The following is a 56,319-nucleotide window of genomic DNA, read 5'->3' as shown; positions in this document are numbered from 1 at the left end:
CAGCAACGGGCAACGGTCGAACACCTCGGCGATCCAGTCGACGAACACGCGTACCTTCGGCGACAGATGGCGGCTGTGCGGATACACGACCGAGATCGGCATCGGCAGCGGCTTGACGCCGGGCAGCACTTCCTTGAGCCGGCCTTCGCGCAGGTGCGGCAGCACCATGAACAGCGGCGGCTGGATCAACCCGAAGCCCTCGATCCCGCACGTCACGTACGCGTCCGCGTCGTTCACCGACACGATGCCCTCCATCTTCATCTCGACTTCCTTGCCTTCGATCAGGAAGGTCCAGTCGATCGTGCGGCCGGTGCGGCTCGAGAAGTAGTTGACGGCCTTGTGCTGGCCGAGATCGTCGATCGTCTGCGGCTCGCCGTGGTGCTCGAGATAGTCGGGCGACGCGACCGTCACGCATTCGAACAGGCCGACGCGGCGTGCGACGAGCGACGAGTCCTGCAGCGCGCCGACGCGGATCACGCAGTCGACGCCTTCCTGCAGCAGGTCGACAGGCCGGTCGGACAGGCCGAGTTGCAGGTCGATGTCCGGATAACGCGTATGGAATTCGCACAGCGACGGAATCACGAGCAGCCGCCCGATCGAGCCCGGCATGTCGATACGCAACTTTCCGTGCGGCTTCCGGTTGTTGGCCTGGAAGCTCGCTTCGGTTTCCTCGACGTCCGCGAGGATTCGCACGCAGCGTTCGTAGTACGCGGCGCCGTCCGGCGTGAGCGAGAGCCGGCGCGTGGTCCGGTGCATCAGCCGCACGCCGAGGAAGGCTTCGAGATTCTGGATGATCGTCGTGACGGACGCCCGCGGTAACCCGAGCGTTTCTGCTGCCTTGGTGAAGCTGCTTGTATCGACGACGCGAGTAAATACCTGCATGGCCTGAAGCCGGTCCATCACAACCTCCGCAATTTAATTTGCCGCCGGAACAAGAAGGCTGCGCTACCTCGTGGGTAAACGCAGCCTCGGATTGTTCGGGGGCGTTGAATTGTGTTGCCGGATTATAGGCATTTATCCCAATGTCTGCCGGACCCAGAATTCGTTCCATCTCGAAATGGACGCTGCATCGTCATGGACGCTTCTGAATTCAGCAAATTCCTGAAAGCCGCGCTGCCCGCGCAAGCCATAGCGGGCGCGGGGCTGACGGTTGCCGAAGTGGAAATTCCCGGCTACGCACAGGACATCGTGCTGCGCCTCTACCGCCGCCCGGACAAGACCGGGTTGCCAGTAGTGCTTTATTTCCACGGCGGCGGCTTCGTCCGCGGTTCGCTCGAAGACGCGGATTTCGCCGCGCGCTTTTTAGCAGAACGCTTACCAGCGCTCGTAGTGTCGGTCGATTATTCGCTCGCGCCGGCCTTTCCTTTTCCGGCCGCGCCGGAGGATGCGTATCGCGCCGCCGTGTGGGCCGCGACGCGCGCCCGCGCGTTCGGCGGCAACCCGAAGAAGATCGGCGTCGCCGGGCATGACGCGGGCGGCCAGCTCGCGAACTGTCTCGCCTTCATCGCCCGCGACCGCGGCGAAGTGTCGATCGCCGCGCAGGCGCTGTTCGGGCCGATGCTCGACCCGAGCATGACGCGCATCGGCGACGCCGAGCGCCTCGCGTCCGACATCACCGCGCGCGAATGCGCGGCCTGCTACCGCGCGTATCTGCCGCAGGCGGCGCAGCGCATGCACCCGTACGCGGCGCCGATCGAATCGGTGCGCCTCGCGGGGCTGCCGCCGACGCTCGTCGTCACCGCGCAGAACGACGTGCTGCACGTCGAGGCGGAGAAATATGCGGGCTGCCTGATCTCGTCGGGCGTGCTCACGCAGGTGATCCGCTACCCGGACATCACGCACGCCGCGCTCGCCACGCACGAAGCCGCGTTCGAGGAAGCCGTGCGCTTCTTCCAGTGCCGCTTCCAGGCGCGCCAGCCGAACCGTTCCGAATAACCAGAACCAATCCACGCTTACTGGAGATCCACATGGCCATCCTACGCACCTCCCGTTCCCGAATCGCGACCGCGGCGATCGTCACGCTCGCCGTCGTCGGCCTCGGCACGTTCGGCGCGATGCGCGTGAACGCGAACGCCCCCGAGAAAGCGGCGGCGCCGCTGCCCGAAGTCGACGTCGCGACCGTCGTGCCGCAGACCGTGACCGACTGGCAAAGCTATTCGGGCCGCCTCGAGGCGGTCGAGAAAGTCGACGTGCGCCCGCAGGTGTCGGGCACGATCGTCGCGGTGAACTTCAAGGACGGCGCGCTCGTGAAGAAGGGCGACGTGCTGTTCGTGATCGACCCGCGCCCGTACCAGGCGGAAGTCGACCGCGCGGCCGCGCAGCTGGCGGCCGCGCAGGCGCGCAACGGCTATGCGCAGACCGACTGGCAGCGCGCGCAGCGGCTGATCGGCGACAACGCGATCGCGAAGCGCGACTACGACGAAAAGCAGAACGCGGCGCGCGAAGCGAGCGCGAACCTGAAGGCGGCCGAAGCCGCGCTGGAGACGGCGCGCATCAACCTCGGCTATACGCGCATCACGGCGCCGGTATCGGGCCGCGTGTCGCGCGCGGAAATCACGCTCGGCAACGTCGTGTCGGCCGGCGCATCGGCCGCGCCGCTGACGACGCTGGTGTCGGTGTCGCCGATCTACGCGTCGTTCGACGCGGACGAGCAGACCTACCTGCAATACATCAACGGCGCGCGCAGCGGCCGCAAGGTGCCGGTCGAGCTGGGCCTCGCGAACGAAACCGGCTACTCGCGCAGCGGCGAGATCGATTCGGTCGACAACCGGCTCGACACGTCGTCGGGCACGATCCGCGTGCGCGCACGCTTCGACAATGCGGACGGCATGCTCGTCCCGGGCCTCTACGCACGCGTGAAGGTGGGCGGCAGCGCGCCGCACGAGGCGCTGCTCGTCGACGACGCGGCGATCAACACCGACCAGGACAAGAAGTTCGTGTTCGTCGTCGATCAGCAGGGCCGCGTGTCGTATCGCGAAGTGCAGCCGGGGATGCAGCACGGCAACCGGCGCGTGATCGTGAGCGGCCTTGCCGCCGGCGACCGCGTGGTCGTGAACGGCACGCAGCGCGTGCGCCCCGGCGAGCAGGTGAAGCCGCACATGGTCCCGATGACGGGCGGCGACGAGCCGTCCGCGCCGCTCGCGAGCAACGCGAAGCCGGCCGCACCGGCGAAGGCGGATTCGTAAGCGGCGCGCCGCTTCGCATCCGCGTTCAACCAGACAGAGCCACACATGAACATTTCAAAATTCTTTATCGACCGGCCGATCTTTGCAGGAGTCCTATCGGTGATCATCCTGCTCGGCGGGGTGATCGCGATGTTCCTGCTGCCGATTTCGGAATATCCGGAAGTCGTGCCGCCGTCCGTGATCGTGAAGGCGCAGTATCCGGGCGCGAACCCGAAAGTGATCGCCGAGACGGTCGCGTCGCCGCTGGAAGAGCAGATCAACGGCGTCGAGGACATGCTCTACATGCAGTCGCAGGCGAACAGCGACGGCAACATGACGATCACCGTCACGTTCAAGCTCGGCACCGATCCGGACAAGGCCACGCAGCTCGTGCAGAACCGCGTGAACCAGGCGTTGCCGCGCCTGCCGGAAGACGTGCAGCGGCTCGGCATCACCACGGTGAAGAGCTCGCCGACGCTGACGATGGTGGTCCACCTGATCTCGCCGGACAACCGCTACGACATGACCTACCTGCGCAACTACGCGCTGATCAACGTGAAGGATCGCCTGTCGCGGATCCAGGGCGTCGGCCAGGTGCAGCTGTGGGGTTCGGGCGACTACGCGATGCGCGTGTGGCTCGATCCGCAGAAGGTCGCGCAGCGCGGGCTGTCGGCCGAGGACGTCGTGCAGGCGATCCGCGAGCAGAACGTGCAGGTCGCGGCCGGCGTGATCGGCGCGTCGCCGTCGCTGCCCGGCACGCCGCTGCAGTTGTCGGTGAACGCGCGCGGCCGACTGCAGACGGAGGACGAATTCGGCGACATCGTCGTGAAGACGACGCCGGACGGCGGCGTCACGCACCTGCGCGACATCGCGCGGATCCAGCTCGACGCATCCGAATACGGGCTGCGCTCGCTGCTCGACAACAAGCCGGCCGTCGCGATGGCGATCAACCAGTCGCCGGGCGCGAACTCGCTGCAGATCTCGGACGAAGTGCGCAAGACGATGGCCGAGCTGAAGCAGGACATGCCGGCGGGCGTCGACTACAAGATCGTCTATGACCCGACCCAGTTCGTGCGCTCGTCGATCAAGGCCGTCGTGCACACGCTGCTCGAAGCGATCGCGCTGGTCGTGATCGTCGTGATCGTGTTCCTGCAGACCTGGCGCGCGTCGCTGATTCCGCTGATCGCGGTGCCGGTGTCGATCATCGGCACGTTCTCGCTGCTGCTCGCGTTCGGGTATTCGATCAACGCGCTATCGCTGTTCGGGATGGTGCTCGCGATCGGGATCGTGGTCGACGACGCGATCGTCGTCGTCGAGAACGTCGAGCGCAACATCGAGGGCGGGATGAATGCGCGGCAGGCGACCTACAAGGCGATGCAGGAAGTGAGCGGGCCGATCATCGCGATCGCGCTGACGCTCGTCGCCGTGTTCGTGCCGCTCGCGTTCATGTCGGGCCTGACCGGCCAGTTCTACAAGCAGTTCGCGATGACCATCGCGATCTCGACGGTGATCTCGGCGTTCAACTCGCTGACGCTGTCGCCGGCGCTGTCCGCGATCCTGCTGAAGGGGCATGGCGACAAGGAAGACTGGCTCACGCGCGTGATGAACCGCGTGCTCGGCGGCTTCTTCCGCGGCTTCAACAAGGTGTTCCATCGCGGCGCGGAGAACTACGGCCGCGGCGTGCGCGGCGTGCTGTCGCGCAAGACGCTGATGCTCGGCGTGTACCTCGTGCTGGTGGGCGCGACGGTGCTCGTGTCGAAGGTCGTCCCGGGCGGCTTCGTGCCCGCGCAGGACAAGGAATACCTGATCGCGTTCGCGCAATTGCCGAACGGTGCATCGCTCGACCGCACCGAGAAAGTGATCCGCGACATGGGCTCGATCGCGCTGAAGCAGCCGGGCGTGGAGAGCGCGGTCGCGTTCCCGGGGTTGTCGGTGAACGGCTTCACCAACAGCTCGAGCGCGGGCATCGTGTTCGTCACGCTGAAGCCGTTCGCGGAACGGCACGGCAAGGCGCTGTCGGCGGGGGCGATCGCGGGTGCGCTGAACCAGAAATACAGCGCGATGAAGGATTCGTTCGTCGCGGTGTTCCCGCCGCCGCCGGTGCTGGGCCTCGGCACGCTCGGCGGGTTCAAGATGCAGATCGAGGATCGCGGCGCGGTCGGTTACGCGAAGCTGTCGGATGCGACGAACGACTTCATCAAGCGCGCGCAGCAGGCGCCTGAACTCGGCCCGCTGTTCACGAGCTACCAGATCAACGTGCCGCAGCTCAACGTCGATCTCGATCGCGTGAAGGCGAAGCAGCTCGGCGTGCCGGTGACCGACGTGTTCAACACGATGCAGGTGTATCTCGGTTCGCTGTACGTGAACGACTTCAACCGCTTCGGGCGCGTGTACCAGGTGCGCGTGCAGGCCGATGCGCCGTTCCGCCAGCGCGCGGACGACATCCTGCAGCTGAAGACGCGCAACGACAAGGGCGAGATGGTGCCGCTGTCGTCGCTGGTGACGGTGACGCCGACGTTCGGCCCGGAAATGGTCGTGCGCTACAACGGTTACACGGCGGCCGACATCAACGGCGGCCCGGCACCCGGCTTCTCGTCGGGTCAGGCGCAGGCCGCGGTCGAGCGTATCGCGCACGAGACGCTGCCGCGCGGCGTGCGGTTCGAATGGACCGACCTCACGTACCAGCAGATCCTCGCGGGCGATTCGGCGATGTATGTGTTCCCGATCAGCGTGCTGCTCGTGTTCCTCGTGCTCGCCGCGCTGTATGAAAGCCTGACGCTGCCGCTCGCGGTGATCCTGATCGTGCCGATGAGCATTCTGTCGGCGCTGACGGGCGTGTGGCTCACGCAGGGCGACAACAACATCTTCACGCAGATCGGCCTGATGGTGCTGGTGGGGCTGTCGGCGAAGAACGCGATCCTGATCGTCGAGTTCGCGCGTGAACTGGAGCACGACGGCAGGACGCCGCTCGAGGCCGCGATCGAGGCGAGCCGGCTGCGGCTGCGCCCGATCCTGATGACGTCGATCGCTTTCATCATGGGGGTGGTGCCGCTCGTCACGTCGACCGGCGCCGGGTCGGAAATGCGCCATGCGATGGGTGTCGCGGTGTTCTTCGGGATGCTTGGCGTGACGCTGTTCGGGCTGATGCTGACCCCGGTGTTCTACGTCGTGCTGCGTACGCTCGCGGGCGGCAAGATCCACGTCGCCGGCAAGGATTCGGCGGGGTACGGCGTGCCGGCGCCCGATGCTTGAGGACAACAAAATGAATAACTTGCACAACTCGAATGACCTGATGCGCTTCGCGAAGGTGGCGGCCGCGAGCACCCTGCTCGCGACGCTGCTCGCCGCGTGCGCGGTGGGCCCCGACTACAAGCGGCCGGACGCGGCGGCGCCCGCCGCGTTCAAGGAAGCGCCGGCCCTCGCCGCCGGCGAGCAGGCCGGCACGTTGAAGACGGCCGAGCCGTCGGACAGCGAACATCGCGGCGAATGGTGGAAGGTATTCGGCGACCCGGTGCTCGATTCGCTCGAGACGCAGGCGCTCGCCGCGAACCAGAACCTGAAGGCCGCGGCCGCGCGAGTGGAGGAAGCACGTGCGGCGACCCGTTCGGCGCGCTCGCAATGGTTCCCGCAGATCGGCGCCGGGTTCGGGCCGACGCGCGAAGGGCTGTCGTCGGCGTCGCAGTTCCAGCCGCAGGGCACGGGCCCGACCAACGCGACGCTGTGGCGTGCGCAGGGCACGGTGTCGTACGAAGCCGACCTGTTCGGCCGCGTCGGCCGCAACGTCGAGGCGTCGCGTGCCGACCAGGCGCAGAGCGAAGCGCTGTTCCGCTCGGTGCAGCTCGCGCTGCAGGCCGACGTCGCGCAGAACTACTTCGAACTGCGCCAGCTCGATTCGGATCAGGACCTGTACCGCCGCACGGTGGAGTTGCGCGAGGAGGCGCTGAAGCTCGTGCAGCGCCGCTTCAACGAAGGCGACATCAGCGAACTCGACGTGTCGCGCGCGAAGAACGAACTGGCGAGCGCGCAGGCCGATGCGGTCGGCGTCGCGCGCCGGCGCGCGGCGTCGGAGCATGCGCTGGCCATTCTGCTCGGCAAGGCGCCGGCCGATTTCGCGTTCAAGGAAACGCCGATCGTGCCGGTCGCGGTGAAGATTCCGCCGGGCCTGCCGTCCGCGCTGCTCGAACGGCGCCCGGACGTGGCGGCGGCCGAGCGCGCGATGGCGGCCGCGAACGCGCGGATCGGGCTGGCGAAGTCGGCGTATTTCCCGAAGCTCGATATCACGGGTGCGTTCGGCTATGAAGCGTCGACGCTCGGCAACCTGTTTCTGTGGTCGAGCCGCACGTTCCTGCTCGGGCCATTCGCCGGCACCGCGCTGACGCTGCCGCTGTTCGACGGCGGGCGGCGTGCGGCAGGCGTGCAGCAGGCGCGCGCGCAGTACGACGAGCAGGTCGCGAACTACCGGCAGCAGGTGCTCGTCGCGTTCCGCGAGGTCGAGGACAATCTCGCCGATCTACGCCTGCTCGACGACCAGATCCGCGCGCAGGATGCGGCCGTCAACGCGTCGCGTCGGGCCGCTACGCTGTCGCGCACGCAGTATCAGGAAGGCGAGGTCGCGTATCTGGATGTGATCGACAGCGAGCGCTCGGTGTTGCAGTCGCAATTGCAGGCGAACCAGTTGACGGGTGCGCAGGCGGTGTCGACCGTCAATCTGATTCGTGCGTTGGGCGGCGGATGGGGCCCGGCGCCGACGGCGGTCGGTGATGCGGGGGCCGTCAAGGCGGAAGTGGCTGCGCGATGAGCGCGAACGGCGGGCGATTCGTCGCTCGCCGGCCGTGAAGCGAAGAACCCCGGCATGCAGGCTCAGGTCTGTGTGCCGGGGTTTTTTTATGGCGTCAGGCGTTTGGGTTCATCGCCAGGATGATCTTGCCTACGTTCACGGCCGACTCCATCCGTCGATGAGCCGCCGCGGCATCTGCGAGAGGAAACACGCTGTCGACAACCGGCTCGAGGCCCGCGCCTCCCGCGAAGCGGTCCAGCCAATGTTCGCGAAATCGCCGAACCATCGCGTGTTTCTCGCGCGGCTCGCGCGACTTCATCACCGTGCCGATGATTTGCAGATGACGGTACAGGACCTGATCGAGCGCAACGCTCACGTCACCGCCGCCGCCGAGGATGCCGACTTGCACCAGCCGGCCGCCGTTTGCCAATGACGCGACATTCCGCGAAAAATACGGCGCGCCCACGAAGTCGATGACCACATCGACACCGCGTTTGCCTGTGCTGCTTGCGACGACTTCCGAAAAATCCTGCGCGTTGTAGTCGATCGCATGGTCCACGCCGAGTTGAACGATCCGTTCCAGTTTCGACGCTTCGGCGGTCGCGAATATCGTCGCGCCGGTTGCGTAGGCGAGCTGGACCGCTGCCGAACCCACCCCGCCCGCCGCTGCGTGAATCAACACCGAATCGCCACGCTGCAAGCGGCCCAGATGCACCAACGCTTCATGCGCGGTGACGAAAACTTCCGGTATGGCGGCCGCGTGCACGTAGTCGATCGTTGCCGGAATGGGCATCGCCATTCTCCAGTCAATGCGCGCCAGTTCCGCATAGGCCCCGCCGCCCACGACGCCCATTACGCGATCACCCACCTTGTAACCCTGCACGGTGCTTCCGGTCTCGATTACCTCCCCGGCGATTTCGAGCCCCATGATCGTCGAGTCGCCGAAGTTCGGCCGGCCGTACCCGCCTCGCCGATGTGTCAGATCCGCGCGATTCACGCCCGCGGCATGAACGCGTACCAGCAGATCGTCGGGCCGAACCTCGGGTGCCTGGACTTCGGCCAGTTCGAGAACCTCGGCCTCGCCGAATTCCTTGAATGTGATGGCTTTCATTTCATGCCTTCCTGCGTCGTAGCTGAATGACCGGCGAGATCGTCGGATCGCGGTTGTGCGCCCAGCGTTGCCTGCGCCACGGCGGAAGCGGAAATGGCCGCGGGAAACCCGGCGTAGAACGCGACGTGAGTGATTGCCGCGGAGAGCTCTTCGCGCGTGACGCCGTTCGTCAGCGCGCGCCGCAGGTGCGCCGGCAACTCGTCGAGATGGCCTCCCGCGATCAGGGCGGCGACGGTCACGAGGCTGCGGTCGCGCGGCGCGAGCGCCGGATCGCTCCAGATGCGCGGATAGAGCGTGTCGTCGACGAATGCCGAGAGCGTCGGCGTGAAGGCCCGCGCGGCCTCGCGCGGACTGTCGAAATGCGTATGAGACATGGCGATACTCCTTCAAGCCTGGCTGATGAACTTGTGCGTGAGGTAGTACTCGATGCCCTCGGTGCCGCCTTCCGAGCCGTGGCCGCTTTCCTTCATGCCGCCAAACGGCAGTTCGGTCGACACGATGCGGTACTGGTTGATGCCGATCATGCCGGCTTCGAGACCGTCCGCGACATCGATGGCCGTGCGCGCGTTGCACGTGAATGCATAGGCGGAGAGCCCGTACGGCAACCGGTTCGCTTCGGCGAGGCCGTCGGCGAGGGCATCGAAGCGCATCAGCACCGCGATCGGGCCGAACGGTTCTTCGTGCATCACGCGCGCGTCCTTCGGTACGTCGGCGAGGACCGTGGGTTCGAAGAAATATCCTTCGCCCTCGATGCGCTTTCCGCCGGCGAGGACCCTTGCGCCACGTTCCACTGCATCGGCGATGAGTTCTTCCATCTTGGCAAGCTGGCGCGGGTTGGCCAGCGGCCCGACCTGCGTGCCGGCATCCATGCCATTTCCTACCTTGAGGGCCTGGGTGGCGCGCACGAAGTGCCCGACGAACGCGTCGTAGACTTCGCGCTGGATCAGGAAGCGCGTCGACGAGATGCAGACCTGGCCCGTACCGCGAAAGCGGTTCGCCGCACCGTCGACCGCGGCCTTCTCGACATCCGCGTCGTTGAATACGAGGACGGGCCCGTGGCCGCCCAGCTCCAGCGTGATGGGTTTGACGCCTTCGGCGGCACGCGCCGACAGCAGGCGGCCGATCGGTACCGAGCCCGTGAACGTCACCTTCCGGATGACCGGGGAAGCGATCAGATGCTTCGACACCTGGTCGGGCACGCCGAATACGACTTGAAGCACGCCCTTCGGCAAACCGGCGTCGTCCAGTGCGCGTGCCAGCGCGAGCGCCGTTGCGGGGCTTTCCTCGCCGGGTTTGATGATGACGCTGCATCCGGCGGCGAGTGCGGCGGAGAGCTTGCGCGCCGGGGTGATCGCGGGGAAATTCCACGGCGTGAATGCGGCGACCGGCCCGATCGCCTGTTTCTTCACGAGCTGTTGCACGCCCGGGCGATTGGATGGCACCACGCGGCCGTCGATACGGCGAGCCTCTTCGGCGAACCATTCGAAATAGTCGGCGGCACGCAGGACTTCGTCGCGGCTTTCCGCCAGGGGTTTGCCTTCCTCGAGCGTCATGACGGTAGCGATGTGCTCGGCGCGCTCGCGCATCAGTTCCGCCGCACGCTTCAGAATGCGCGCGCGTTCGGCTGGCACGGTGTTGCGCCAGACGTCAAAGGCCGGGGCGGTGGCCTGCAGCGCGCGATCCAGATCGGCTGCCGTCGCCAGCGGGACGCGCCCGATCTCGATTTGCGTGGCCGGGTTGATCACCGACGCCGTTTCGCGTTCGCTCGCACCGATCCATTCGCCGTCGATGAAAAGATGAAGTGCGTCGTAACTGATGTCCATGGTAGTACCTTTGTGGTTAGGATTGCGATTCAATGTGCGTTCGCCACGAGCCGGGCAGGGGAACCTGCGCCACGCCGCGTCTGGATGATTCGCCGTGGCGGGCCGGGCTCGGGTTTGATGCTTCCGTGTTCTGATTGCCTGACTTCGGGACCCAGTCTAGGCGTGAAGCGGGCGGCAACTTAGAGGCGCCGGAAAGAATGAATCTTGTCTCGGGAGGGAAAATCCCCTGCCAATATGAAAGCGTGTCGAAAGGATGTGCAAAAACGACAGGGGATTGCGCGCTGACTGCGGGAAACAGGCGCGCGCCCTATGATCGACAGGCTCGCGCGGGCCGAAACGCAGCGATTCGGCGATCCATTCAAAACAGGGTGCGTTATGGACAAGGTTCACACCATGTCGGTGTTTGCGAAGGTGGTCGAGATGGGCAGCTTCACGGCTGTCGCAAACCACCTCGATACGACAGTCGGCAACATTTCTCGAGCGGTCTCGGTACTCGAGGACAATCTCAACACGCGGTTGCTGCAGCGCTCGACGCGACGGCTCGTCGTTACCGATGCGGGGCGACGTTTTTACGAGCGCAGCGTTGCGATCCTCTCGGACATCGAACGGGCAGAAGCGGAAGCGCGCGATGCGCTGCTGGAGCCGCGTGGTGTATTGCGCGTGCATGCGGTGCCGGGATTAGGGCGTCAACTCGTTTCGCAAGCCGTGCTTGCCTATCGGAACGCATACCCGGAAGTATCGGTCGATCTCATGCTGTCGCAGCGGATGCCGAACCTGCTCGAAGAGCAGCTCGACGTGGCGATCGTGATTGCGCGCACGCTGCCGGACTCGGCGTATGTGAGCCAGAAGATCGGCGTCAGCCATTGCATTCTGGCGGCGTCGCCCGATTATCTGTCACGTCGTCCGGCGCCCGCGTGCGTGGATGACCTCGTCGATCACACCTGTGTGCTCCTCAGCACGGTCGACTACGCGCCCGACGAATGGCGTCTGCAAGGCACGGCCGGCGAGGCGGTGTATCGTCCGGCGGGATCGCACTTCAGCGTCAACGACATGGATGCGATGTCCACGGTACTGCGCGAGGGCGCGGGGATCGGGCTGATCGCCGCCTTTTCGGCAATCGACGATTTGCGTAAAGGCGCGCTCGTTCGCGTTCTGCCCGAATTCCACACCGCTCAGCGCAACGTCTATGCGGTGTATTCGTCCCGTCAGTTCGTCGACGCGAAGATCAAGCGGTTCATCGATGTCCTGAAGTTGCGGGTAGGCGACCAGTTGGACGCGTATGCGGAGGAGCTCGCCATCACGGTCGTATGACCCGCGTCACGGTCGGGAAGTCGAGGGAGGGGCCGGGCGCGTTCCTGGCGTCGAACGTGATCGCACGCTGAACGTGCTGCCGCGTGAGCGGACCTTCGTGCAGGGCCGTGCGGAGGCGGCGGGGGTGAGGTGATCGCAACTAACGGTCAAATCCTCTTGCGCTGGCGGACGGTGCGGCGATTTCGTCGCCGCACCGCTCAACGCTTGCTGTTTTCAGCCCGCAGCTCCCGCACGAGTTCCCCCGCCGCCTTGCCGAGCCCCGTATGTTGCGGCCGCCGCACATACACCGGCAACGGCAGCCCGTTTCGAATGTTCGCGAACACGAGCGGCGCGAGTGCGCCGGCGGCCACATACCGGCCGACGACCGATTCCGGCAAATTCGCCCAGCCATGACCGGCCTTCACGAGCGCGATCGAGGTCGCCATGTCGGTCACCTTCTACGTGCGGTTGCCGATCAGCGGACGCACGTCGGTGAGCGGACGCTCCGGATCGGCGATCACGATCTGCCGAAATCCCGACAGTCGCTCGATCGCCTCCGGATGCGCGGCGCAACGAGCGGGCTGCTCGGCGTGATGGTCTCGACGACGGGCGTCGCCGTCAATTTTCTGTACAACCTCGGGTTCGAGGCGTGGGAGCGGCGGCGCACCGAAACGATGCACACCCTCGGGCGACGTGTCGAGCATGCGAGCGGGTTTCAGGTCGCGCTCGTGACGTTCCTGATTCCGCTGATCGCGTGGTGGCTCGACGTGTCGTTATGGCAGGCGTTCCTGTACGACGCGGTGCTGATCGTGTTCCTCCCGATCTTCACGTTTACATACAACTGGGCGTTCGACAGCGTGTTCGGGTTGCCGGATGCGGTGACGCGCAAGGCGGCGCCGGTGGCGTGATGCAGATGGATGCAGCGGGGCGCGAAACGATGCGGACTGCCCGCGCCGTTTCGCTTCTGCAAGAGAAAGGAAGACGGGCGGCGCGCATGCCGCCCGCCCGCGTTACGCGGCGACGAACTCGTGCACGTAACGGTTGAACACCGCGGGGCTCGCCGCATTCATCCCGTGCGACGCACCGGCGACGGTTTGCCGTTGCGCGTTGCCGATCCACTGCGACAGCGTGTCGACGTTGTGGCGGAACATCTTCGGGCTGCGCTGGCCGTCGATCAGCAGCGTGCGGCATGCGATATCGCCGGCCGTGTGCAGCGAATACGCGGGCAGCGGGTCGCGCAGTTGCTTCGGCAGCGTGCTCGCATTGTCGATCGCCATCGTGCGAAAGCGCGACGTGCTCTTCTTCCACGCGCCGGGCAGGCTCACGGAATCGACGAACATTTCGAGGCCGGCTTCGACGTCACCTTGATCGATCAGGTTCACGGCCTTCGTGCGCAGCGCGATCGCGGTGGCCGGCATGGCGGCTTCGCGCACGCCCGGCTGCTGGAGCGGGCCGCCCGGATCGGCGAGCGTCAGCGATTCGACGAGGTGCGGATGCTGGCGCGCGACGTTGAATGCGACGCTGCCGCCGCGCGAATGGCCGACCAGATGCACGGGGCCGAGATCGAGCGCGTCGATGAATTCGGCGAGCTCGTCGACGTGGTTCTGCCAGCTGAACTCGTCCTGGATGCCCGCTTCGACGGCCGGCCAGTAGTGGCTCAGGCTCGGCGCGATGCAGCGGTAGTGCGCCGACAGCGCCGCGAGTTGCGGATCCCAGTAGCGGTAGTCGCACAGCGAGCCGTGCACGAACACCATCGGCGCACCGCTGCCCCGTTCGACATACGGCAGGCTGATGCCTGACGAAAGCGTCGCAAATTGCAGGTCGGGGTTCGCGAGCACGGACGGCTCGATTCGCATGTTCATGACTGAAAGACTCAAAGGTGCGTCAACACGACGCAACTATGCATCACGGCGACCTGCAAGGAAAACGCATAATTTTCATCGTGGCGATCAATTTTATTGATGGCTCCGCTGGAAACCCTTGTCACAGCGTGGTCATGCGTCCAAGCCTTCAATCATCTGACGATTGATTGCGGTGCCGAAAGGGTGTGCGGGGGCCTGCGCGCACGCGTCTTTGCGTCGGGAAAGGGAAGGTTTGCCGGTCAGCGCACCGTCAACGCCGGCGCGGTCCGAAGCTCGACCGCCGGATCGTTGTCGGCTGCGAACTGCATCGCGAACTCGAACGCATCCGCGCACACGGCGCGCAATTCGTCGGACACGAACAGGCATTTGACGCCGCCGTCGACGACCGGCATCGCGAGCCGCGACAGCGCGCACGGATAGCCGGGCCGCCGTTCGCCGACGAACAGCGTGATGACGCCCGCGAGCCGCTCGGGCCAGTCGCTCGGGCGGAAGGTTTTCTGCGTGCGCGTGACGCCGCGAATCAGGTGGCCGGCGAGTCGGCCGCGTTCGGTGATGTCGATGCGATCCATGCTGGTGTGCGTGCCCTCGTGCGCGTCATTCGCCGCCGTCGGCCGCCGCGTCGCCGCGCGCGGGAATCCGCAGGTTGCGCAGCTTGTGATAGAGCGTTTTCTTCGGCATGCCGAGCGCCTCGCTCGCGTCCGCGACGTTGCCGTTGTGACGCCGCAGCATGTCCTCGATCAGCATCCGCTCGAAATACGCGAGCTGTTCCGCGAGCGTGCTGCCCACGGCCGGCGCTTCGCCAGACGACAGCAGGCTGTCGCCGGTCAGCCCGAGCACGAAGCGGTCGGCCACGTTCTGCAGCTCGCGCACATTGCCGGGCCACGCGTGCGTCATCAGTTCGGACACCTGCGCGGCGGTGACGACCGGCGCCGGCTGACCGAAGCGCCGCGCGGCCGCGAGCACGAAATGCTCGAACAGCAGCGGCACGTCCTCGCGCCGCTCGCGCAGCGGCGGCAGTTCGATCTGCGCGACGTTCAGGCGATACAGCAAGTCCGCACGAAAGCGCCCGTCGGCCGCGAGTTCGGCGAGATCGGCCTTCGACGCGGCCACCACGCGGCAGTCGACCGGAATCAGGTCGTTCGCGCCGAGCCGTTCGACCACGCGCTCCTGGAGCACGCGCAGCATCTTGATCTGCAGCGCGATCGGCATCGTCTCGATCTCGTCGAGGAACAGCGTGCCGCCGTCCGCCCATTCGATCTTGCCGATGCGCTTCTTGATCGCGCCGGTGAACGCGCCGGCTTCATGGCCGAACAACTCGCTCTCGAACACCTGCTCGGGCAGGCCGCCGCAGTTCAGCGCGACGAAATGCGCGTCGCGACGGCCGCCGAAGTCGTGCAGGCTGCGCGCGATGAGCTCCTTGCCGGTGCCCGTCTCGCCGGTGATCAGCACCGACACCGACGTATCGGCGAGGCGCAGGATCTTCTTGCGCACGTCGGCCATCGCGGGCGACTTGCCGAGCACGAACGCCTCGATGCCCTGCCAGTTGTTCAGCGCGGCGCGCAAGCCCTGCACCTCGAGCGTCAGCCGGCGCTTCTCGATTGCACGCGCGACACGGCCGGCGATCACGTCCGACGAAAACGGCTTCTCGATGAAGTCGTACGCGCCGACCTGCATCGCGCCGACGGCCGTCGAGATGTCCGCATGGCCGCTGATCAGCACGACCGGAATCTGCGCGTCGATGGCCATCACGCGGTCGAGCAGCTGCAGCCCGTCGATGCCCGGCATCCGCACGTCCGACACGATCACCACCGGCGCGCCGGGCGCGACGTGCGCGAGCGCGTCGGCGGCCGACGCGAACGCGTCGACCGGGAACCCGGCGAGCGCGACGGCCTGCTCGACGCCGATCCGGACGTTTTCATCGTCCTCGACGACCAGCACGCGAATCTCATCTTCCATGCTCTGTCCTTTGTTGCGGCGTCGCCGCCGCGAATTCGATGGTGAACTGCGCGCCGCCTTCGTCGCGGTTCGTCGCGGTAATCCTCGCGCCGAACGCCTCGACGATGCGCGACGTGATCGCGAGGCCGAGCCCGAGGCCCTGGCCGCGCGGCTTGGTCGTGACGAACGGCTCGAACAGGTGCGGCAGCACGTCGGGCGCGATGCCGGCGCCGCTGTCGGCCACCGTGAAGCGCACGCGGCCGTCGTCGTCCGGCCCGGCCGCGTCGATGACGATGCGGCGCACCGGCGCGTCGTGCACCGCGTCGAGCGCGTTGCCGAGCAGGTTCACGATCACCTGCTGCAACTGGCTCGATTCCGCCGATACCGTCGTGCCGGGCGCGATGTTCACGTCGAGCCGCACGCCTTCGTCGCGAATCCGCGCTTCGTAGATGAGCCGCGCGTGCGCGACGGCCTCGTTCAGCGACACCGCGACGCGCTCGACGTCGGGCTTGCGCGCGAAGGCCTTCAACTCGCCGGTGAGCACGGCCATGCCGTCGACCAGCTTGCCGACCCGTTCGAGGTTCGCGAGCGCCGGCGCCGGCTGCCCGCGCTCGAAGAACGTGCGTGCGTTGTCGCACAGCGTGCGGATCGCGACGAGCGGCTGGTTCAGCTCGTGCGTGAGGCCGGCGGCCATCTGTCCGAGCACCGCGAGCTTGCCCGTGTGCACGACTTCCTGCTGCGAATCGCGCAGCCGCTGCTCGGTGCGCTCGCGTTCGTCGATCTCGCGCTGCATCCGCTCGTTCGCGGCCGTCAGCGCGGCGGTGCGTTGCGCGACGGTCAGTTCGAGCCGGTCGTTCGCGCGGCGCAGCGCGTCCTGCGCGCTCAGCCGCGCGAGGATCGCCCGGCGGCGCTGGATCGCATAGCCGACCAGCAGCGCGACGATCAGGAACGCGCCGGTGACGAACACGAACGCCGTCTGCTGCTGGCGCCGCGCGCCCGCGATGTCGAGCAGCACCATCAGCGAATCGCCGGCCTGCGGCGCGGGGCGCGACATCACGAGATAGCGCGTGGTGCGGCCCGCGTGGCGCGGATCGGGGAAGGTGCCGAACCACGCGGCCGAGCTGCGGTCGCCGATGCGGCGATAGGGCAGCGCGTCGACGGTGCGGCCCGCGTACTGGCGCGACGCCTGGATGTCGCGCTGCTGCTGCGCGGTGATCGGGCGCAGCGCGGTGAATTTCCATGCGGGCTCGGTCGAGATCACGATCACGCCGTTACCGTCGACGACCATCGCGGCGACGCCCGGCGCGCGCCATGCCGATTCGAGCGGATCGACGCTGATCTTCACGGCGGCCACGCCGATCGGCACGCCGTCGCTGCGCACCGCGCTCGCGAAGTAGACGCCCGGCACGCCGGTGTTGGTGCCGATGCCGAAGAAGCGGCCGCTGCCGCGCGCGAGCGCGTCCTTGAAGTACGGCCGGTACGACACGTTGGTGCCGACGAAGCTGATCGTCTCGTTCCAGTTGCTCGCGGCGATCACGTCGCCTTGCAGATCGATCACGTCGACCGCGCCGCTGCCGGCGTCGCGGTTCACGGCTTCGAGGTAGGTGTTCACCGCATGCACGAGCTCGGGCGCCTCGTTCGGCGCGGCTTTCAGCATCGCGCGTACGCCGTCCTGCCGCGCGACCAGGCCGGGCAGGATCTCGAAGCGGCCGAGCTCGCTTTTGAGGCTCGACGCATACAGGTCGAGCCGGTGCGCGCCGGCTTCCTCGAGCGCGTCGATCGCGCGTTCCCACGCGAAATCGACGGCCGCGCCGGCCACGCCGACATACAGCACCGCGGCCGATGCCCACCCCCACCACGGGATTCCCTTGAAGCTCTTCTGCACGTTCGCCCTCATCGAAGCCCGCGATCGGTTGTCCGCAACCGCCCGTCCGCAACCGCCCGCCCGGAACGACGCGCGCCGCACGCCGGCCAAGGCCGGCGGCGGCGCGTGCGAGGCAGCCGGCGCGACGGTGCGCGCGGCCGCGCGTTACCCGAAGTGCGCGACCAGGATCAGCGTCACCGTGACGACGATCGCGCCGCCGATGCGGGTGGCGATCTGCGCGAACGGCATCAGCTGCATCCGGTTCGCGGCGGTCAGGATCGCGACGTCGCCGGTGCCGCCTTGCCCGCTGTGGCAGGCGTTCACGATCGCGGTGTCGATAGGGTACATCTTCAGCAGGCGGCCGACCACGAAACCGGTGCCCATCAGCGTCGCGACGGTCGCCACGATCGTGATCACGTTGACGATCGTGAACGCGGCGGTCAGCTTGTCCCACGGCGTCATCGCGACGCCGATCGCGAACAGCAGCGGATACGTGACGGCGGTCGAGAAGAACTTGTAGACGACGAACGCGCCTTCCTGCAGCGGCGGCGACACCGCGCGCGCGAGCTTCACCAGCACCGCGAGGAACAGCATCGCGACCGGCGCGGGCAGGCCGAACAGCTTGTGCGCCATCAGGCCGACGAGGTACAGCGTGATCGCGGTGATGCCGGCGCCCGCGATGTGCGTGACGTCGACGTGGCCGCGGATTTCCTCGCTTTCCGGCGTCATGTCGCCGCTTTCGCCGACTTGCAGGCGGCCGTTGCCGGTCAGGTGCGGCAGGCGCTTGCCGAGCATGTCGAGCGCGCCCGACAGGATGATCGCGGTCAGGCTGCCGAGCATCACCGACGGCAGCACCATCGCGAACATCTCGCCCTGCGGCAGATGCATCAGTTCCGAATAGCCGATCGACAGCGGAATCGCGCCTTCGCCGACGCCGCCCGCCATGATCGGCACGACGATGTACAGCAGCGTGTGGCGCGCGCCGAGGCCGAGCGCGGTGCCGACCGCCGTGCCGACGATCGCTGCGGCGACCGAGCCGGCCGCGAGGGGAATGAAGATCTTCACGAAGCCCTGGATCAGCACGCGGCGATCCATGCTCAGGATGCTGCCGACGATGATCGATGCGATGAACAGGTACAGGAAGTTGGTCGACTTCGTGAATTCGACCGTCAGGTTCAGCACCGGCTTCGGCAGCACGTGGTAGTACGTGAGCGCCGACGGCACGAAGGTCGCGAAGATCGCGGCCGCGCCGATGTTGCGCAGGAGCGGCAGGCGCTTGCCGAGTTCCGCGCAGGTGAAGCCGAAGAACGCGAGCACGGCGATCGCCATCGAGATCTCGCCGGGCACCTTGCCCGTCACCGCGAAGCCGACGATCAGCCCGAACAGGATCACGTAGACGGGCAGCGGGATGATGCCGATGCGGATTTCCATCAGCTTCCACCAGCCTTCCGGCCAGAAGCGTTCGCGCGTGGCGGGGCCGGCTTCGGCAATCGGCTCGGGATGGGACGGGGTATGGATAGAGGTCTGCAAGACGTGTCTCCTGATGTTCGGAATGCCTGCATCGCTTCGCGGCATCGTGTGCCGTCTATTACGCAACCCCCATGCCAGAATTCCGGCCTGTCGGAATATTTTTAATCCATTGATTCGTAAGGGATTTGTTTCGTCTGCGGAAAGGATTTTCCACGCGGGGTGGCCGAGATTTCGGAATTCCCGCAGCAGCGAGGCCGAGATTTCGGCCTGACCGCGGCCCGGGCGCCCGGCCATGCCAGCCGCCCGCCATATCGCCGCGCGCGATTTTCTTCGCACAATCGCTTCGTAGACCGCCTTCCCGCCGCTCTCTATCATCGGCTGATCTTTTTCCGACGTGACGACGACTGTCCGGAGAACGCCCGCGCGTTCGCCGCGGCGTCGCTCATCCGTCGATACCGTCTTTGGACAGGAGAGTGGTTCCCATGCTGCATCCCGTGTTTTCCGCCCGCTTTTCCGCCGGCCGTGTGGCCGGCCTGGCCCGCGTGCTGACGGCCGCGCTGCTCGGCGTCGCGCTGCTGAACGGTGCGCGCGCCGACACCGCGCCGCTGAAGGTCGGCATCTCGACCAGCCCGCAGATCGAGGCGCTGAAGATCGCCGCGAAGGAGGCGAAGGAGCAGGGCCTCGACGTGAAGATCGTCGAATTCACCGACTGGAATACGCCGAACGCGGCGCTCGCGAACAAGGACATCGACGTCAACTACTTCCAGCACCTCCCGTTTCTCGAGAACGCGAAGAAGCAGGGCGGCTACAACTTCATCTCGATCGCGCCCGGCACGATCATGAAGATCGGCCTCTATTCGAAGAAGGTGAAAAGCTTCGCCGAGCTGAAGGACGGCGCGCGCGTCGCGATCGCGAACGATCCTGTGAACGGCGGGCGCGGGCTGTTGCTGCTGCAGCGCGCGGGGCTCATCACGCTGAAGCCGGGCGCCGACTACCGCGCGACGACGCGCGACATCGTCGCCAACCCGAAGCACCTGAAGATCATCCCGCTCGAAGCGTCGCAGCTCGCGCGCTCGCTCGACGACGTCGATCTCGCGCAGGGTTATCCGAGCTTCATCAAGCTCGCCGGCACGACCGACCCGAACAGCGCGCTGCTGTTCGACGGCACCGAGAACAAGAACTTCGCGATCCAGTGGGTCGTGCGGCCCGAGCGCGCGAACGATCCGCGCATCCGCAAGTTCATCTCGATCTACCAGCACTCGCCGGCGGTGCGCCGTGCGCTCGACAACGCGTTCGGCTCGCTGTACGCGATCGCGTGGTGACGGAGGCGGCATGACGACGGCGAACCGCAAGAAAATCCTGCTCAACGCGTTCAACATGAACTGCGTCGGGCACATCAACCACGGACTGTGGACGCATCCGCGCGACCGCTCCGCGCACTACACCGATCTCGACTACTGGGCCGATCTCGCGAAGACGCTCGAACGCGGCAAGTTCGACGGGATCTTTCTCGCGGACATCGTCGGCGTGTACGACGTGTTCGGCGGCGGCCCCGACGCCGCGCTGCGCGAATCGGTGCAAGTGCCCGTCAACGATCCGCTGCTGCTCGTGCCGGCGATGGCGCAGGTCACGCGGCATCTCGGCTTCGGCGTGACCGCGAACCTGACCTACGAGCCGCCTTATCTGTTCGCGCGCCGCATGTCGACGCTCGATCATCTGACGAAAGGGCGCGTGGGCTGGAACATCGTGACCGGCTACCTCGACAGCGCCGCGCGCGGGATGGGCCTCGCGCGGCAGATCGGCCACGACGACCGCTACGAGCGCGCGGACGACTACATGGACGTCGTCTACAAGCTGTGGGAACAGAGCTGGGACGACGACGCGGTGATCCGCGACGCAAAGGCGCGCGTGTTCGCGCAGCCGGGCAAGGTGCGGCGCGTGAAGCACGACGGGCCGTTCTATTCGATCGATGCGATTCATCTGAGCGAACCGTCGCTGCAACGCACGCCGGTGCTGTACCAGGCCGGCTCGTCCGCGCGCGGCGTCGAGTTCGCGGGCCGTCACGCGGAATGCGTATTCGTGAACGGGCAGAGCAAGGCCGCGGCGCGCGCGGCGGCGCTCGATATCCGCGCGGCCGCCGCGCGGCACGGGCGCGACCCGGCGTCGATCAAGATCTTTGCAGGCGTGAGCGTCGTGACGGCCGAGACCGAATTGCTCGCCCGCGAGAAGTTCGACGAGTACCGGCGCTACGCAAGCCCCGAAGCCGGCCTCGCGCATTTCGCGAGCTCGACCGGCATCGACTTCGCGAAATACGGCCTCGACGAGCCGATCTCGTATGTGAAGACCGATTCGATCCAGTCGGCCGTCGACGCGATCTCGAAGAAGAGCACGACCGGCACGTGGACCGTGCGCCGCATGCTCGAACAGATGTCGCTTGGCGGCCGCTATGCGCCGATCGTCGGTTCGCCGTCGCAGGTCGCGGACGAACTGCAGGCGTGGATCGACGAGACCGGCATCGACGGTTTCAACCTGACGCGCACCGTGATGCCCGAATCGTTCGAGGATTTCGTCGACTGGGTCGTGCCCGAACTGCAGAACCGCGGCGTCTACAAGGAAGACTACGATCCCGCGCCGACGCTGCGCGACAAGCTGTTCGGCGCGGGCCCGCGCCTGCCCGTCTGGCACACCGGCGCGCAGCACCGGCCGGCGGCCGCAGCCGAACCCGCGCATCCCGCGCATGCGTGAACCTGACGGAGCGAAGCGATGACGCAATTGTTCGATACGCTGGGTTTCATCGAGGCATCGGCCGTGCGCGCCGGCGCCGGCGTCGGTGCAACGGCGCATGAGGAACGGGCCGTGCCGGCCGGCGGCGCGGCCGTGTCGCTGGAGCAGGTCGGCAAGGTGTTCGCGACGCCGCGCGGCCAGGCCGCCGCGCTGCGCGACGTGACGCTCGACGTGCGGCGCGGCGAGGTGTTCGGGATCATCGGCCGCAGCGGCGCCGGCAAGTCGACGCTGCTGCGCCTCCTGAACGGCCTCGAACGGCCGAGTTCGGGCCGCGTGCGCGTGCAGGGCATCGACGTCGGCGCGCTCGACGAGGATGGCCTCGTCGCGTTGCGGCGCCGCACCGGCATGGTGTTCCAGCATTTCAACCTGCTGTCCGCGAAGACGGTGTTCGAGAACGTCGCGCTGCCGCTGAAGATCGCCGGCGTGCCGAAGGCCGAGCGCGTGCGCAAGGTCGACGCGCTGCTCGAGCTCGTCGGGCTCGCCGCGAAGCGCGACGCGTATCCGGCGAGCCTGTCCGGCGGGCAGAAGCAGCGTGTCGGCATCGCGCGGGCGCTCGTGCACGATCCCGAGGTGCTGCTGTGCGACGAAGCGACGTCGGCGCTCGATCCGGAAACCACGCAATCGATCCTCGCGCTGCTCGCGGACATCAACCGCCGTCTCGGGCTCACGATCGTGCTGATCACGCACGAGATGGAGGTGATCCGCGCGGTGTGCGACACGGTCGCGGTGATCGAACAGGGCGAAGTCGTCGAAACCGGCCCCGTGTGGCGCGTGTTCGGCGATCCGCGCCACGGCGCGACGCGCGCGCTGCTGAGCACGCTGCAGCACGACCTGCCGCCCGAGCTGGCCGCGCGCGTGCGGCCGCTGCCGGAGCAGGCCGCGCTGCCCGACGGCGCGCAGATCGTGCTCGACGTGCGCTATACGGGCGAGAGCGGCGGCGCACCCGATGTTGGCGCGCTCGCGGCGGCGCTCGGCGGCGCCGTGCGGTTCCTGCACGGCGGCATCGAAAGCATCCAGGGGCATGCGCAGGGGCGGCTCGTGATCGCCGCGACGCCGCGTGCGGATGACGCCGGCCCGTCGGCGGCGCGCGGCGATGCGGTCGCCGCGCTGCTCGAACGTGCGCGCCGCCATGCGAACCATGCGGAGGTGCTCGGCTATGTTTGAGCTCTGGTGGCCCGAACTGCTCGACGCAATCCGCGACACGTTGTCGATGGTCGCCGCGTCGGCCGCGATCGCCGCGCTGATCGGCATCCCGCTCGCGGTGATCCTCGTGACCACCGCGCCCGGCGGCATTTACGCGCGGCGCGGCGTGAACACGGTGCTCGGTGCGCTCGTCAACGTGTTCCGCTCGACGCCGTTCATCATCCTGCTGGTCGCACTGCTGCCGTTTACGCGCATCCTGATCGGCACGACGATCGGCGTGTGGGCGGCCGTCGTGCCGCTGTCGATCGCCGCGATCCCGTTCTTCGCACGGATCGCCGAAGTGAGCCTGCGCGAAGTCGATCGCGGGCTGATCGAGGCCGCGCTCGCGATGGGCGCGAAGCGCCGCCACATCGTATGGCACGTGCTGCTGCCCGAAGCGCTGCCCGGCATGCTCGGCGGCTTCACGATCACCGTCGTCGCGCTGATCGGCTCGACCGCGATGGCGGGCGCCGTCGGCGCGGGCGGCCTCGGCGATCTCGCGATCCGCTACGGCTATCAACGTTTCGACACGACCGTCATGGCGACCGTGATCGTGATCCTGATCGCGCTCGTCTCGGCCGTGCAAATCACGGGCGACCGCCTGGTCCGACGCGTGACCCGGCGAACCTGAGCGACGCCACAAGCGTCCGCTCGCTTCATTCCTGATCCTGAGAGAAAACCATGACCTTGCCTATCGGCGCGCCGCGCGAATGGAACGGACAATTCGAGGAAACGCTGTTTCTGGAGGTGGCGCGACGCCATCGTCCGGGCTTCCTCGACAAGGTGGCCACGCCGCCGCGCGAGCCGCGCAACGGCGACGAACTGGCCGCCGTCGCCGACTACTACACGAAGATGGCGTCGCACGACCTGTTCATCGTGCAGGTCGTCGCGAAGGCGATCGACACGCTGTTTCGCGACGATCCGCATTTCCAGCTGATTCTGTCGCGCCAGCTCGGCGACGACGGCGCGCACGCGGTGATCGGCCGTGAGCGCGTGACCGAACTCACGGGGCGCGATCCGCTGCCGGAAGTCGACCGGCTCGTCGCCGCGCACTGGGCGCGCATCGGCGACATCGCGGTGCGCGACGTCGCGGGCTTTCTCGCGTTCGAATGGCATTATGAGCTGCACATCCTCGCGAAGCTGTGGATCCAGCGCAAGACCGGCCGCATCGGGGACAGCGCGATGCGCGAGCACGGCGAGAACCGGATTCGCCCGGACGAGGAATGGCATCGCGTGCAGATCGTCCAGTGGTGGTTCGACACGCTCCAGGCGCTGCCGGCGGCCGAGCGCGACGCGCTGATCGATCGCGTGATCGCGGCCGACGAGGAAACCCAGGCGCGGCTCGACGGCTATCTGCACGACGAATACGCGCATACCGCACTGGTATTCGGCGCGGATATCGCCGAATATCGTGCGATCTACGACGACTGGCGGCGCGAGATCCTGTCGCGGCTGACCGGCCGTCAGCTGGGTGCGCTCGCTCCACTGTCGGGCGAAACCGTTGAACAGGAAGCTGTCGCATGAACGATCCAAGCGGCCCGGCGACGCTCGCGCCGGCTACCGATACACCGGCCGTCGACCGCGCCGCGCTGGCGCGCGCGATCGATGCGCTGCATGTGAGCGCCGCCGAGCGCGACCGCGCCGGCGGTCATGCGGCACAGGAGAAGCAGTGGCTTGCCGATGCGGGCCTGCTGACGCTCGCGGTGCCGCGTGCGTTCGGCGGGCAGGAAGCGGCGTGGCCCGCGATCTACGACGTCATCCGGCAGGTCGCGCGAGTCGACAGCGCGCTCGCGCATCTGGTCGGCTTCCAGTGCCTGCAGGTGGTGAGCGTCGACGTGTGGGGCAGCGCCGCGCAGCGCGAGCGCTATTTGCGCGGCACGGTCGACGGGCGCTGGTGGTGGGGCAACGCGGTCAATCCGCTCGACACGCGGCTCGTCGCCACGGCGACGTCCGACGGCGGCTACCGGCTCGACGGCGTGAAGGGCTTCTGTTCCGGCACGCGCGGCTCGCAGCGGATGACGGTGTCCGCGCACGATCCGGCGATCGGCCGCACCGTGTTCGGCGTGGTGCCGACCGATCGGGCCGGCATCACGGTCAACGACGACTGGGATCCGGTCGGCCAGCGTCAGACCGACAGCGGCAGCGTGCGCTTCGACGGCGTGACGCTCGCGCCGGACGAGGTGCTGCACCGCTCCGAGGCCGCGCCGACGCCGCGCGCGACGCTGCGCACGCTCGTGTCGCAGCTCGTGCTGACGAACCTGTTCGTCGGCCTGGCGGAAGGCGCACTGGCCGAGGCGCGCGACTACGTGCGGCAGCATGGCCGCCCGTGGATCCACGCGGGCGTCGAGCGGGCCGAGGACGATCCGTACACGCTGCAGCGCTTCGGCGACATGCGCGTGCGCGCGATCGCCGCGGCGGCGCTGGCCGATCGCGCGGCCGGCGCGTTGCAGCACGCGTGGGCGCGGCAGGATGCGCTGACGGCCGACGAACGCGCCGAAGCCGCACTCGCGGTATCGGAAGCGAAGATCGTCGCGCAGCGCGCGGCGCTGGATAACGGCGAGGCGCTGTTCGACGCGTGCGGCGCGCGCGCGACGGCCGCGTCGCTGGGCCTCGACCGCTTCTGGCGGAACGCGCGCACGCATACGCTGCACGATCCGCTCGACTACCGGCTGCGCGACGTGGGCCGGTTCGCGCTGACGGGCGAGCTGCCGCCGGCGTCGCTCTATACGTAAGCAACAGCGGGACGGTGCCGGCACGCCTGCCGGCGTTACGCCGCCGGCAACGCCTCCGCCAGCGCTCGCATCGCCTCCACCGTTTCCGGGTTCGCCGGGAAAAACGCCTCGATCGCGAGTTCCGCCAGCGTCACGTCGACCGGCGTGCCGAACACCGTCGTCGTACTGAAGAACGTCAGCTCGCCGCGCGTCGTGCGCAGCCGCAGCGGCACGGCGATATCCGCGAAATCGGTGCGCGCGTGCGAATCGTCGGGCTGCCCGGCCGGCGCCGGATACGCGGCGAGCTCGTCGCGCAGCGCATGCAGCGTGCGGTCGCCGCTCGCATCGATCTGCCGTTGCAGCCGATGCAGGATATGCGCGCGCCATTCGTGCCAGTTGACGATCTGGGACGCGAGACCGTCCGGATGCAGGCTCAGCCGCAGCACGTTGACGGGCGGTTGCAGCAGCGCGGGGTCCGCCTGTGCGACCAGCGCGCCGAGCATCCGGTTCGCCGCGAGCAGCGTCCAGTGGCGGTCCACCGCGAGCGCCGGATAAGGCTCGTGCCCGCGCAGCACGGCTTCGACCGCATGACGTGCGGCATCCAGTTGCGGGTCCGAAAACGGCCGTTCGCGAAACAGCGGCGCGAAGCCGGCCGCGACGAGCAGCGCATTGCGTTCGCGCAGCGGCACGTCGAGGCTTTCGGCGAGATGCAGCACCATCTCGCGGCTCGGCTGCGCGCGGCCCGATTCGACGAAGCTCAGGTGGCGGGCGGACACGTCCGCCTCGAGCGCGAGCGCCATCTGGCTCAGGCGCCGGCGTTGTCGCCACGTGCGCAGCAGCGGGCCGATGCCGGATGCGCGGCCGGCGGACGGGGAAGGCGAATGGAAGGCGGCGGTCGAGTTCATGGAAGGAGATGATAGGCAATCCCGCGCCGCTTCGGCATTACCTGCGAGGTAAGCATCGCGCCGCGCCGGTCGCGTGCAGCCGCTGCGTTACCATAGCCCCCGTGCCACCTGAGAGGCGGCGCCGGACCCGCGACCACAACGCCTGGCCGGCCACCGCGTACATCGACAACAAGGCTTCCAGGTGAATCCAACAATGAAAAAACTTGCCGTCCGGCTCGCCTGCGTGGCGACGCTCGCACTCGCCGCGACCCGCGGCCACGCGCAGACCGAAGCTGCACAGGTCGAAATGAGGGCCGCCGCCGCGGCCGCCAACGAAGCGGTCGTGAAGGGGCCGACCGACATCGACGTCAAACACGAAGCCGTGCTGAAGTTGAAGGCCGGCGAATCGTTCGTGCCGGCCGCCGAAGCCGGCCGCTACCTGCGCTCGATGGGCAATTCGGTCGACGAATCGAAGCTGGTCGGCCTCGTGCTGCCCGACGATCCGGACGCCGACTGGCTCTCGGTCGTGTCGTTCGAGCCGAGCGGCTACATTCGCGACGACGACGCGAAGGACTGGAAGCCTGACGAACTGCTGAAAAGCCTGCAGGCCGGCACCGAGGAAAGCAATCCGGCGCGCAAGGAGCGCGGCCTGCCCGAAACCGAGGTGGTCGGCTGGGCGAAGGCGCCCGCCTACGACGCTGCCACGCACCGGCTCGTGTGGTCGGCGATCATCCGCGACAAGGGCGCGGCGCCGAATGCCGCGAACGACGGCGTGAACTACCGGACGCTCGTGCTCGGCCGCGACGGCTACCTGTCGCTGACGATGGCGTCGACGCTCGCCGATCTGCCGAAGTACAAGGCCTCGGCCGACGAACTGCTGTCGAACATCCGCTTCAACGACGGCAAGCGCTATGCCGACTTCAACCAGTCGACCGACCACGTCGCCGAGTACGGGCTCGCGGCGCTGATCGTCGGCGTCGGCGCGAAAAAGCTCGGGCTGCTCGCGCTGATCGGCGCGTTCGCGGTGAAGTTCTTCAAGGTCGGCGCGCTCGCGCTGCTGGCCGGCGGCGCGGCGCTCAAGCGCTTCTTCGGGCGCAAGCCGAAGGCGGCCGCGGTGCCGGCCGTCGCCGACGCATCCGACGGGGTCGCCACGGAGCGCAAGGAATGACGAAGCTGCTGCTGCTGATCTTCGGCGGCCTCAAGCTCGGCAAGGTGCTTGTATCGGCCGGCACGATGCTCGCGTCGATCGCGGTCTATGCGCTGTTTTACGGCTGGCGCTTCGCGGCCGGCTTCGTTGCGTTGCTGCTGGTGCACGAAGCCGGCCACTACGTCGCCGCGCAGCGGCGCGGGCTCGACGTCGGGCTGCCGACCTTCATCCCGTTCGTCGGCGCGTGGATCCAGTTGAAGGAGATGCCGCACGACGCGGAAACGGAAGCGTACGTCGGGCTCGCGGGGCCGTTCGTCGGCACGCTCGGCGCGCTGGCCTGCTACGCGGCCGCGCGGCACACCGACAGCAACTTGCTGCTCGCGCTGTCGTACACGGGCTTTTTCCTTAACCTGTTCAACATGATTCCGCTGTCGCCGTTCGACGGCGGACGGATCACCGCGGTGCTGTCGCCGCGCATCTGGTTCGCGGGCGTGCCGGTGCTGATCGCGCTGTTCGTGTATCGGCCGAGCCCGCTGCTGATCGTGATGGCGATCCTCGCGCTGCCGCAACTGAAGCGCGCGTGGCGCTACGATCCCGACGCGCCGGAGAACCGCGTGTACTACGCGACGTCGATCGAGACGAAGACGACCTACGCGCTCTGTTACGTCGGCCTGCTCGCGTTCCTTGCGCTGATGACGTCCGGCGTGCACGACATGCTGCGCGTCGTGCACGCGTCGGTCTGACGTCGATCCGATGCAAAAAAACGGCGGCCGCGTAAAAAGCGGCCGCCGTTTTTCAAAGGTCGAACCTCACGCGGCGCGATGTCGCAGTTCGACGCGCTTGATGTCCTTCACGATCACGAGATAGCTGAACACGGTGACGAGCGCGTTCAGCCCGACGAACACCAGTGCGCCGTTGAACGAGCCGCTTGCGCCGACGAGGTAGCCGATCGCGATCGGCGCGACGATGCCCGCCGTGTTGCCGAACATGTTGAACAGGCTGCCCGACAGGCCGATCGCTTCCTTCGGCGCGGTATCCGCGACGACGGCCCAGCCGAGCGAGCCGATCCCCTTGCCGAAGAACGACACGGCCATCAGCATGATGACCAGCGCTTCGCTGTCGACGTAGTTGCAGCCGATGATCGTCATCGACAGCAGCATCCCGCCGACGATCGGAATCTTGCGCGCGAGCGTCAGCGATACGCCGCGTCGGATCAGCGCGTCCGACAGCATCCCGCCGAGCACGCCGCCGAGGAAACCGCAGATCGCCGGCAGCGACGTCATGAAGCCGGCCTTCAGCAGCGACATCCCGCGCGCCTGGACGAGGTAGATCGGGAACCACGTGAGGAAGAAGTACGTGAGCACGTTCACGCAGTACTGGCCGAGATACACGCCGATCAGCATCCGGTTCGACAGCAGCTGGCGCACGTAGTACCAGCCAGCCACGCGGCTGCTTTCGGAGGCGCCGCCGCTGCCGCGCGCCCCGGTGGGCCGGCCGCTCGACCGCACGAGCCCGCCGCCCTGCTCGATATGGTCGAGTTCCGCGCGATTGACGGCCGGATGGTCGGCCGGGTCCTTCACGACGCGCAGCCACAGGAACGCGAGCGCGATGCCGGCCAGGCCGAGCCACAGGTACACCTGGTGCCAGCCGTACGCATGCGTGAGCCAGGCCATCAGCGGCGAGAACACCACGGCCGCGAAGTACTGCGCGGCGTTGAAGATCGCCGACGCGGTGCCGCGCTCGGCGGTCGGGAACCAGCTCGCGACGACCTTCGCGTTCGCCGGGAACGCCGGCGCCTCCGCGATGCCGACCGCGAAGCGCATCGCGAACAGCGCGGCGACCGCGAACGCGGCGCTGCCGCCGAGGCCGATCGTGCTCTGCAGCAGCGTGAACGCCGACCACAGGAAGATGCTTGCCGCATACACGCGCCGCGCGCCGAAGCGGTCGAGCAGCCAGCCGCTCGGCAGTTGCGCGAGCACGTAGGCCCAGCTGAACGCCGAGAAGACATAGCCCATCGTCACCGGGTCGATGCCGAACGCCTTGCGGATCGGCGTGCCGGTGATCGACAGCGTCGCGCGGTCCGCATAGTTGAGCGTCGTGACGACGAACAGCATCGCGAGGATCCAGTAGCGCACGGCGGTTCGGCGCGCGGTGCGCGCGAGGTCGAGCGGAAGATCGCGAGGGGAGGGCTGATTGTGCATTTTAAACATACGTCGTCGTATGATATGGCCGAAAGTTTATGGACAATGCCGGAATTCAGAAACCTCGGGTTTTCCCTTTGAAGATCCTCGCCACAATATGGGAATGTCGTCATTTGCTGGCCTGACAACGCGCTGCGGTGTATCGTCCGCGCCCTCACAGGCGGCGAGCATGACGCAATGCCGTCGGCAGACATCGTATCTGTTGCGTTACAATGAACTATTCATTCCCGAACCACGGAGCACACCCATGCAACTGACAGGAGAGATGCTGATCGGCGCCGAAGCGGTGGCCGGCTCGGCAGGCACCTTGCACGCGTTCGACCCGACGAAGGGCGCGCCGATCGAGGCCCCGGCGTTCGGCGTCGCGACGCAGGCCGACGTCGACCGCGCGTGCGAACTCGCACGCGATGCGTTCGATGCATACCGCACGCAGCCGCTCGCGGCCCGTGCGGCGTTTCTCGAAGCGATCGCCGATGAAATCGTCGCGCTCGGCGATGCGCTGATCGAGCGCGCGCATGCCGAAACGGGCTTGCCCGTCGCGCGGCTGCAGGGCGAGCGCGGCCGCACCGTCGGCCAGTTGCGGTTGTTCGCGCGCGTCGTGCGCGACGGGCGCTTCCTCGCCGCGTCGATCGATCCCGCGCAGCCGGCACGCACGCCGCTGCCGCGCTCCGACCTGCGGCTGCAGAAAATCGCGCTCGGGCCCGTCGCCGTGTTCGGCGCGAGCAATTTCCCGCTCGCGTTCTCGGTGGCCGGCGGCGATACCGCGTCGGCGCTCGCGGCCGGCTGCCCGGTGATCGTGAAGGCGCACGAGGCGCACCTCGGCACGTCCGAGCTGGTCGGCCGCGCGATTCGCGCCGCGGTCGAGAAAACCGGCATGCCGGCCGGCGTGTTCTCGCTGCTGGTCGGCCCCGGCCGCGTGATCGGCGCGGCGCTGGTCGGCCATCCGGCGATCCAGGCCGTCGGTTTCACCGGGTCGCGGCAGGGCGGGATGGCGCTCGTGCAGATCGCGAACGCGCGCCCGCAGCCGATTCCCGTCTATGCGGAAATGAGCAGCATCAATCCGGTCGTGCTGTTCCCGGCCGCACTCGCCGCGCGCGGCGACGCGATCGCGACGGGCTTCGTCGATTCGCTGACGCTCGGCGTCGGCCAGTTCTGTACCAATCCGGGCCTCGTGCTCGCGATCGACGGCCCCGATCTCGACCGTTTCGAGACGGTCGCCGCGCAGGCGCTCGCGAAGAAGGCGGCCGGCGTGATGCTCACGCGCGGCATCGCCGACGCATACCGCAATGGCCGCGGCAAGCTGGCCGAACTGCCGGGCGTGCGCGAAATCGGCGTGGGCGAGGCCGCGCAGACCGACTGCCAGGCAGGCGGCGCGCTGTATGAAGTCGGTGCGCAGGCATTCCTGGGCGAGCCGGCGTTCAGCCACGAGGTGTTCGGGCCGGCGTCGCTGATCGTGCGCTGCCGCGATCTCGACGAAGTCGCGTGCGTGCTCGACGCGCTCGAAGGCCAGTTGACGGCCACGCTGCAAATCGACGCCGACGACAAGCCGCTCGCGCGCCGGCTGCTGCCGATCCTCGAGCGCAAGGCCGGGCGCCTGCTGGTCAACGGCTATCCGACCGGCGTCGAGGTGTGCGATGCGATGGTGCACGGCGGCCCGTTCCCCGCGACGTCGAACCCGGCCGTCACGTCGGTCGGCGCGACCGCGATCGAGCGCTTCCTGCGGCCGGTGTGCTACCAGGACTTCCCGGACGATCTGCTGCCCGAAGGGCTGCGGGAAGGCAATCCGCTCGCGATTCCGCGGTTGCGGGACGGGAAGGCGGAGTGACGTGGCGGTGGCCCGGCGGCGAACGCCGGGCTGCTTGCCGGATGGATGAAAGCGGAGGCGGCCGATGGCCGTCTCCGCTTTTTTTCAGGGTGTCTTTCCTGTTGCCCGCGTTTCTCCTACAGTAGCGAAGCCTCGGGCCGTCCGGCCCGCAGGCGAGCCTGAGAGATCACAAGACCAACAAGGAACCATCCGATGAATATCAGCAAGCGTGGCGACCACCTGTTCGCGGCCGGGTTGTGGAAAACGATCGGCGACGTCGCGAAATCGGTCCGTACCCAGATCGGCGAAACCAGCGAAGGGCGCGTGCTGGCCGACGCGCTGTTCGCGCTGCAGCGTGAGCTGGGCGGCAGCGAATTCGACGTGACGATCAACCAGGGGCGGCCCGTCGCGGGCTCCGATCCGCATTCGTTGATCTTCGGCAGGGCCGTCGAGCGTTTCAAGTACGACATGGAGGCGGTGGTGTTCGCGCTCAAGCATCGCCGCAGCATCGACGAGCCGAACGGCGCAGAGCGCGCCGACGCGCTCACGCAGGCCAACACGCATCTCGCGACCGCGAAGCAGTACGCGATGTTCACGGTCGGGCGCTTCTTCGATGCGGTGGTCGACCGCGACGTGCTGGAACAGATCGTGGGCGCCGAGTCGCCCGCGCGCGGCCGGCCGCTCGCGGCGCGCAAGGGGATCGACGAGACGCAGCGCACGCTCGCGACCGTGCGCCAGCGGATCATCGGCGCGATCGCGCAGATGTAATGCAATGGCCGCGCCGGCTCGTCGAGCCGCGCGGCCATCGCGTGATACGGCTACGGAGGACTGCGGGCGCCGGCGCGCCGTGCCGATGAAGGCGCCGCGCCGCCTGCGCCCCCGGCTTACTGCGGGCCCATCTTCTTGATCAGCACGTCGAGTTCGGCGGCTTCTTCGTCGGTCAGGTCGACGAGCGGCGCGCGCACCGGGCCCGCGTCGTGGCCGACGAGCTTCGCGCCCGCCTTCACGATGCTGACCGCGTAGCCGGCGCGGCGATTGCGGATCTTCAGGTACGGCAGGAAGAACTCGTCGATCAGGCGGCCGACCGTCGCGTGGTCGTCCTTCGCGATCGCTTCGTAGAACGCCATCGCCGTCTTCGGGATGAAGTTGAACACGGCCGACGAGTACACCGGCACGCCGAGCGCCTTGTACGCGGCCGCATAGACTTCGGCCGTCGGCAGGCCGCCGAGGTACGCGAAACGATCGCCGAGGCGGCGGCGGATCGTGACCATGCTTTCGATTTCGCCGACACCGTCCTTGAAGCCGATCAGGTTCGGGCAACGGTCGGCGAGGCGTTCCAGCATGTCCGCATTCAGCTTCGAATTCGCGCGGTTGTACACCACGACGCCGATCTTCAGCGCGCGGCACACCTGCTCGACGTGATCGGCGATCCCTTCCTGGCTCGCTTCGGTCAGGTAGTGCGGCATCAGCAGCACGCCGCTCGCGCCGAGGCGTTCGGCTTCCTGCGCGTATTCGATCGCGACGCGCGTCGCGCCGCCCGCGCCGGCGAGGATCGGCACCTTGCCCTTGCAGGTTTCCGTCGCGACGCGGATCACGTCCGAATACTCGCGCTGCGTGAGCGAGAAGAATTCGCCGGTGCCGCCGGCCGCGAACAATGCGCTCGCGCCATACGGTGCCAGCCATTCGAGGCGCTCGGCATAGGTGGTCGGACGGAAGCTGCCGTCGGCGTCGAAATCCGTCAGCGGAAACGACAGCAGGCCGTGGGAGATGATCTGTTTGAGTTCTTGCGGTGAAGTCATGGTGAGTGTCGTCCGTCTAGCGCGAGTGCTGGTTCGTCGGGAACGGCATACGAGCCGAATTGGCGATGTCGTTGTATGTCATCGTACAACGCAAGAAAGAGCGGCGCAAGCGGTTTGCTGGCGGGTCAAGGGTAGGGTCTTTCCGGATAAGGGTTTACGCAGCATCATCAATTGAGGTTGAATGTCGTATGATGACTAACGATATTGCAGATAGGCTCCAGGAATTCCGATGACTGCTTCCCCTCTCTACATCCGCGTGCATCCGGACGACAACGTCGCGATCGTCGTCAACGACGGCGGTTTGCCCGCAGGCGCGACGTTCGCCGACGGGCTGACGCTGGGCGAAGGCGTGCCGCAAGGGCACAAGGTCGCGCTCGTCGACCTCGCGGCCGGCGACCCAGTCATTCGCTACAACGTGGTGATCGGCTATGCGCTGACCGACCTGCGGCGCGGCAGCTGGGTCAACGAGCGCACGATGCGCATGCCCGAGCCGCCTGGGCTCGACGACCTGCCGCTCGCCACGCGCGCCGCGCCGCCGCTCGAGCCGCTCGAAGGCTATACGTTCGAGGGCTTCCGCAATGCGGACGGCTCGGTCGGCACGCGCAACATCCTCGCGATCACGACGACCGTGCAGTGCGTGTCGGGCGTCGTCGAGCACGCGGTGAAGCGGATCAAGGACGAACTGCTGCCGCGCTATCCGAACGTCGACGACGTGGTCGGGCTCGAACATACGTACGGCTGTGGCGTCGCGATCGATGCGCCCGACGCCGACATCCCGATCCGCACGCTGCGCAACATCAGCCTGAATCCGAATTTCGGCGGCGAGGTGATGACCGTGAGCCTCGGCTGCGAGAAGCTGCAGCCCGAGCGCCTGTTGCCGCCGGGCGCGATTCCGGTGGCGGCCGACGGCGCGACCGGCAACGGCGGCGTCGTGTGCCTGCAGGACGCCGCGCACGTCGGCTTCAACTCGATGATCGACTCGATCATGAAGATGGCCGAATCGCATCTCGAGCGGCTGAACCGCCGCCGCCGCGAGACGTGCCCCGCGTCGGATCTCGTCGTCGGCGTGCAGTGCGGCGGCAGCGACGCGTTCTCGGGGCTCACCGCGAACCCGGCCGTCGGTTTCGCGGCCGACCTGCTCGTGCGCGCGGGCGCGACGATCATGTTCTCCGAGGTGACGGAAGTGCGCGACGGCGTCGCGCAGCTCACGTCGCGTGCGGCGAACGAAGACGTGGCGCGCGAGATCATCCGCGAGATGGACTGGTACGACCGCTATCTGGAGCGCGGCCGCGTCGACCGCAGCGCGAACACGACGCCCGGCAACAAGAAGGGCGGCCTGTCGAACATCGTCGAGAAGGCGATGGGCTCGATCGTGAAGTCGGGCAGCGCGCCGATCGCCGGCGTCGTGCGCCCCGGCGATCGGGCGAAGCAGAAGGGGCTGCTGTACGCGGCGACGCCCGCGAGCGACTTCATCTGCGGCACGCTGCAGCTCGCGGCCGGGATGAACCTGCACATCTTCACGACCGGTCGCGGCACGCCGTACGGGCTCGCGCAGGTGCCGGTGATCAAGGTCGCGACGCGCAGCGATCTCGCGCGCCGCTGGCACGACCTGATGGATCTCGACGCGGGGCAGATCGCGACCGGCGCGGCGACGATCGAGGACACGGGCTGGGCACTGTTCCGGCTGATGCTCGACGTCGCGAGCGGCAAGCGCCGCACGTGGGCCGAGCAATGGAAGCTCGCGAATGCGCTGACGCTGTTCAATCCGGCGCCGGTGACCTGACGCCTGACGCACGATGCGGGCGCCTCCGGGCGCCCGTTTTCATTGCGGCGACGCATTCCCGATTCGGCGGCGCAGGCGTGCCGCGCGTGGTCGGTGCGATTTCCTTACCTCGTACGTAATCGACCACCGTCACGCGCCCTGCGACGATAGCGGCACGCGGACCCGAAACGTCCGCGACATCGTCCTTCATCGATACAAGGAGCCTCGCCATGAACACCGCTCAATCCGCTTCGTCCGTCCACGCCGACCTGATCGACCGCTACTTCGACGCGTGGAACGAACCCGACGCCGCGCGCCGCCGCGAACTGATCGACGCGACCTACGCGAGCGACGCGGCCTATCGCGATCCGCTGATGGCCGGCGACGGCCACGCGGGCATCGACACGATGATCGCCGCCGTGCAGCAACGCTTCCCTGCCTGCCGCTTTCGCCGCACGACCGACGTCGACGCGTTCGGCCAGCATCTGCGGTTCTCGTGGGCGCTCGTGTCGCCCGACGGTGCGGCGATCGTGAAAGGCTCGGACTTCGGCATCGTCGACGCGTCGGGCCGCCTCGCGTCGGTCACGGGTTTCATCGACGAAATGCCGGCCGCCGCGTCGTAACGCGAACGATGCCTGCACCACGGCCGCCGGGATCGGGTAACGTTATGCGATTCGTTACCCACCCCGGAGACCAACCCACATGCTGAAGAATCTCGACCCGCTGCTGCACGCCGACATCCTGCACACGCTGCGCGCGATGGGCCACGGTGACGAAATCGCGATCTGCGACGCGAATTTCCCGGCGGAATCCGTTGCCGAGCACACGGTGGTCGGCCGCGCGCTGCGCGTCGACGGCGCCGATTCGGCGCGCGTCGTGCGCGCGGTGCTGTCGGTGCTGCCGCTCGACACGTATGTCGACACGCCCGCGTGGCGGATGGAAGTCGTCGGCGACGCAGCCGCGGTGCCGCCCGTGCAGCGCGAAGTGCAGGCCGAGATCGACCGCGCGGAAGGGCGCGCGGTGCCGCTCACCGGCGTCGAACGTTTCGCGTTCTACGAGCGCGCGCAGCAGGCGTATGCGGTGATCGTCACCGGCGAAACGCGCGGCTACGGCTGCTTCATCTTCAAGAAAGGCGTGCTGTTGAGCGACGCGGGCTAAACGCGTTTTTCAGCGCGCCGGGCCGCCGGCGCGGCCGCCGCAGTGTAAAGATTTGCTACAACCTCTTGGACACGGCGGAAAGACCCTCTATGCTGGCCCATTTGCCGCGCGCCCTCCCGGGCCGCGCGGCGCCGAACCGCCCGGGCACGCCCGGCGCGGGCGGTCGAATTGCATACGAGGAGAGAGGCATGACGCGTACCGTCGATTCCGGCGTCATTTTTTTCGCACGCCTGGCGCTGGCGGCGTTGTTCTTGTGGGGCGGCATCATGAAGCTGCTCGGCTACAGCGATTTCGTCGCGTATCTGCACGGGATGAACGTGCCCTATCAACAGGTCGTCGCGCCGATCGTCGTCGCGATCGAGGGGCTGGGCGGCCTGCTGCTGATCGTCGGCTACAAGGTCCGGCCGCTCGCGTTGCTGATGGCGGTCTACACGATCGCGACCGCGATGGTCGGACACAATTTCTGGGACGCGACGAATGCCGCCGTCCAGCACGACATGGTGATTCACTTCTGGAAGAACGTCGCGATCGCCGGCGGGTTCCTGCTGCTGTTCGTCACGGGCGCCGGCGGCGCGAGCATCGACGCGCTGCGCCGGCCGAGTTCGTCGTACGGCGTGCTGCGTTGAACTGATCCGCGTCGCGGCGCCAAGCCGACGCAAGACAAAAGGGCCGAATCCCGCACGCCGCGGGATTCGGCCCTTCGTTCATCCGGCCGGCGCGTGCGCGCCGACGGTTCAGCGTGCGTCCTTCACGTCCTTCACGTCCTTCGCATCCTTCGAGAACTGCACGGCGATCGCGCCGAGCACGCAGATCGTCGCGACGTACACGACCGGTGCGAGCGGATTCGACTTCATCATCAGCGACACGATCACCGGCGTGAGCCCGCCGAAGATCGCATACGCGACGTTGTACGAGAACGAGATGCCCGAGAAGCGCACGACGGCCGGGAAGCTCTTGACCATCACGAACGGCACCGCGCCGATCGTGCCGACCATGAAGCCCGCGATCCCGTAGTAGAGCGGCAGTGTCGACGCGTCGGCCGCGACCTGCGCGAACAGCAGGTAGTAGCACGCGGCCAGCCCGATGCCGCCGATGGCGAGCACGCGCTTCGCGCCGATCCAGCCGGCGAGCGAACCCGCGGTGATGCAGCCGGCCGTCAGGCACAGCGTCGCGACGCTGTTCGCGAACAGCGTGGTGGCGGGCGTCAGGTGGAACTGTTTCTGCAGCAGCGCGGGCGTCATCAGGATCACGACGACGATCGCGGCCGACAGCATCCACGTGAGCAGCATCGACACGATCACCGCGCGGCCGTGGTCGCGCAGCACGGCCTTCAGCGGAATCTCGGCGGCGAGCGCCTTCTTCGCCTTCATCTCGGCGAACACCGGCGTTTCATGCAGCCAGCGGCGCAGGTACACGGAGAACAGCCCGAACACGCCGCCGAGCAGGAACGGGATGCGCCACGCGAACGCGCCGACTTCGGCCGCGGAGTAGCGGCTGTTGATGCCGGCCGCGACGAGCGAGCCGAGCAGGATGCCGGCCGTGAGGCCCGTGGTCAGCGTGCCGCAGGCGTAGCCGATGTGGCGCGACGGCACGTGCTCGGACACGAACACCCACGCGCCCGGCACTTCGCCGCCGACCGCCGCGCCTTGCAGCACGCGGAACAGCAGCAGCAGCACCGGCGCGAGGATGCCGATCGTGTCGTAGGTCGGCAGCAGGCCCATCAGCAGCGTCGGCACCGACATCATCAGCACGCTCAGCGTGAACATCCGCTTGCGGCCGAACAGGTCGCCGAAGTGCGCCATGATCACGCCGCCGAGCGGGCGCGCGAGATAGCCGGCCGCGAAGATGCCGAACGTCTGCAACTGGCGCAGCCAGTCGGGAATGTCGTGCGGGAAGAAGAGTTGCCCTATCGCCGGCGCGAAGAACACGAAGATGATGAAGTCGTAGAACTCGAGGGCGCCGCCGAGTGCGGCGAGGCCAAGGGTCTTGTAGTCGCTGCGCGTGAGCGCGCGTTCGGCGGCGCGAGGCACGCCGCTCAATTCGGAAGCTTGCATGGTCAGGACGATCGGTTTTCGAATGTAGTTGTCGGTGCTGCGTCTCCAGGGCCCGCTTTTCGGCATGGACTGACAAGGCGCGGCTTGCGTCGTCGAAGCGCGCCGCGTGCCGGGTGAGGCACGCAACACGCGCCGCCGCACCGGGATGGGGCACGGCGGAGACGAAGCGTCAAAGCGGGTGGGGGGATTCTACAGGAGCGCGAAATGCCTGCGCGCGAGCGCGTGTCGGGAGCGGCTTCGGACCATGCAGCCGAAGCGCGCGCGGCGCGGGCGGCCGGTGAGCCGTGCACGCGCCGCGCGGGGCGGGGGGCAATCGGTTGTCAGTTGCCGGCGATCGTGTCGACCGGCTTGAACGCGCCGCGCTCGACCTTGTAGATCGTCACCGGTGCGTCCTTCAGGTCGCCCTTCGCGTCGTACGCGATGCTGGGCGCGGACACGCCCTTGATCGACACCTTGCCGAGATACGGCGTATATACCTTCGGATCGGTCGAGTTCGCGTCCTTCATCGCGGTGAGCAGCGCGATCGTGCCGTCGTACGAATACGGCGAGTACGTGATCACGTCTTCGTTGAAGCGCGCCTTGTAGCGTGCCGCGTAGCCGGAGAAGCCCGGCATCTTTTCCTTCGGCAGCCCGCCCATGTAGACGATCGCGCCTTCGGCCGCGTCGCCGCCGACCTTCAGGAACGTCGGCGAGCGCGACATCTCGCCCGTCACGAACGCCGACTTCATCCCGAGTTGCCGCATCTTGCGGATCATCGGCGACGATTGCGCGTCGCCGCCGCCGTAGAAGACCGCGTCCGGATTCACGCCCTTCAGGTTGGTCAGGATCGCCGAGAAATCGAGCGCCTTGTCGTTGGTGAAGTCGCGCTTGACGATCGTGCCGCCGGCCGCTTCGACGGCCTTCGCGAATTCGTCGGCGATGCCCTGGCCGTAGGCCGTGCGGTCGTCGATGATCGCGATGCGCTTGAAGCGCAGCGTCTTCACCGCGTACGTGCCGACGATGCGGCCCGCCTGCGCGTCGCTCGTCAGCAACCGGTAGGTCGTCTTGTAGCCGCGCGCCGTGTATTGCGGCGACGTCGCCATCGAGATCTGCGGCAGCCCCGCGCGATCGTACAGGTCGGACGCGGGAATGCTCGTGCCCGAGTTGAAGTGGCCGATGATCCCGCGGACGTTGTCGTCGATCAGCCGCTGCGCGACGGTCGTGCCGGTGCGCGGGTCGGCCTGGTCGTCCTGCGCGTCGAGCTGGAACGTGACGGGCTTGCCGCCGATCGTCGGATGCGTCGCGTTGAAGTCGGCGATCGCGAGTTGCACGCCCTTCTGCATGTCCGTGCCGTAATTCGACTGCGGGCCGGTCAGCGGTGCGGCGAAACCGATCTTGACGACGTCGGCGGCGATGGCGTGCGCGCCCGACAGTGCGCAGGCGGCGGCCAGCGCGACGTGCGATACCTTCAGCTTCACTTTCACTTCCCCTTGATGGCGTGGTTGGGCTGCCGCCCGCATGCGGGCGACGCCGGTAAACCGGGCGAGACGGTTCGGTCGGCAGGCCGATGCGCGGGCCATGCAGGCGCGCCGCACGCCGCACGCGCTGTGCCGGAATCGGCGTGCGCGACAGCGGAGGCGGTGGCCCGTGCATGCCGATTGCGGCAGCGGCGGGAGGTCGTCTCGTGACCGTGAAGCGAAGTCTAGACAGCGAAAATGCGTGCGTCTTGCGCGTTCGATGCGTGGCCGGCGACGATATCGGCATATCGTCGATTACCCTGATATATGCCGAAATCGTCATGACGAATGCGCAAACCCGCCAAGACGCGGGTGGTCGGCATTTTTAGGATGATGGTTTCGGGCGCGGGGTGCCGGCGTGTCGATGCGCTGCGCCGGCTGCGAAGAAGGCGGAACGTTCGCCGGCCCGCGCGCCATGTACGTTGGTTGCGTGCACAACGAGCGTCGCCCACCGGCGACCGTCTTGCCCGCCCTGCATTCGAAGCGACGCGATCGAAGGGGCGCTCCTATAATCGACGCCATCTGCCACTCGCTTCGCGGTTGCCGGGATGACGACCTTGCTTGCCGTACCGCCCATGAGCCTGTCCGACACGTTGCGCTACCAGCCCGACAACGCCGATTTCGGCGCGATGCTCGCGCATTTTCGCCTGCTCGAACCGGTGTTCGATGCGCTGCCGGACGTCGCGTTCTTCGTGAAGGATGCAAGTGGCCGCTACGCGATCGTCAATCGGACGCTGGCGATGCGCTGCGGCTACAAGGACAAGCGCGACCTGCTCGGCAAGACGGCCGACGAGGTGTTTCCGCGCCGCTTCGGCCGCAGCTATTTCGAGCAGGACATGGCGACGATCAACGCCGGCCAGCAGTTGATGGACCAGCTCGAGCTGCACCTGTATCCGGGCCGCCAGCCGGGCTGGTGCCTGACCTGCAAGGAGCCGCTGCGCGACGCCGCGGGCGGGGTGGTCGGCCTCGCGGGCATCTCGCGCGACCTGAAGGCGCACGAAGGCTCGCACCCGGCGTACAGCCGGCTCGCCGACGTGGTCCAGCACATCCAGGATCACTACGTGCAGCCGCTGAACCTGAAGCACCTCGCGCAGATGGCCGGGATGTCGGTCGCGCAGCTCGAGCGCTACTTCCACAAGGTGTTCCACCTGACGCCGCGCCAGGTGCTGCTGAAGACGCGGCTCGACGCGGCCACCGCGCTGCTCGTCACGCACGACAAGGTGACCGACGTCGCCGCGCTATGCGGCTACACGGATCACAGCGCGTTCACGCGCCAGTTCAAGGCGACGGTCGGCGTGACGCCGACGGAATACCGGTTGATGCTGCAGGAGCGGGCAGGGTGACGCGACGCGCCGGCGTGGCCGGCGCGTCGCAGGGGGCGGGGTAAGGCGGGGAAACGGGAAAGGGTGAAGCGTCGGGAAACGATGGCTCAGCGGTAGCCGAGTCCTTTCAGGATGGCCGTGCCGTCTTCGGTCAGCCGGAAGCTCGGGGCCGTATCGGGGTCGAGCTTGACCATTTCGACGAGGCCGGCTTCCTGCAACGCGGGCAATTCGGGTTTGGCGTTCGCGCCGATCGGTGCATGCAGCAGCACGAGCAACGTCGCGATTTCATGATGACTGAGCAGGCGGCGCAGCATCGTCTTCTTTGCAGGGGGCGCGGCCGGGCGGCCCGCGGGTGCTTCTACGGCGCTCATCGCTGTCCTCCTTTTCGAGATAACCATCGGGTACTGGTTGCGGATGGTGCCGTCGAAGACTTAAGCGGTTCTTAAAATCATAGTGCGCGGCCCAATGCTGCACCGCGGTACGGGTTACGGGATGTAACGCCGGACGGCGTGCGGGTTGCTGGCGCGAGCTCGATCGGCCGCGCGGCCGGTATCTGGCGGTGCGATTTACCGCGATGGCGTACGCGAGATGGGCCCCGTTGCGTGATAGCCGAATCGCGCGATGCGATCCGGCCCCAACAGGTTGATTCGCCCGTTTTCCTTATTTCCGCCGCTGCGCCTGCGCGGCGAGCCGCACGGCCGCATTCGCCGCGCCATAGCCGTCGTACCCGCCGCGCCGCTCGACGATCTCGAGCGAGAAGCGGTTGTCGACCAGTTCCGTATACGCATGCAGGAATTCGCCGCCTTGTTCGTCGCGGTCGTAGAGCAGGTGGTGCGCGCTCAGCGTGTCGATCAGTTCGTCCGGCAGCGCGTAGCGCGCGGCGAGATCGTCGTAGTAGTTGGCCGGAATGCGCAGGAACGGGACGCCATCGGCCGCGAACGCGGCGACCGTCTTCACGATGTCGTCGGTGCGGAACGCGACGTGGTTCAGCCCGGTGCCGTGGTAGCGGTCGAGCGATTCGGCGACGGCCGTGTGACGGTCGACCGACGCGTTCAGCGCGATCCGCACCGAGCCGTCGGCGCTGCGCACCGCGCGGCTGCGCATCAGCCCGTACGGGTCGGGCACGAGCCAGCTGCGCTCGGCCTCGAACCCGAACGCCGTCTTGAAGAACAGGATCCACGTGTCGAGCGCGTCGGCCGGCAGCGCGAGGCACACATGGTCGATGCCCGTCAGCGGGCCGACTTCGGTCGGGCCGTCGATGTCGGTCAGCACGAAGTCCGATTCGTACAGCGTCGGCGCATTCGGCGCTTCGTCGACGAAATATTCGAGGCTGCCGTCCGGCGCCTTCACGCTCGGCAGCACGCGCTCGTTCGGCCCGACGCGGCCGGAGAACGGCGCGTAGCCGAAGCCGGCCGCGCGCTCGAACGCCACTTTGGCGTCGTCGACGCGGAACGCCGACGCGCACAGCGACAGCCCGTGCTGCTGGAAGAACGCATCGGCGAACGAGTCGCGCTCGGCGTTCAGCACGATCGATGCGGCGCCGTGCTGGAACAGCGTCACGTCCTTCGAGCGATGCCGGCCGGCGAGCCGGAAGCGCATCCGGCCGAGCCATTCGCCGACGGTCGCCGCCGCCTGCGCGTCGACCGCGAATTCGATGAACTGGAACCCGACGTGCGCGGGCGGCGCGGGCGGCGCGAACAGCGGCTGGCTGGCGGCCGGCGCGCGGCCCTCCTGGGCGAGCCGCGCGCGCGTCAGGTCTTCCAGATAGAGCAGCGAGCGGTGGCCGTCGGCGGCCGTGAGCGCGGTCGGCGCCGCGCGGAAGCCGTCGTTGAAGATCTCGAGCGACAGCGGCCCCGTGTAACCCGACTCGATCACGCGTGCGGTGAAGCGCGCCAGGTCGAAGTCGCCCTGGCCCGGGAACGAGCGGTAGTGGCGGCTCCATTCGAGCACGTCCATCACGAGCTTCGGCGCGTCGGCGATCTGCACGAAGGCGATCCGGTCGCCGGGGATGTCGGCGATCCCGTCCGGCGAATCGTCGAGCGACAGCGTGTGGAAGCTGTCGAGCGCGAGGCCGAGATGCGGGCTGTTCACCGCATTGACGAGCTTCCACGCGTGGCCGTACCGCTTCACGACGCGGCCCCACGCGAGCGCTTCGTACGCGGCCACCACGCCGGCCTGCCGCGCGGCTTCGGCGAGCACGCCGAGCTGGTCGACGAGCAAGCCGTCGTCGGCGATCGTGTCGGCCGCCACGCTGCTGCACACGAGGATGCGGTCGGTGCCGAGCGCATGCATCACGTCGAACTTGCGCTTGATCCGGTCGAGATTGCGCGCGAGCTGGGCCGCGCTCACGCCCTCGAAGTCGCGAAACGGCTGGAACAGCACGATGTCGAGGTCGAGATCGGCGGCCATGCGCCGGACGTCGGCCGGCGATCCGTCGAAGTAGACGAGGTCGTTTTCGAAGATTTCGACGCCGTCGAAGCCCGCGGCCTGGACGGCGGCGAGCTTCTCGGCGAGCGTGCCGGACAGGGACACGGTGGCGATCGAGCGCTGCATGGGGCGATTCCTGCGGATGAGCGGGGCATGACGCCGGTCTGACCGACCGTGTCTAACCGACCGTGTCGAACCGACCCTGAATGAACCAGTCGTTGAGTTCGATGCACGCGCCATATCCCGAATTTACTAGGCTAGTCATCCGTATTGTACAAACTAACTAGATGGTACAAATTAGCGAAAACCCGGAAAGACAGCCCGCTTGCGCGGGCGCACACTAGCGCCAAATTCCGATGTCTTCGGGGCGGCGCCGATCGTGGTCCGCCCCTGTTTCAGGAGCAGAAACACGATGAGCAAGCACAAGGTACTGGTGCTGAACGGCCCGAACCTGAATCTGTTGGGCACGCGCGAGCCCCATATCTACGGCGCGGAAACGCTCGCCGACCTCGAGCAGCGCTGCCGCACGGCGGGGGAAGGGCTCGGGCTGGAAATCGACTTTCGCCAGTCGAATGCCGAGCACCAGCTGATCGACTGGCTGCACGCCGCGCGTCACGACACGCACGGCATCGTGATCAACCCGGCCGCCTATACGCATACGTCGGTGGCGCTGGCCGACGCGCTGTCCGCGATCGCGAAGCCGGTGATCGAAGTGCATATCTCGAACGTCCATCGCCGCGAGGCGTTCCGTCACCATTCGTATGTGTCGGCGCTCGCCGAAGCCGTGATCTGCGGCTGCGGCACCGAAGGCTACGTGTTCGCGCTGCAGCGCCTGGCGACGGTGTTCGCGAAGGGAGCCGCACGATGAGCCGTCCGTCGTTCCTGATCGGCCTGATCGGCCAGGGCATCGGCGGTTCGCTGTCGCCCGCGATGCACGAGGAAGAGGGGTTCCGCCAGGGCTTCGGCTACGTGTACCGGCGCATCGATCTCGATGTGCTCGGCGTGACCGCCGACGCACTGCCGCAACTGCTCGACGCCGCGCAGCGGATGGGCTACAACGGGCTGAACATCACGCACCCGTGCAAGCAGCGCGTGATCGAGCACCTGGACGCGCTGTCGGACGACGCGCGTGCGCTCGGCGCGGTGAACACCGTGCTGTTCAAGGACGGCAAGCGGATCGGTCACAACACCGACTGGTCGGGCTTCGCGAAATCGTTCAGCCGCGGGCTGCCCGGCGCGTCGCTCGCACGCGTCGTCCAGCTCGGCGCGGGCGGCGCGGGCGCGGCCGTCGCGCACGCGGCGCTGCAGATGGGCGCGGCCGAACTGACGATTTTCGACGTCGACGGCACGCGCGCGACCGCGCTGGCGGGCGAATTGCAGCAGCGCTTCCCCGCCGCCCGGGTCACGCCGGGCAGCGATCTCGCGGCCGCGATGCGCGTGGCGACCGGCCTGATCCACTGCACGCCGACCGGCATGGCCAAGCATCCGGGCCTGCCGCTGCCGGCCGAGTTGCTGCATGCGGGCATGTGGGTGGCCGACATCGTGTATTTCCCGCTTGAAACCGAACTGATCCACGCCGCCCGCGCGGCCGGCTGCGCGACGCTGCCGGGCGGCGGGATGGCCGTGTACCAGGCCGTCGACGCGTTCGAGCTCTTCACCGGGCGCACGCCCGACGCCGAGCGGATGTTCGATCACTTTCAGTCGCTCGTCGCGCGCTGACCCCTTACAGACACAGAAAGAGACCAGGAGACGACCATGCAGCACACCACCCACACGAGCGCCGCGCCGGCGCAGGCGGCCGGCACGGTCCGGCGCACGTCGGCGCGCTACAAGATCCTCGCGCTGCTCGCGATCGGCACGATGATCAACTATCTCGACCGCACCGTGCTGGGCGTGGCTGCGCCGCAGCTCACCAAGGAGCTCGGCATCAACGCGGCCGTGATGGGCATCATGTTCTCCGCGTTTTCGTGGACGTACGTGGCGATGCAGGTGCCCGGCGGCCTGTTCCTCGACCGCTTCGGCAGCAAGGTCACCTATTACTGGTCGATGACGCTGTGGTCGCTGTGCACGCTCCTGCAAGGCTTCGTGCCGGGCATCGCGACGCTGCTCGCGTGCCGGCTCGGTCTCGGCGTGACGGAAGCGCCGTGCTTCCCGACCAACAGCCGCGTCGTCGCGACGTGGTTTCCGCAGAACGAGCGCGCGATGGCGACCGGCACCTATACCGTCGGCGAATACATCGGCCTCGCGTTCTTCAGCCCGGTGCTGTTCGCGCTGATGGGCGCGTTCGGCTGGCGCTCGCTGTTCTGGGTCGTGGGCGGGGTCGGCATCGCGTTCGGCCTCGTCTGGTGGAAGTTCTACCACGAGCCGCGCAACCATCCGGGCGCGAACTCGGAGGAACTCGCGTACATCGAAGCGGGCGGCGGCCTCGTTCATGGTGCGCGCAAGAGCGGCGACAAGCCGGCGCAGGCCAAGTTCAGCTGGTCGATGGTCGGCAAGCTGGTGAAGAAGCGCCAGCTCGCGGGCATCTGCCTCGGCCAGTTCGCCGGTAACTCGACGCTCGTGTTCTTCCTGACCTGGTTCCCGACCTATCTGGCGACCGAACGCCACATGGGCTGGCTGAAGATCGGCTTCTTCGCGGTGATGCCGTTCATCGCCGCGTCGGTCGGCGTGATGTTCGGCGGGATCTTCTCCGACTGGCTGCTGCGCCGCGGCAAGTCCGCGAACCTCGCGCGCAAGCTGCCGATCATCGCCGGCCTGCTGCTCGCGTCGACGATCATTCTCGCGAACTACGTGCAGAGCAACGAGGCGGTGATCGCCATCATGTCGGTCGCGTTCTTCGCGCAGGGGATGGCCGCGCTCGGCTGGACGCTCGTGTCGGACATCGCGCCGGACGGCCTGCTCGGCGTGACGGGCGGCATCTTCAACTTCGCGGCGAACCTCGCCGGCATCATCACGCCGCTCGTCGTCGGCTTCATCGTCGCGTCCACCGGCTCGTTCGTCGGCGCGCTCGTGTTCATCGGCGTGATCGCGCTGATCGGTGCGCTGTCGTACATCTTCGTCGTCGGCGATATCAAGCGGATCGAGCTGTAAGCGCTGGTTCCCCGCACACAGGGTGCGTTCGCCCGGCGGCCGATCGGCCGCCGGGCTTTTTTGTTTGCGGGCGCCGGCAGACGGGCCCGCATGTCCGCCACCTCATGCGTGCTGCATCGCGATGCCGAGCGATTCGACTGCGGCCGCGATGGCGGCGACCGCACGCCGGATATCGCCGGCATCGATCGCGCCGATGCAGCCGACGCGGAACGTCTCGCGCCGCGTGAGCTTGCCCGGATACAGGATGAAGCCCGCGTCGCGCACCGCGTCGTAGAAGCGGCGGAAATCGTAGGCCGGATGGTCGGGCGCGTGAAACGTGACGATCACCGGCGCCTGCACGTTCGCGTCGAGGAACGGCACGAAGCCGAGCGCGCGCATCGATTCGACGAGCGTCCGGCAGTTCTCCGCATAGCGTGCCCCGCGCGCCGGCTGGCCGCCTTCGGCGAGGTACTGGTCGAGCGCGGCGCGCAGCGCGGCAAGCACGTGCGTCGGTGGCGTGAAGCGCCATTGCCCCGTCTTGCGCAGATACGCGTACTGATCGTGGAGATCGAGCGCGAGCGACCGCGAGTGGCCTTCGCTCGCATCGAGCGCGTCGCGCCGCACGATCGCGAACCCCATTCCCGGCACGCCTTCCAGGCATTTGCCGCTGGCCGAGATCAGCGCGTCGATGCCGCTGTCCGCCAGCGCGATCGGCAGCGCGCCGAACGAACTCATCGCATCGACGATCAGCCGCTTGCCGTGCCGCCGGCATGCGGCCGCGATCGCATCGAGCGGATTCAGGATCCCCGCGCTCGTTTCCAGGTGCACGAGCGCGACGTGCGTGATGCGCGGTTCCCGCGCGAACGCGGCCTCGACGGCCGCCGCGTCGACGGCCGCGTCCTCGCCGAATGGCAACGCGATCGCGTCGATGCCGAGCCGGCCGAGGATCTTCAGGATGCGCGCGCAATACGCGCCGTTGTCGGGCACCAGCACGACGCCGTCGCGCGGCACCAGCGTGCCGAGCGCCGCTTCGACCGAGAACGTGCCGCTGCCCTGCATCGGCACGCATACGTATGCGTCGTCGCCCTGCGCGATGGCGACGAGATCCGCGCAAACGCTGGCCGTCAGTTGATTGAAAGCGGCGTCCCACGACCCCCAGTCATGTTGCATTGCGTGGCGTGTTGTGGCGGACGTGGTGAGCGGGCCGGGCGTGAGCAGGATCGGGGCGGGCATGACTTTTGTCTCCAGCAAAGGGCGAACGAAACGCCGGGCGGCATTTCCGGATGACGTGCATGATAGTGGCAAAATGTGTCATTTTTTGGAAATTGTGGCATTCGTCACGGCTTTGTCATCGAACGCTGTGATCCTTCGGTTGCCGCGCGATGCCCAGCCCGAGCGCGGCGGCGCGGCGGCCGTTCAGCGGCCTGCCCGGAGATAACAGGAGAGCCGGATCGTGCCCCGGCCGTTTGGTGTTCCGCCTACGGAGAAGTGAGATGACACTGCAGAAACCCTCGCGCGCCGCCGCCGGCGCATTCCGCAAGCTCGCGCTGGCCGCCTGCGCCGCCGGCCTGCTGCAAGGCGTCGCGATGCCGGCGCATGCGGCAAATGCGGTCGTGCTGTACACGGCGGACGGCCTCGAGAACCTCTATCGCGATGTGCTGCCGGCTTTCGAGAAGAAGGAGGGCGTGAAGGTCAACATCGTGACGGCGGGCAGCGGCGAGGTGGTGAATCGCGCGAACATCGAGAAGAATTCCCCGAAGGCCGACGTGATCGTCACGCTGCCGCCGTTCATCCAGCAAGCCGGCCAGATGGGCCTGCTGCAGCCGTACCAGAGCGTGAACTACAAGAACGTGCCGGCCATCGCGAAGGCCGAGGACGGCACGTGGGCGACCTTCGTCAACAACTACTTCTCGTTCGCGATCAACCCGGACGTCGTGAAGAACCAGCCGAAGACGTTCGCCGACCTGCTCGCGCCGGCCTACGCCGGCAAGGTCGCGTACTCGAACCCGGCCACGGCCGGCGACGGGATGGCCGTGCTGATCCTGACGACGTCGCTGATGGGCGAGGACAAGGCGTTCGACTACCTCGCGAAGCTGTCGCAGAGCGTGAAGTTCCACACGAAGGGCACGGGCTACCTGAACGTGCTGCTGTCGCGTAACGAGATCAGCGTCGCGAACGGCGACCTGCAGATGGATCTCGACGACGCCGAACACGGCGCGTTGTCGGTCAAGCCGATCTTCCTGGCCGCGAAGGACGGCGACCGGCCGACCACGTTCCAGCTGCCGTACGGCATCGGCCTGATCAAGAGCGGCCCGAACCAGGATGCCGGCCGGAAGCTGATCGACTACCTGATGTCGACGGAAGTGCAGTCGAAGGTGCCGGACATGTACGGCATCCCGGGCCGCACGGACGTGCCGCTGGCCGGCAAGAACGGCGAAGCGGTCAAGAAGGCGATCGCGGGCGTGAACCTGATCCCGGTCGACTGGACTCACGTGATGGCGAAGAAGCCGGAATGGATCGAGCGCTGGAAGAAGGATGTGATCGGCAGCTCGGGCAAGCAGCTCGACGTCGTCAAGCCGAAGTGAGCGGCGTACGCCGCCTGTATCAGCGAGCAAGAGGATGAACCCGGTGGATACCACCCTGACCCATCCCGGCGCATTCGGCGCCGCCGAACCGCACGCGACGCTGCGGTCCGGCGCGCCGGGCGGCGTGCAGATCGAACACCTGAGCGTGCGCTACGGCGCCCGCACGGTGCTCGACGATCTGTCGCTGTCGATCGGCGCCGGCGAATTTCTGACCGTGCTCGGCAAGAGCGGCTGCGGCAAGACCACGCTGCTGCGCTTCATCGCCGGGTTCGTGAAGGCCGATGGCCTGACCGGCACGCTGACCGTGGCCGGACGCGACCTGACCCATGCGCCGCCGCACAAGCGCAACCTCGGTCTACTGTTCCAGAATTACGCGCTGTTCCCGCACCTGTCGGTGTTCGAGAACGTCGCATTCGGGCTGCGTGCACGCGGGATGGCGTCGTCGGAAGTGACGCGCCGCGTCGCCGATGCGCTGAAGCTCGTGCAACTCGGCGATGCGGGCCACCATCTGCCCGCGCAACTGTCGGGCGGGATGCAGCAGCGCGTCGCGCTGGCGCGCGCGCTCGTGATCGAACCCGACGTGCTGCTGCTCGACGAGCCGCTGTCGGCGCTCGACGCCAACCTGCGCGCGTCGGTGCGCAGCGAACTGAAGGCGCTGCACGAGCGCCTGCCGAACCTGACCGTCGTCTGCGTGACGCACGACCGCGACGACGCGCTCGTGCTGTCCGACCGCGCGCTGCTGATGCGCGACGGCCGCATCGCGCAGCTCGGCACGCCGCAGCAACTGTACGACGCACCGCGCGACGGTTACGTCGCGCGCTATCTCGGCCCGGCGAACCTGTTGCCGCCGCACGTGATCTTCCCGCTCGGCGATCCGCGCCACGAGGTGCGCGACAAGGTCGCGTGCGTGCGCCCCGAGCGTCTCACCGTGAGGCCGCCCGCGGCCGGCGGCCTGCATGGCACCGTGTCGGCCGTCGAATGGCAGGGCGCGGACCTGTCGATCGCGGTCGTGATCGACGCGGCGCCCGACGAGCCCGTGCGCGTGACGATGCAGCGCGGCCGCGGCGCGGCGCCCGAGCGCGGTGCGCGCGTGTCCCCGCATTGCGAGGCAGACGATGTCGTCCTTATCGAGCCCTGAAGCCGGCCTGCCGCCGCACGTGCTCGCGTCGGCCGCCGCGCATGCCGCCGCCGCGCGACGCCGCAGGCGCATGGGCGACCTGCATCTGGCCGCGCTCGCGATCGTCGTGCTCGGCCCGCTCGTCGTCTATCCGCTGGTGCGGCTCGTGCTGCTGAGCGTGACCGGCGATCACGGGCTGAGTTTCACCGCGTACCGGACCTTCTTCGGCAATCCCGACACGCGCAACGTGCTGCTGACGACGCTCGGCGTGCTGTTCGCGAGCGCCGGCACCGCGTCGGTGCTCGGCGTGCTGCTGGCCGCGCTGCTGTTCTTCAGGCCGTTCCCGGGCGCGTCGCTCGTCACGCGCTTCCTGGAGCTGTACGTCGCGTTTCCGTCGTTCCTCGTCGCGTTCACGCTGATCTTCCTGTACGGCTCGCAAGGCTCGATCGGCATTGCACTGCAGCACCTGTTCCATCTCGAGAATCCGCCGCTCGACTTCCTGTTCGGCATCGGCGGCGTGATTCTCGCGCAGACCGTGTTCTACACGCCGTTCGTCGTCCGGCCGACGCTTGCGTCGTTCGCGACGCTCGACTTGCGGCTGATCGAAGCCGCGCGCAGCCTCGGCGCGCCCGGCTGGATGCTCGCGCGCCGCGTCGTGCTGCCGATCGCATGGCCGGGCATCGCCGCGGGCACCGTGCTGTGCTTTCTGCTGACGCTGAACGAGTTCGGCATCCTGCTCGTGCTCGGCAGCGCGCGGCTCGTCACGCTGCCGGTCGCGATCTATAGCAGCGCGACCGTCGATCTCGACCTGCCGACCGCGTCGGCCGGCGCGGTCGTGATGTTGTCGCTGTCGCTGGCGTTGTATGCGGTTTATCGCCGGGTGAACCGGCGTGCGACGGGAGGAAACGATGTCCGCTGAATTCCGTATCGGGCAGGCCGTGCCGCGCCACCAGATCGGCTGGACCGACGCGCTGCTCAAGCATGCGTCGCGCGCCGCGCTCGCGCTGGCCGCGTTCGCGTGCTTCTGGCTGTTCGTGCTGCCGGTGATCGTCGTCGCGTTGTCGAGCGTGTCGACGCAATGGTCGGGCACGATCTTGCCGGCCGGGTACAGCCTGCGCTGGTTCGCGCGGCTGGGCTCACCGGAATACGACGCGCTGCTGACGAGCCTCGAAATCGGCTTCGGCGTATCGGCGCTCGGCACGATTCTCGGGCTGTGGCTGGCGCTCGCGCTCGAAGGGCGTGATCGGCGCGGCCTCGGCGCGGTCGTCGACGCGCTCGTGATGGTGCCGAACGGCGTGCCGAGCGTCGTGCTCGGGCTCGCGGTGCTGATCGCGTATCACCAGAAGCCGCTCGACCTGTCGAGCTCGGCCGCGATCGTCGTGCTGGTGCAGCTCGCGCTGATTCTGCCGTTCTGCTATCGCTGCGCGGCCGCCGCGCTGCGCCCGGAGCTGACCGTGCTGCGAGAAGCCGCCGCGAGCCTCGGTGCGCCGCCCGCGATGGTGCTGCGCCGCGTGCTGTTGCCGCAACTCGTGCCGGCGCTGCGCGCGAGCCTCGCGCTCGGCTTCGCGCTGTCGCTCGGCGAGCTCGGCGCGACGCTGACGGTGTATCCGCCCGGCTTCGCGACCGTGCCGATCGTCGTGATCGGCCAGGTCGAGCGCGGTTATTACCTGCCGGCATCGGCGCTGTCGCTGCTGATGCTCGGCGCGTCGCTCGCGGCGCTGCTGCTGATCGCCGCGCGCGTGCCGCGCGGCAAGCGGGTGGCATCATGAACGCCGCGTTCGCATTGCGGCGCCCCGGCGAGCAACCGGCCGCCGGCAACGGGTCGACGAAGCTCGCGGGACGCTCGATCGACGTCAACGGCCGACGCTACCGGCTGCCGGTCGAGCCGACCGTCGTCGTCTGTGTCGACGGCTGCGAGTACGACTATCTCGAACGCGCGGTGGAAGCGGGCGTCGCGCCGTTCATCGGCCGGATGATTGCGGAAGGCACTGCGTGGCGCGCCGATTGCGTCGTGCCGACCTTCACCAACCCGAACAACCTGTCGATCGTCTGCGGCGTGCCGCCGGCGGTCCACGGCATCTGCGGCAATTATTTCTGGGATCCGGCCGCCGACGGCGGGCGCGGCGCCGAAGTCATGATGAACGATCCGGCCTACCTGCGCGCCGGCACACTGCTCGCGGCGGTGGCCGACGCCGGCGCGCGGGTGGCCGTCGTCACCGCGAAGGACAAGCTGCGCCGGCTGCTCGGCTGGCAGTTGAAGGGCATCTGCTTTTCGGCCGAGAAGGCTGCCCAGGCCAATCTCGCGGAAAACGGGATCGTCGACGTGCTCGACTGGGTCGGCCTGCCGTCGCCGGACGTGTACAGCGCGGCGTTGTCGGAATTCGTGTTCGCGGCCGGCGTACGGCTCGCGCAGACGCGGCAGGTCGACCTGATGTACCTGTCGACCACCGACTACGTGCAGCACAAGTGCGCGCCGGGCAGTGCCGGCGCGAACGCGTTCTACGCGATGATGGACGGCTACCTCGCGCAGCTCGATGCGCTCGGCTGGGCGATCGGCCTCACGGCCGACCACGGGATGAACGCGAAGCACGATCCGGCGACGGGCCGGCCGAACGTGATCTATCTGCAGGATGCGTTCGACGGCTGGTACGGCGCGCGGGCTGCGCGCGTGATCCTGCCGATTACCGATCCGTACGTCGTGCATCATGGTGCGCTCGGGTCGTTCGCGACGATCTACCTGGCGCCGGGCGTCGACCGGGCCGAGGCGATGTGGCGCGTCGGCGGCCTCGACGGCATCGAACTCGTGCTCGACAACGCGGAAGCCGCCGCCCGTTTCGAACTGCCGGCCGACCGGATCGGCGATCTCGTCGTGATCGGCCGCCGCGACATGACGCTCGGCACCCGCGAGCGCGAACACGACCTGTCGGGCCTCACGGTGCCGTTGCGTTCGCATGGCGGCGTGTCCGAGCAGGAAGTGCCGTTGCTGTTCAATCGCCGTATCGAACGCGACGATCCTGCCCGCCGCCCGCGCAACTTCGACGTGTTCGATTTCGTGTTGAACCGGATCGCGACATGATGGCTCATCCGCGGCAGGATCATCCGTCGTTTCGTGCCGAAGCATTGCGCTGGTGCGGCACGCGCGCGATGCGCGAGCGCACGCTCGACGTCACGGATCCGTACACCGGCACGCGCGTCGGCACCGTGCCGCTCGCCAGCGTCGACGACGTGCGCGCGGCGTTCGATTACGCGATGGCCTGCCGGCCGACGCTCACGCGCTACGCGCGTTCGCAGATTCTCGAACGGGCGGCTGCGCTGCTGCGCGAGCGCACCGAGGAAGCGTCCGACCTGATCACGCTCGAGTCGGGGCTGTCGAAACAGGATTCGCGCCACGAGATCGGCCGCGTGGCCGACGTGCTGAAGTTCGCGGCGGTCGAGGCGCTGCGCGACGACGCGCAGAGTTTCTCGTGCGACCTGACGCCCCTCGGCAAGACGCGGCGCGTGTTCTCGCAGCGTCAGCCGCTCGACGGCGTGATCGTCGCGATCACGCCGTTCAATCATCCGATGAACCAGGTCGCGCACAAGATCGCGCCGGCGATCGCGACCAACAACCGCGTGATCGTGAAGCCGTCGGAGAAGGTGCCGCTGTCGGCGTTCTATCTGGCCGACCTGCTGTATGAAGCCGGGCTGCCGGAGCCGATGCTGCAGGTGCTGACGGGCAGCCCGGCCGAGATCGCGGACGAACTCGTCACGCATCCGCATGCGTCGCTGATTACCTTCACGGGCGGCGTCGCGATCGGCAAGGCGATCGCCGCGCGGGCCGGCTACCGGCGCATCGTGCTGGAATTGGGCGGCAACGATCCGCTGATCGTCCTCGCCGATGCCGATCTCGACCGCGCCGCATCGTTGGCGGTGCTCGGCTCGTACCGGAATTCGGGCCAGCGCTGCACGGCCGTCAAGCGGATGCTGGTGCAGCGCTCGATCGCACCGGCGTTCACCGAATTGCTCGTCGAGAAGACGCGCGCATGGAAATACGGCGATCCGTTCGATCCTGCCAACGAAATGGGCACGGTGATCGACGAGGCGGCGGCGCGGCTGTTCGAGGCGCGCGTGAACGAGGCGGTCGCGCAGGGCGCGCGTCTGCTGACGGGCAACGTGCGGCGCGGCGCGCTGTATGCGCCGACCGTGCTCGACAATGTCGATCCGTCGATGACGATCGTGCGCGAGGAGACCTTCGGCCCCGTGTCGCCCGTCATCGCGTTCGACACGATCGACGACGCGATCCGGATCAGCAACGGCACCGCATTCGGGTTGTCGTCGGGCGTCTGTACGGATAGCACGGCGGCGGTCGTGCGATTCGTGAACGAGCTGAACGTCGGCACGGTGAACGTGTGGGAAGTGCCGGGATACCGGATCGAGCTGTCGCCGTTCGGCGGAATCAAGGATTCGGGGCTCGGCTACAAGGAAGGCGTTCAGGAGGCGATGAGGAGCTTCACGAACCTGAAGACGTTTTCGCTGCCTTGGGAGTAAGCGCATGGCGTTGACGGTGGAAGAGATCCACGAGCTGTATCGCACGCATGGCCATGTGGCTTATAGCGGCGAACCGGTCACGCAGCTCGAACATGCATTGCAGAGCGGGTTGCTGGCGGAGGAATCCGGGGCGGACGAAGCGCTGGTCGCGGCCGCGTTCCTGCACGACTTCGGCCATTTGCTGAATCGCCAGGGCGACACGCCGAGCGCGCGCGGGATCGATGATCTGCATCAGTATTACGTGCTGCCGTTCCTGCGGCCGCTGTTTGCCGATGCGGTGCTGGAGCCGATCCGGCTGCACGTCGACGCGAAGCGCTGCCTGTGCCGTACGGTTCCCGGCTACTTCGAGAGTCTGTCGCCGGACTCCGTGCGCAGTCTGGCGTTGCAGGGCGGCATCTTCAGTGACGAGGAGGCGGTGGCGTTCCTGCGGCGGCCCTTCGCCGAGGACGCGTTGCGCCTGCGCCGCTGGGACGACACGGCGAAGGAGGAAGGCAAGATGACGCCGGATCTCGCTCGTTATATGGAGATCGTCGCGCGCCAGGTGCGCGCGGCTTCCTGACGATTCCGGTTGCTTCTATATAAGGTGCCGCACGCGATAGCGTGCGGCACCTTATTTTTTCGCGAAACCCCTTGCGCTCACGACGTGAGCTGCTTAGAATCACGCCTCTTTCGCGCTAACGCAAACGCGGCGCGGGAGGAAGGGAAGCAGTGCTGTTGGGTTCGGGAAGTAGCGAACCTGGGCGGCGCAGGAAGTTGAGCCCCGCAGTCGCAACGAAGTCGTGTAGAAAGTTGTTGACGGGCTGCGAAACACGGTTCATAATCTCGCTTCTCTGCTGCTGAAAACGCAGCGCTGCCGGGAAACACGGAGTTCCTCGCAGAAATGCTCTTTAAAAATTAACAGCCGATAAGTGTGGGCGCTTGATGGCAGCGAGCTGATCCTCGGATCAGATAGCAAAAGTATCAAGAGTCTCACACTAAAGTAAGTCAGGTTTAT

Annotated in this window: 48 protein-coding genes and 2 pseudogenes (1 of these 50 only partly in view); 32 read left to right on the top strand and 18 right to left on the bottom strand. The window is 67.6% G+C overall.

The window, feature by feature from the left end:
• A protein-coding gene (gene ceoR / locus CFB89_RS27450; RefSeq protein WP_089470687.1) for a putative multidrug efflux transcriptional regulator CeoR crosses the window boundary here: on the bottom strand, positions 1 to 900 show its 5' portion. It extends 105 nt beyond the left edge of the window; 900 of the gene's 1,005 nt are visible here — the first part of the coding sequence; its start codon is at positions 898 to 900; the stop codon falls past the left edge of the window.
• Between the two features lie 174 nt (positions 901 to 1,074).
• On the opposite strand from ceoR, the gene CFB89_RS27445 reads away from it, so the two are divergent.
• The 4 genes from CFB89_RS27445 to opcM are packed head-to-tail and all read left to right on the top strand — an operon-like array spanning position 1,075 to position 7,962.
• Complete coding sequence (locus CFB89_RS27445; RefSeq protein WP_089470686.1) at positions 1,075 to 1,935, top strand: alpha/beta hydrolase; 861 nt, start codon at positions 1,075 to 1,077, stop codon at positions 1,933 to 1,935.
• A 32-nt stretch (positions 1,936 to 1,967) separates the two neighbouring features.
• Positions 1,968 to 3,185 carry a multidrug efflux RND transporter periplasmic adaptor subunit CeoA gene (gene ceoA, locus CFB89_RS27440; RefSeq protein WP_089470685.1) on the top strand — a complete coding sequence of 406 codons (1,218 nt, stop codon included), beginning with the start codon at positions 1,968 to 1,970 and terminating at the stop codon, positions 3,183 to 3,185.
• 45 nt (positions 3,186 to 3,230) lie between these two features.
• Entirely contained in the window at positions 3,231 to 6,416 is a 3,186-nt protein-coding gene (ceoB, locus tag CFB89_RS27435) for a multidrug efflux RND transporter permease subunit CeoB (protein ID WP_089470684.1), read from the top strand.
• A 10-nt stretch (positions 6,417 to 6,426) separates the two neighbouring features.
• Positions 6,427 to 7,962 (top strand): multidrug efflux transporter outer membrane subunit OpcM, encoded by a 1,536-nt coding sequence (opcM, locus tag CFB89_RS27430; protein ID WP_089470922.1) that lies wholly within the window; start codon positions 6,427 to 6,429, stop codon positions 7,960 to 7,962.
• A gap of 94 nt (positions 7,963 to 8,056) precedes the next feature.
• Here opcM and CFB89_RS27425 read toward each other — a convergent pair whose 3' ends face one another.
• The 3 genes from CFB89_RS27425 to CFB89_RS27415 are packed head-to-tail and all read right to left on the bottom strand — an operon-like array spanning position 8,057 to position 10,875.
• On the bottom strand, positions 8,057 to 9,052 hold the full coding sequence (locus CFB89_RS27425; protein WP_089470683.1) for an NAD(P)H-quinone oxidoreductase: 996 nt from the start codon (positions 9,050 to 9,052) through the stop codon (positions 8,057 to 8,059).
• Positions 9,049 to 9,426, bottom strand: coding sequence for a carboxymuconolactone decarboxylase family protein (locus CFB89_RS27420; protein WP_089470682.1), 378 nt, complete (start codon positions 9,424 to 9,426; stop codon positions 9,049 to 9,051). The genes CFB89_RS27425 and CFB89_RS27420 overlap by 4 nt, the downstream gene beginning before the upstream one ends.
• A gap of 12 nt (positions 9,427 to 9,438) precedes the next feature.
• Positions 9,439 to 10,875 (bottom strand): NAD-dependent succinate-semialdehyde dehydrogenase, encoded by a 1,437-nt coding sequence (locus tag CFB89_RS27415; protein WP_089470681.1) that lies wholly within the window; start codon positions 10,873 to 10,875, stop codon positions 9,439 to 9,441.
• Positions 10,876 to 11,250: 375 nt separating this feature from the next.
• Between CFB89_RS27415 and CFB89_RS27410 the strand changes: the two genes are divergently transcribed.
• Positions 11,251 to 12,186, top strand: a complete 936-nt coding sequence (locus CFB89_RS27410) for a LysR family transcriptional regulator (RefSeq protein WP_089470680.1) — start codon at positions 11,251 to 11,253, stop codon at positions 12,184 to 12,186.
• Between the two features lie 197 nt (positions 12,187 to 12,383).
• Here the strand turns inward: CFB89_RS27410 and CFB89_RS27405 are convergent.
• Positions 12,384 to 12,734: pseudogene (locus tag CFB89_RS27405) on the bottom strand (LysR substrate-binding domain-containing protein); the annotation flags it as partial.
• Positions 12,735 to 12,737: 3 nt separating this feature from the next.
• On the opposite strand from CFB89_RS27405, the pseudogene CFB89_RS27400 reads away from it, so the two are divergent.
• Positions 12,738 to 13,073: pseudogene (locus CFB89_RS27400) on the top strand (PACE efflux transporter); the annotation flags it as partial.
• Between the two features lie 102 nt (positions 13,074 to 13,175).
• On the opposite strand, the gene CFB89_RS27395 reads toward CFB89_RS27400, so the two are convergent.
• From CFB89_RS27395 to CFB89_RS27375, 5 genes are all read right to left on the bottom strand, one after another.
• On the bottom strand, positions 13,176 to 14,027 hold the full coding sequence (locus CFB89_RS27395) for an alpha/beta fold hydrolase (protein ID WP_089470679.1): 852 nt from the start codon (positions 14,025 to 14,027) through the stop codon (positions 13,176 to 13,178).
• 239 nt (positions 14,028 to 14,266) lie between these two features.
• Positions 14,267 to 14,596: a DUF3579 domain-containing protein gene (locus tag CFB89_RS27390; RefSeq protein WP_089470678.1), complete on the bottom strand. Its 330-nt coding sequence runs from the start codon at positions 14,594 to 14,596 to the stop codon at positions 14,267 to 14,269.
• A gap of 25 nt (positions 14,597 to 14,621) precedes the next feature.
• Entirely contained in the window at positions 14,622 to 15,983 is a 1,362-nt protein-coding gene (locus CFB89_RS27385) for a sigma-54 dependent transcriptional regulator (protein ID WP_089470677.1), read from the bottom strand.
• Positions 15,973 to 17,859, bottom strand: a complete 1,887-nt coding sequence (locus CFB89_RS27380; protein WP_089470676.1) for an ATP-binding protein — start codon at positions 17,857 to 17,859, stop codon at positions 15,973 to 15,975. Before CFB89_RS27380 ends, CFB89_RS27385 begins: the two co-directional genes overlap by 11 nt.
• A 132-nt stretch (positions 17,860 to 17,991) precedes the next feature.
• A complete protein-coding gene (locus tag CFB89_RS27375; RefSeq protein WP_089470675.1) occupies positions 17,992 to 19,356 on the bottom strand; it encodes a 2-hydroxycarboxylate transporter family protein in 1,365 nt (454 codons plus the stop codon).
• 422 nt (positions 19,357 to 19,778) lie between these two features.
• Here CFB89_RS27375 and CFB89_RS27370 point away from each other — a divergent pair, with 422 nt between their 5' ends.
• From CFB89_RS27370 to CFB89_RS27345, 6 genes are read left to right on the top strand one after another with little or no spacing between them, the layout of a single operon-like run.
• Positions 19,779 to 20,618, top strand: a complete 840-nt coding sequence (locus CFB89_RS27370; protein ID WP_089470674.1) for a MetQ/NlpA family ABC transporter substrate-binding protein — start codon at positions 19,779 to 19,781, stop codon at positions 20,616 to 20,618.
• Positions 20,619 to 20,628: 10 nt separating this feature from the next.
• Positions 20,629 to 22,041 (top strand): LLM class flavin-dependent oxidoreductase, encoded by a 1,413-nt coding sequence (locus CFB89_RS27365; protein ID WP_089470673.1) that lies wholly within the window; start codon positions 20,629 to 20,631, stop codon positions 22,039 to 22,041.
• Between the two features lie 18 nt (positions 22,042 to 22,059).
• The gene (locus tag CFB89_RS27360) at positions 22,060 to 23,244 is read left to right on the top strand and encodes a methionine ABC transporter ATP-binding protein (RefSeq protein WP_089470672.1); all 1,185 of its coding nucleotides are present in this window, start codon (positions 22,060 to 22,062) and stop codon (positions 23,242 to 23,244) included.
• Positions 23,237 to 23,893, top strand: coding sequence for a methionine ABC transporter permease (locus CFB89_RS27355; protein WP_089470671.1), 657 nt, complete (start codon positions 23,237 to 23,239; stop codon positions 23,891 to 23,893). The genes CFB89_RS27360 and CFB89_RS27355 overlap by 8 nt, the downstream gene beginning before the upstream one ends.
• A 50-nt stretch (positions 23,894 to 23,943) precedes the next feature.
• Positions 23,944 to 24,786, top strand: coding sequence for a hypothetical protein (locus CFB89_RS27350; RefSeq protein WP_089470670.1), 843 nt, complete (start codon positions 23,944 to 23,946; stop codon positions 24,784 to 24,786).
• Positions 24,783 to 25,994, top strand: a complete 1,212-nt coding sequence (locus tag CFB89_RS27345) for an acyl-CoA dehydrogenase family protein (protein WP_179233544.1) — start codon at positions 24,783 to 24,785, stop codon at positions 25,992 to 25,994. The genes CFB89_RS27350 and CFB89_RS27345 overlap by 4 nt, the downstream gene beginning before the upstream one ends.
• A 35-nt stretch (positions 25,995 to 26,029) precedes the next feature.
• Here the strand turns inward: CFB89_RS27345 and CFB89_RS27340 are convergent, their stop codons facing one another.
• The gene (locus tag CFB89_RS27340) at positions 26,030 to 26,878 is read right to left on the bottom strand and encodes a helix-turn-helix domain-containing protein (RefSeq protein ID WP_089470669.1); all 849 of its coding nucleotides are present in this window, start codon (positions 26,876 to 26,878) and stop codon (positions 26,030 to 26,032) included.
• A gap of 193 nt (positions 26,879 to 27,071) precedes the next feature.
• On the opposite strand from CFB89_RS27340, the gene CFB89_RS27335 reads away from it, so the two are divergent.
• On the top strand, positions 27,072 to 28,025 hold the full coding sequence (locus CFB89_RS27335) for a DUF2167 domain-containing protein (protein WP_089470668.1): 954 nt from the start codon (positions 27,072 to 27,074) through the stop codon (positions 28,023 to 28,025).
• Positions 28,022 to 28,747, top strand: coding sequence for a site-2 protease family protein (locus CFB89_RS27330; protein ID WP_089470667.1), 726 nt, complete (start codon positions 28,022 to 28,024; stop codon positions 28,745 to 28,747). Before CFB89_RS27335 ends, CFB89_RS27330 begins: the two co-directional genes overlap by 4 nt.
• 66 nt (positions 28,748 to 28,813) lie before the next feature.
• On the opposite strand, the gene CFB89_RS27325 is transcribed toward CFB89_RS27330, so the two are convergent.
• Entirely contained in the window at positions 28,814 to 30,205 is a 1,392-nt protein-coding gene (locus tag CFB89_RS27325; RefSeq protein ID WP_089470666.1) for an MFS transporter, read from the bottom strand.
• Positions 30,206 to 30,452: 247 nt separating this feature from the next.
• On the opposite strand from CFB89_RS27325, the gene CFB89_RS27320 reads away from it, so the two are divergent.
• Both CFB89_RS27320 and CFB89_RS27315 read left to right on the top strand, forming a co-directional pair.
• Positions 30,453 to 32,030, top strand: coding sequence for an aldehyde dehydrogenase (NADP(+)) (locus tag CFB89_RS27320; protein ID WP_089470665.1), 1,578 nt, complete (start codon positions 30,453 to 30,455; stop codon positions 32,028 to 32,030).
• 192 nt (positions 32,031 to 32,222) lie between these two features.
• Positions 32,223 to 32,777, top strand: coding sequence for a hypothetical protein (locus CFB89_RS27315; RefSeq protein ID WP_089470664.1), 555 nt, complete (start codon positions 32,223 to 32,225; stop codon positions 32,775 to 32,777).
• Positions 32,778 to 32,893: 116 nt separating this feature from the next.
• Here the strand turns inward: CFB89_RS27315 and kdgD are convergent, their stop codons facing one another.
• Positions 32,894 to 33,808, bottom strand: a complete 915-nt coding sequence (kdgD, locus tag CFB89_RS27310) for a 5-dehydro-4-deoxyglucarate dehydratase (protein WP_089470663.1) — start codon at positions 33,806 to 33,808, stop codon at positions 32,894 to 32,896.
• A 229-nt stretch (positions 33,809 to 34,037) separates the two neighbouring features.
• Here kdgD and garD point away from each other — a divergent pair, with 229 nt between their 5' ends.
• The 4 genes from garD (at position 34,038) to CFB89_RS27290 (ending at position 37,354) form a co-directional block, all read left to right on the top strand.
• On the top strand, positions 34,038 to 35,591 hold the full coding sequence (garD, locus tag CFB89_RS27305; RefSeq protein ID WP_089470662.1) for a galactarate dehydratase: 1,554 nt from the start codon (positions 34,038 to 34,040) through the stop codon (positions 35,589 to 35,591).
• 209 nt (positions 35,592 to 35,800) lie between these two features.
• Positions 35,801 to 36,193 carry a nuclear transport factor 2 family protein gene (locus tag CFB89_RS27300; protein WP_089470661.1) on the top strand — a complete coding sequence of 131 codons (393 nt, stop codon included), beginning with the start codon at positions 35,801 to 35,803 and terminating at the stop codon, positions 36,191 to 36,193.
• Positions 36,194 to 36,272: 79 nt separating this feature from the next.
• Complete coding sequence (locus CFB89_RS27295) at positions 36,273 to 36,728, top strand: RbsD/FucU family protein (RefSeq protein ID WP_089470660.1); 456 nt, start codon at positions 36,273 to 36,275, stop codon at positions 36,726 to 36,728.
• Between the two features lie 188 nt (positions 36,729 to 36,916).
• A complete protein-coding gene (locus CFB89_RS27290; RefSeq protein WP_006491342.1) occupies positions 36,917 to 37,354 on the top strand; it encodes a DoxX family protein in 438 nt (145 codons plus the stop codon).
• Between the two features lie 108 nt (positions 37,355 to 37,462).
• Here CFB89_RS27290 and CFB89_RS27285 read toward each other — a convergent pair whose 3' ends face one another.
• Positions 37,463 to 38,782, bottom strand: coding sequence for an MFS transporter (locus CFB89_RS27285; RefSeq protein ID WP_089470659.1), 1,320 nt, complete (start codon positions 38,780 to 38,782; stop codon positions 37,463 to 37,465).
• Positions 38,783 to 39,102: 320 nt separating this feature from the next.
• A complete protein-coding gene (locus CFB89_RS27280) occupies positions 39,103 to 40,281 on the bottom strand; it encodes a branched-chain amino acid ABC transporter substrate-binding protein (protein ID WP_373559879.1) in 1,179 nt (392 codons plus the stop codon).
• Between the two features lie 545 nt (positions 40,282 to 40,826).
• Between CFB89_RS27280 and CFB89_RS27270 the strand changes: the two genes are divergently transcribed.
• On the top strand, positions 40,827 to 41,621 hold the full coding sequence (locus CFB89_RS27270; protein WP_089470657.1) for an AraC family transcriptional regulator: 795 nt from the start codon (positions 40,827 to 40,829) through the stop codon (positions 41,619 to 41,621).
• Positions 41,622 to 41,707: 86 nt separating this feature from the next.
• Here CFB89_RS27270 and CFB89_RS27265 read toward each other — a convergent pair whose 3' ends face one another.
• Positions 41,708 to 41,971, bottom strand: a complete 264-nt coding sequence (locus CFB89_RS27265) for a hypothetical protein (protein ID WP_089470656.1) — start codon at positions 41,969 to 41,971, stop codon at positions 41,708 to 41,710.
• A gap of 289 nt (positions 41,972 to 42,260) precedes the next feature.
• Positions 42,261 to 44,153 carry a bifunctional sugar phosphate isomerase/epimerase/4-hydroxyphenylpyruvate dioxygenase family protein gene (locus CFB89_RS27260; RefSeq protein WP_089470655.1) on the bottom strand — a complete coding sequence of 631 codons (1,893 nt, stop codon included), beginning with the start codon at positions 44,151 to 44,153 and terminating at the stop codon, positions 42,261 to 42,263.
• 286 nt (positions 44,154 to 44,439) lie between these two features.
• Between CFB89_RS27260 and aroQ the strand changes: the two genes are divergently transcribed.
• From aroQ to CFB89_RS27245, 3 genes are read left to right on the top strand one after another with little or no spacing between them, the layout of a single operon-like run.
• Positions 44,440 to 44,895: a type II 3-dehydroquinate dehydratase gene (aroQ, locus tag CFB89_RS27255; protein WP_050017300.1), complete on the top strand. Its 456-nt coding sequence runs from the start codon at positions 44,440 to 44,442 to the stop codon at positions 44,893 to 44,895.
• Positions 44,892 to 45,746 carry a shikimate dehydrogenase gene (locus CFB89_RS27250; RefSeq protein ID WP_089470654.1) on the top strand — a complete coding sequence of 285 codons (855 nt, stop codon included), beginning with the start codon at positions 44,892 to 44,894 and terminating at the stop codon, positions 45,744 to 45,746. The genes aroQ and CFB89_RS27250 overlap by 4 nt, the downstream gene beginning before the upstream one ends.
• Before the next feature lie 36 nt (positions 45,747 to 45,782).
• Positions 45,783 to 47,117: an MFS transporter gene (locus CFB89_RS27245; RefSeq protein ID WP_089470653.1), complete on the top strand. Its 1,335-nt coding sequence runs from the start codon at positions 45,783 to 45,785 to the stop codon at positions 47,115 to 47,117.
• Between the two features lie 102 nt (positions 47,118 to 47,219).
• On the opposite strand, the gene CFB89_RS27240 is transcribed toward CFB89_RS27245, so the two are convergent.
• The gene (locus tag CFB89_RS27240; RefSeq protein ID WP_089470652.1) at positions 47,220 to 48,329 is read right to left on the bottom strand and encodes a 2-aminoethylphosphonate--pyruvate transaminase; all 1,110 of its coding nucleotides are present in this window, start codon (positions 48,327 to 48,329) and stop codon (positions 47,220 to 47,222) included.
• Between CFB89_RS27240 and CFB89_RS35100 the strand changes: the two genes are divergently transcribed.
• Genes CFB89_RS35100 through CFB89_RS27200 form a run of 8 tightly spaced genes read left to right on the top strand, consistent with a single transcriptional unit; the run spans position 48,328 to position 55,884 of the window.
• Positions 48,328 to 48,534: a hypothetical protein gene (locus tag CFB89_RS35100; RefSeq protein WP_179233543.1), complete on the top strand. Its 207-nt coding sequence runs from the start codon at positions 48,328 to 48,330 to the stop codon at positions 48,532 to 48,534. The two genes, CFB89_RS27240 and CFB89_RS35100, sit on opposite strands and share 2 nt — an antisense overlap.
• A gap of 55 nt (positions 48,535 to 48,589) precedes the next feature.
• Entirely contained in the window at positions 48,590 to 49,681 is a 1,092-nt protein-coding gene (gene phnS / locus CFB89_RS27230; RefSeq protein ID WP_089470651.1) for a 2-aminoethylphosphonate ABC transporter substrate-binding protein, read from the top strand.
• A 34-nt stretch (positions 49,682 to 49,715) separates the two neighbouring features.
• On the top strand, positions 49,716 to 50,819 hold the full coding sequence (phnT, locus tag CFB89_RS27225; RefSeq protein ID WP_089470650.1) for a 2-aminoethylphosphonate ABC transport system ATP-binding subunit PhnT: 1,104 nt from the start codon (positions 49,716 to 49,718) through the stop codon (positions 50,817 to 50,819).
• On the top strand, positions 50,797 to 51,717 hold the full coding sequence (gene phnU, locus CFB89_RS27220; RefSeq protein ID WP_089470649.1) for a 2-aminoethylphosphonate ABC transporter permease subunit: 921 nt from the start codon (positions 50,797 to 50,799) through the stop codon (positions 51,715 to 51,717). Before phnT ends, phnU begins: the two co-directional genes overlap by 23 nt.
• Positions 51,707 to 52,567, top strand: coding sequence for a 2-aminoethylphosphonate ABC transport system, membrane component PhnV (phnV, locus tag CFB89_RS27215; protein WP_089470648.1), 861 nt, complete (start codon positions 51,707 to 51,709; stop codon positions 52,565 to 52,567). Before phnU ends, phnV begins: the two co-directional genes overlap by 11 nt.
• A complete protein-coding gene (phnA, locus tag CFB89_RS27210) occupies positions 52,564 to 53,874 on the top strand; it encodes a phosphonoacetate hydrolase (protein WP_089470647.1) in 1,311 nt (436 codons plus the stop codon). Before phnV ends, phnA begins: the two co-directional genes overlap by 4 nt.
• Entirely contained in the window at positions 53,871 to 55,325 is a 1,455-nt protein-coding gene (gene phnY / locus CFB89_RS27205; protein WP_089470646.1) for a phosphonoacetaldehyde dehydrogenase, read from the top strand. The genes phnA and phnY overlap by 4 nt, the downstream gene beginning before the upstream one ends.
• Positions 55,326 to 55,329: 4 nt before the next feature.
• The gene (locus tag CFB89_RS27200) at positions 55,330 to 55,884 is read left to right on the top strand and encodes a phosphonate degradation HD-domain oxygenase (RefSeq protein ID WP_089470645.1); all 555 of its coding nucleotides are present in this window, start codon (positions 55,330 to 55,332) and stop codon (positions 55,882 to 55,884) included.
• The last annotated feature ends 435 nt before the right edge of the window (positions 55,885 to 56,319 follow it).

The sequence above is a fragment of the Burkholderia sp. AU16741 genome, assembly GCF_002223345.1.
In the GTDB taxonomy this organism is placed as follows: Bacteria; Pseudomonadota; Gammaproteobacteria; order Burkholderiales; family Burkholderiaceae; genus Burkholderia; species Burkholderia sola.
Note: the sequence above shows the minus strand (reverse complement) of the source record. Positions and strands in the feature narration are given on the sequence as shown.

Excerpts from the sequence above, each read along its gene's own strand:
- CFB89_RS27445 (WP_089470686.1), top strand. The coding sequence starts at position 1,075 with ATGGACGCTTCTGAATTCAGCAAATTCCTGAAAGCCGCGCTGCCCGCG.
- ceoA (WP_089470685.1), top strand. The coding sequence starts at position 1,968 with ATGGCCATCCTACGCACCTCCCGTTCCCGAATCGCGACCGCGGCGATC.
- ceoB (WP_089470684.1), top strand. The coding sequence starts at position 3,231 with ATGAACATTTCAAAATTCTTTATCGACCGGCCGATCTTTGCAGGAGTC.
- opcM (WP_089470922.1), top strand. The coding sequence starts at position 6,427 with ATGAATAACTTGCACAACTCGAATGACCTGATGCGCTTCGCGAAGGTG.
- CFB89_RS27425 (WP_089470683.1), bottom strand. The coding sequence starts at position 9,052 with ATGAAAGCCATCACATTCAAGGAATTCGGCGAGGCCGAGGTTCTCGAA.
- CFB89_RS27420 (WP_089470682.1), bottom strand. The coding sequence starts at position 9,426 with ATGTCTCATACGCATTTCGACAGTCCGCGCGAGGCCGCGCGGGCCTTC.
- CFB89_RS27415 (WP_089470681.1), bottom strand. The coding sequence starts at position 10,875 with ATGGACATCAGTTACGACGCACTTCATCTTTTCATCGACGGCGAATGG.
- CFB89_RS27410 (WP_089470680.1), top strand. The coding sequence starts at position 11,251 with ATGGACAAGGTTCACACCATGTCGGTGTTTGCGAAGGTGGTCGAGATG.
- CFB89_RS27395 (WP_089470679.1), bottom strand. The coding sequence starts at position 14,027 with ATGAACATGCGAATCGAGCCGTCCGTGCTCGCGAACCCCGACCTGCAA.
- CFB89_RS27390 (WP_089470678.1), bottom strand. The coding sequence starts at position 14,596 with ATGGATCGCATCGACATCACCGAACGCGGCCGACTCGCCGGCCACCTG.
- CFB89_RS27385 (WP_089470677.1), bottom strand. The coding sequence starts at position 15,983 with ATGGAAGATGAGATTCGCGTGCTGGTCGTCGAGGACGATGAAAACGTC.
- CFB89_RS27380 (WP_089470676.1), bottom strand. The coding sequence starts at position 17,859 with ATGAGGGCGAACGTGCAGAAGAGCTTCAAGGGAATCCCGTGGTGGGGG.
- CFB89_RS27370 (WP_089470674.1), top strand. The coding sequence starts at position 19,779 with ATGCTGCATCCCGTGTTTTCCGCCCGCTTTTCCGCCGGCCGTGTGGCC.
- CFB89_RS27365 (WP_089470673.1), top strand. The coding sequence starts at position 20,629 with ATGACGACGGCGAACCGCAAGAAAATCCTGCTCAACGCGTTCAACATG.
- CFB89_RS27360 (WP_089470672.1), top strand. The coding sequence starts at position 22,060 with ATGACGCAATTGTTCGATACGCTGGGTTTCATCGAGGCATCGGCCGTG.
- CFB89_RS27355 (WP_089470671.1), top strand. The coding sequence starts at position 23,237 with ATGTTTGAGCTCTGGTGGCCCGAACTGCTCGACGCAATCCGCGACACG.
- CFB89_RS27350 (WP_089470670.1), top strand. The coding sequence starts at position 23,944 with ATGACCTTGCCTATCGGCGCGCCGCGCGAATGGAACGGACAATTCGAG.
- CFB89_RS27345 (WP_179233544.1), top strand. The coding sequence starts at position 24,783 with ATGAACGATCCAAGCGGCCCGGCGACGCTCGCGCCGGCTACCGATACA.
- CFB89_RS27340 (WP_089470669.1), bottom strand. The coding sequence starts at position 26,878 with ATGAACTCGACCGCCGCCTTCCATTCGCCTTCCCCGTCCGCCGGCCGC.
- CFB89_RS27335 (WP_089470668.1), top strand. The coding sequence starts at position 27,072 with ATGAAAAAACTTGCCGTCCGGCTCGCCTGCGTGGCGACGCTCGCACTC.
- CFB89_RS27330 (WP_089470667.1), top strand. The coding sequence starts at position 28,022 with ATGACGAAGCTGCTGCTGCTGATCTTCGGCGGCCTCAAGCTCGGCAAG.
- CFB89_RS27325 (WP_089470666.1), bottom strand. The coding sequence starts at position 30,205 with ATGCACAATCAGCCCTCCCCTCGCGATCTTCCGCTCGACCTCGCGCGC.
- CFB89_RS27320 (WP_089470665.1), top strand. The coding sequence starts at position 30,453 with ATGCAACTGACAGGAGAGATGCTGATCGGCGCCGAAGCGGTGGCCGGC.
- CFB89_RS27315 (WP_089470664.1), top strand. The coding sequence starts at position 32,223 with ATGAATATCAGCAAGCGTGGCGACCACCTGTTCGCGGCCGGGTTGTGG.
- kdgD (WP_089470663.1), bottom strand. The coding sequence starts at position 33,808 with ATGACTTCACCGCAAGAACTCAAACAGATCATCTCCCACGGCCTGCTG.
- garD (WP_089470662.1), top strand. The coding sequence starts at position 34,038 with ATGACTGCTTCCCCTCTCTACATCCGCGTGCATCCGGACGACAACGTC.
- CFB89_RS27300 (WP_089470661.1), top strand. The coding sequence starts at position 35,801 with ATGAACACCGCTCAATCCGCTTCGTCCGTCCACGCCGACCTGATCGAC.
- CFB89_RS27295 (WP_089470660.1), top strand. The coding sequence starts at position 36,273 with ATGCTGAAGAATCTCGACCCGCTGCTGCACGCCGACATCCTGCACACG.
- CFB89_RS27290 (WP_006491342.1), top strand. The coding sequence starts at position 36,917 with ATGACGCGTACCGTCGATTCCGGCGTCATTTTTTTCGCACGCCTGGCG.
- CFB89_RS27285 (WP_089470659.1), bottom strand. The coding sequence starts at position 38,782 with ATGCAAGCTTCCGAATTGAGCGGCGTGCCTCGCGCCGCCGAACGCGCG.
- CFB89_RS27280 (WP_373559879.1), bottom strand. The coding sequence starts at position 40,281 with ATGCGGGCGGCAGCCCAACCACGCCATCAAGGGGAAGTGAAAGTGAAG.
- CFB89_RS27270 (WP_089470657.1), top strand. The coding sequence starts at position 40,827 with ATGACGACCTTGCTTGCCGTACCGCCCATGAGCCTGTCCGACACGTTG.
- CFB89_RS27265 (WP_089470656.1), bottom strand. The coding sequence starts at position 41,971 with ATGAGCGCCGTAGAAGCACCCGCGGGCCGCCCGGCCGCGCCCCCTGCA.
- CFB89_RS27260 (WP_089470655.1), bottom strand. The coding sequence starts at position 44,153 with ATGCAGCGCTCGATCGCCACCGTGTCCCTGTCCGGCACGCTCGCCGAG.
- aroQ (WP_050017300.1), top strand. The coding sequence starts at position 44,440 with ATGAGCAAGCACAAGGTACTGGTGCTGAACGGCCCGAACCTGAATCTG.
- CFB89_RS27250 (WP_089470654.1), top strand. The coding sequence starts at position 44,892 with ATGAGCCGTCCGTCGTTCCTGATCGGCCTGATCGGCCAGGGCATCGGC.
- CFB89_RS27245 (WP_089470653.1), top strand. The coding sequence starts at position 45,783 with ATGCAGCACACCACCCACACGAGCGCCGCGCCGGCGCAGGCGGCCGGC.
- CFB89_RS35100 (WP_179233543.1), top strand. The coding sequence starts at position 48,328 with ATGACTTTTGTCTCCAGCAAAGGGCGAACGAAACGCCGGGCGGCATTT.
- CFB89_RS27240 (WP_089470652.1), bottom strand. The coding sequence starts at position 48,329 with ATGCCCGCCCCGATCCTGCTCACGCCCGGCCCGCTCACCACGTCCGCC.
- phnS (WP_089470651.1), top strand. The coding sequence starts at position 48,590 with ATGACACTGCAGAAACCCTCGCGCGCCGCCGCCGGCGCATTCCGCAAG.
- phnT (WP_089470650.1), top strand. The coding sequence starts at position 49,716 with ATGAACCCGGTGGATACCACCCTGACCCATCCCGGCGCATTCGGCGCC.
- phnU (WP_089470649.1), top strand. The coding sequence starts at position 50,797 with ATGTCGTCCTTATCGAGCCCTGAAGCCGGCCTGCCGCCGCACGTGCTC.
- phnV (WP_089470648.1), top strand. The coding sequence starts at position 51,707 with ATGTCCGCTGAATTCCGTATCGGGCAGGCCGTGCCGCGCCACCAGATC.
- phnA (WP_089470647.1), top strand. The coding sequence starts at position 52,564 with ATGAACGCCGCGTTCGCATTGCGGCGCCCCGGCGAGCAACCGGCCGCC.
- phnY (WP_089470646.1), top strand. The coding sequence starts at position 53,871 with ATGATGGCTCATCCGCGGCAGGATCATCCGTCGTTTCGTGCCGAAGCA.
- CFB89_RS27200 (WP_089470645.1), top strand. The coding sequence starts at position 55,330 with ATGGCGTTGACGGTGGAAGAGATCCACGAGCTGTATCGCACGCATGGC.